The 55,353-nt window shown below is 73.1% G+C and carries 55 protein-coding genes and 1 pseudogene; 28 read left to right on the forward strand and 28 right to left on the reverse strand.

All coding sequences use genetic code 11. The features are described from left to right. Positions 1–123 precede the first annotated feature (123 nt). Together LG395_RS34010 and LG395_RS34015 are read right to left on the reverse strand one after the other, a co-directional pair. A complete protein-coding gene (locus LG395_RS34010; protein ID WP_225812493.1) occupies positions 124–1,620 on the reverse strand; it encodes an FAD-dependent monooxygenase in 1,497 nt (498 codons plus the stop codon). A 180-nt stretch (positions 1,621–1,800) separates the two neighbouring features. Further along, positions 1,801–2,652 (reverse strand): MBL fold metallo-hydrolase, encoded by an 852-nt coding sequence (locus LG395_RS34015; RefSeq protein WP_225812494.1) that lies wholly within the window; start codon positions 2,650–2,652, stop codon positions 1,801–1,803. Between the two features lie 318 nt (positions 2,653–2,970). Between LG395_RS34015 and LG395_RS34020 the strand changes: the two genes are divergently transcribed. After that, positions 2,971–3,426: an ATP-binding protein gene (locus tag LG395_RS34020; RefSeq protein WP_225812495.1), complete on the forward strand. Its 456-nt coding sequence runs from the start codon at positions 2,971–2,973 to the stop codon at positions 3,424–3,426. A gap of 164 nt (positions 3,427–3,590) precedes the next feature. Here LG395_RS34020 and LG395_RS34025 read toward each other — a convergent pair whose 3' ends face one another. The 3 genes from LG395_RS34025 to LG395_RS34035 form a co-directional block, all read right to left on the reverse strand. Further along, positions 3,591–3,902 (reverse strand): putative quinol monooxygenase, encoded by a 312-nt coding sequence (locus tag LG395_RS34025; protein WP_225812496.1) that lies wholly within the window; start codon positions 3,900–3,902, stop codon positions 3,591–3,593. Between the two features lie 230 nt (positions 3,903–4,132). After that, a complete protein-coding gene (locus LG395_RS34030) occupies positions 4,133–5,158 on the reverse strand; it encodes a zinc-binding alcohol dehydrogenase family protein (protein ID WP_225812497.1) in 1,026 nt (341 codons plus the stop codon). Positions 5,159–5,240: 82 nt separating this feature from the next. After that, positions 5,241–6,044 carry a glycine betaine ABC transporter substrate-binding protein gene (locus LG395_RS34035; protein WP_225812498.1) on the reverse strand — a complete coding sequence of 268 codons (804 nt, stop codon included), beginning with the start codon at positions 6,042–6,044 and terminating at the stop codon, positions 5,241–5,243. Positions 6,045–6,217: 173 nt separating this feature from the next. On the opposite strand from LG395_RS34035, the gene LG395_RS34040 reads away from it, so the two are divergent. Together LG395_RS34040 and LG395_RS34045 are read left to right on the forward strand one after the other, a co-directional pair. After that, complete coding sequence (locus LG395_RS34040) at positions 6,218–7,144, forward strand: LysR family transcriptional regulator (RefSeq protein ID WP_225812499.1); 927 nt, start codon at positions 6,218–6,220, stop codon at positions 7,142–7,144. 434 nt (positions 7,145–7,578) lie between these two features. Further along, positions 7,579–8,301, forward strand: a complete 723-nt coding sequence (locus LG395_RS34045) for an SDR family oxidoreductase (protein ID WP_225812500.1) — start codon at positions 7,579–7,581, stop codon at positions 8,299–8,301. Positions 8,302–8,323: 22 nt separating this feature from the next. Here LG395_RS34045 and LG395_RS34050 read toward each other — a convergent pair whose 3' ends face one another. Next, the gene (locus LG395_RS34050) at positions 8,324–11,041 is read right to left on the reverse strand and encodes an ATP-binding protein (RefSeq protein ID WP_225812501.1); all 2,718 of its coding nucleotides are present in this window, start codon (positions 11,039–11,041) and stop codon (positions 8,324–8,326) included. A 224-nt stretch (positions 11,042–11,265) separates the two neighbouring features. On the opposite strand from LG395_RS34050, the gene LG395_RS34055 reads away from it, so the two are divergent. Beyond that, positions 11,266–12,705 carry an aldehyde dehydrogenase gene (locus LG395_RS34055; protein ID WP_225812503.1) on the forward strand — a complete coding sequence of 480 codons (1,440 nt, stop codon included), beginning with the start codon at positions 11,266–11,268 and terminating at the stop codon, positions 12,703–12,705. Between the two features lie 247 nt (positions 12,706–12,952). After that, entirely contained in the window at positions 12,953–13,480 is a 528-nt protein-coding gene (locus tag LG395_RS34060; RefSeq protein ID WP_225812505.1) for a YbhB/YbcL family Raf kinase inhibitor-like protein, read from the forward strand. 243 nt (positions 13,481–13,723) lie between these two features. On the opposite strand, the gene LG395_RS34065 is transcribed toward LG395_RS34060, so the two are convergent. From LG395_RS34065 to LG395_RS34080, 4 genes are all read right to left on the reverse strand, one after another. Further along, positions 13,724–14,995 (reverse strand): MFS transporter, encoded by a 1,272-nt coding sequence (locus LG395_RS34065; protein WP_225812507.1) that lies wholly within the window; start codon positions 14,993–14,995, stop codon positions 13,724–13,726. 67 nt (positions 14,996–15,062) lie between these two features. Beyond that, positions 15,063–15,674: a flavodoxin family protein gene (locus LG395_RS34070; RefSeq protein WP_225812509.1), complete on the reverse strand. Its 612-nt coding sequence runs from the start codon at positions 15,672–15,674 to the stop codon at positions 15,063–15,065. Positions 15,675–15,864: 190 nt separating this feature from the next. After that, positions 15,865–16,734 (reverse strand): aldo/keto reductase, encoded by an 870-nt coding sequence (locus LG395_RS34075; protein ID WP_225812511.1) that lies wholly within the window; start codon positions 16,732–16,734, stop codon positions 15,865–15,867. A 553-nt stretch (positions 16,735–17,287) separates the two neighbouring features. After that, complete coding sequence (locus tag LG395_RS34080; protein WP_225812513.1) at positions 17,288–18,319, reverse strand: zinc-binding alcohol dehydrogenase family protein; 1,032 nt, start codon at positions 18,317–18,319, stop codon at positions 17,288–17,290. Positions 18,320–18,455: 136 nt separating this feature from the next. On the opposite strand from LG395_RS34080, the gene LG395_RS34085 reads away from it, so the two are divergent. Next, positions 18,456–18,812 carry a winged helix-turn-helix transcriptional regulator gene (locus LG395_RS34085; RefSeq protein WP_225812516.1) on the forward strand — a complete coding sequence of 119 codons (357 nt, stop codon included), beginning with the start codon at positions 18,456–18,458 and terminating at the stop codon, positions 18,810–18,812. A gap of 164 nt (positions 18,813–18,976) precedes the next feature. Beyond that, positions 18,977–19,810 (forward strand): alpha/beta fold hydrolase, encoded by an 834-nt coding sequence (locus LG395_RS34090; protein ID WP_225812518.1) that lies wholly within the window; start codon positions 18,977–18,979, stop codon positions 19,808–19,810. Between the two features lie 42 nt (positions 19,811–19,852). Here LG395_RS34090 and LG395_RS34095 read toward each other — a convergent pair whose 3' ends face one another. Both LG395_RS34095 and LG395_RS34100 read right to left on the reverse strand, forming a co-directional pair. Beyond that, positions 19,853–20,221: a nuclear transport factor 2 family protein gene (locus LG395_RS34095; RefSeq protein ID WP_225812520.1), complete on the reverse strand. Its 369-nt coding sequence runs from the start codon at positions 20,219–20,221 to the stop codon at positions 19,853–19,855. 32 nt (positions 20,222–20,253) lie between these two features. Further along, a complete protein-coding gene (locus tag LG395_RS34100) occupies positions 20,254–21,183 on the reverse strand; it encodes an NADP-dependent oxidoreductase (RefSeq protein WP_225812522.1) in 930 nt (309 codons plus the stop codon). Positions 21,184–21,322: 139 nt separating this feature from the next. On the opposite strand from LG395_RS34100, the gene LG395_RS34105 reads away from it, so the two are divergent. Next, positions 21,323–22,360 carry a TIGR03571 family LLM class oxidoreductase gene (locus LG395_RS34105; protein WP_225812524.1) on the forward strand — a complete coding sequence of 346 codons (1,038 nt, stop codon included), beginning with the start codon at positions 21,323–21,325 and terminating at the stop codon, positions 22,358–22,360. A 130-nt stretch (positions 22,361–22,490) separates the two neighbouring features. On the opposite strand, the gene LG395_RS34110 is transcribed toward LG395_RS34105, so the two are convergent. From LG395_RS34110 to LG395_RS34120, 3 genes and pseudogenes are all read right to left on the reverse strand, one after another. Beyond that, complete coding sequence (locus LG395_RS34110; RefSeq protein ID WP_225812527.1) at positions 22,491–22,988, reverse strand: peptidylprolyl isomerase; 498 nt, start codon at positions 22,986–22,988, stop codon at positions 22,491–22,493. Positions 22,989–23,076: 88 nt separating this feature from the next. Continuing rightward, positions 23,077–23,436, reverse strand: a pseudogene (locus LG395_RS34115) (phosphopantetheine-binding protein); the annotation flags it as partial. A gap of 27 nt (positions 23,437–23,463) precedes the next feature. Further along, positions 23,464–24,177: an HAD family hydrolase gene (locus tag LG395_RS34120; RefSeq protein WP_225812529.1), complete on the reverse strand. Its 714-nt coding sequence runs from the start codon at positions 24,175–24,177 to the stop codon at positions 23,464–23,466. Between the two features lie 403 nt (positions 24,178–24,580). Here LG395_RS34120 and LG395_RS34125 point away from each other — a divergent pair, with 403 nt between their 5' ends. From LG395_RS34125 to LG395_RS34170, 9 genes are all read left to right on the forward strand, one after another. Continuing rightward, positions 24,581–25,195, forward strand: coding sequence for a ScbR family autoregulator-binding transcription factor (locus tag LG395_RS34125; protein WP_225812531.1), 615 nt, complete (start codon positions 24,581–24,583; stop codon positions 25,193–25,195). A gap of 185 nt (positions 25,196–25,380) precedes the next feature. Next, entirely contained in the window at positions 25,381–25,986 is a 606-nt protein-coding gene (locus LG395_RS34130) for an ABC transporter ATP-binding protein (RefSeq protein ID WP_225812533.1), read from the forward strand. Then, positions 25,983–26,825 carry an ABC transporter permease gene (locus LG395_RS34135; protein ID WP_225812535.1) on the forward strand — a complete coding sequence of 281 codons (843 nt, stop codon included), beginning with the start codon at positions 25,983–25,985 and terminating at the stop codon, positions 26,823–26,825. Before LG395_RS34130 ends, LG395_RS34135 begins: the two co-directional genes overlap by 4 nt. Before the next feature lie 115 nt (positions 26,826–26,940). Further along, positions 26,941–27,834: a phytoene/squalene synthase family protein gene (locus LG395_RS34140; protein WP_225812537.1), complete on the forward strand. Its 894-nt coding sequence runs from the start codon at positions 26,941–26,943 to the stop codon at positions 27,832–27,834. A gap of 18 nt (positions 27,835–27,852) precedes the next feature. Next, positions 27,853–28,827: a polyprenyl synthetase family protein gene (locus LG395_RS34145; RefSeq protein ID WP_225812539.1), complete on the forward strand. Its 975-nt coding sequence runs from the start codon at positions 27,853–27,855 to the stop codon at positions 28,825–28,827. Between the two features lie 97 nt (positions 28,828–28,924). Next, entirely contained in the window at positions 28,925–29,137 is a 213-nt protein-coding gene (locus LG395_RS34150) for a hypothetical protein (protein WP_225812541.1), read from the forward strand. Between the two features lie 639 nt (positions 29,138–29,776). Beyond that, positions 29,777–30,049 carry a hypothetical protein gene (locus LG395_RS34160; protein WP_225812543.1) on the forward strand — a complete coding sequence of 91 codons (273 nt, stop codon included), beginning with the start codon at positions 29,777–29,779 and terminating at the stop codon, positions 30,047–30,049. Positions 30,050–30,642: 593 nt separating this feature from the next. Beyond that, positions 30,643–33,060 (forward strand): SdrD B-like domain-containing protein, encoded by a 2,418-nt coding sequence (locus tag LG395_RS34165; protein WP_225812545.1) that lies wholly within the window; start codon positions 30,643–30,645, stop codon positions 33,058–33,060. Between the two features lie 215 nt (positions 33,061–33,275). Further along, positions 33,276–33,986 (forward strand): hypothetical protein, encoded by a 711-nt coding sequence (locus LG395_RS34170; RefSeq protein ID WP_225812547.1) that lies wholly within the window; start codon positions 33,276–33,278, stop codon positions 33,984–33,986. 4 nt (positions 33,987–33,990) lie between these two features. On the opposite strand, the gene LG395_RS34175 is transcribed toward LG395_RS34170, so the two are convergent. Further along, complete coding sequence (locus LG395_RS34175) at positions 33,991–35,328, reverse strand: right-handed parallel beta-helix repeat-containing protein (protein WP_225812549.1); 1,338 nt, start codon at positions 35,326–35,328, stop codon at positions 33,991–33,993. A gap of 99 nt (positions 35,329–35,427) precedes the next feature. On the opposite strand from LG395_RS34175, the gene LG395_RS34180 reads away from it, so the two are divergent. Further along, entirely contained in the window at positions 35,428–36,585 is a 1,158-nt protein-coding gene (locus LG395_RS34180; RefSeq protein ID WP_225812550.1) for a Dyp-type peroxidase, read from the forward strand. A gap of 161 nt (positions 36,586–36,746) precedes the next feature. On the opposite strand, the gene LG395_RS34185 is transcribed toward LG395_RS34180, so the two are convergent. The 4 genes from LG395_RS34185 to LG395_RS34200 all read right to left on the reverse strand — a co-directional run bounded on the left by LG395_RS34185 (position 36,747) and on the right by LG395_RS34200 (position 39,522). After that, on the reverse strand, positions 36,747–37,076 hold the full coding sequence (locus LG395_RS34185) for a MazG-like family protein (RefSeq protein WP_225812552.1): 330 nt from the start codon (positions 37,074–37,076) through the stop codon (positions 36,747–36,749). Positions 37,077–37,227: 151 nt separating this feature from the next. Further along, on the reverse strand, positions 37,228–37,935 hold the full coding sequence (locus tag LG395_RS34190; RefSeq protein WP_225812554.1) for a B3/B4 domain-containing protein: 708 nt from the start codon (positions 37,933–37,935) through the stop codon (positions 37,228–37,230). Between the two features lie 71 nt (positions 37,936–38,006). Continuing rightward, the gene (locus tag LG395_RS34195) at positions 38,007–38,654 is read right to left on the reverse strand and encodes an FMN-binding negative transcriptional regulator (RefSeq protein ID WP_225812556.1); all 648 of its coding nucleotides are present in this window, start codon (positions 38,652–38,654) and stop codon (positions 38,007–38,009) included. 31 nt (positions 38,655–38,685) lie between these two features. Beyond that, positions 38,686–39,522 (reverse strand): EamA family transporter, encoded by an 837-nt coding sequence (locus LG395_RS34200; protein ID WP_225812558.1) that lies wholly within the window; start codon positions 39,520–39,522, stop codon positions 38,686–38,688. A gap of 116 nt (positions 39,523–39,638) precedes the next feature. On the opposite strand from LG395_RS34200, the gene LG395_RS34205 reads away from it, so the two are divergent. Further along, positions 39,639–40,223 carry a helix-turn-helix domain-containing protein gene (locus tag LG395_RS34205; protein WP_225812560.1) on the forward strand — a complete coding sequence of 195 codons (585 nt, stop codon included), beginning with the start codon at positions 39,639–39,641 and terminating at the stop codon, positions 40,221–40,223. Between the two features lie 195 nt (positions 40,224–40,418). Here LG395_RS34205 and LG395_RS34210 read toward each other — a convergent pair whose 3' ends face one another. Genes LG395_RS34210 through LG395_RS34225 form a run of 4 tightly spaced genes read right to left on the reverse strand, consistent with a single transcriptional unit; the run spans position 40,419 to position 42,721 of the window. Next, a complete protein-coding gene (locus LG395_RS34210) occupies positions 40,419–40,691 on the reverse strand; it encodes a hypothetical protein (protein ID WP_225812562.1) in 273 nt (90 codons plus the stop codon). A 19-nt stretch (positions 40,692–40,710) separates the two neighbouring features. Further along, positions 40,711–41,160, reverse strand: coding sequence for a hypothetical protein (locus LG395_RS34215; protein WP_225812564.1), 450 nt, complete (start codon positions 41,158–41,160; stop codon positions 40,711–40,713). Next, a complete protein-coding gene (locus LG395_RS34220) occupies positions 41,157–42,170 on the reverse strand; it encodes a metallophosphoesterase family protein (protein ID WP_225812566.1) in 1,014 nt (337 codons plus the stop codon). The genes LG395_RS34215 and LG395_RS34220 overlap by 4 nt, the downstream gene beginning before the upstream one ends. After that, positions 42,167–42,721 (reverse strand): cupredoxin domain-containing protein, encoded by a 555-nt coding sequence (locus tag LG395_RS34225; protein ID WP_225812568.1) that lies wholly within the window; start codon positions 42,719–42,721, stop codon positions 42,167–42,169. The genes LG395_RS34220 and LG395_RS34225 overlap by 4 nt, the downstream gene beginning before the upstream one ends. A gap of 596 nt (positions 42,722–43,317) precedes the next feature. On the opposite strand from LG395_RS34225, the gene LG395_RS34230 reads away from it, so the two are divergent. The 6 genes from LG395_RS34230 to tatC all read left to right on the forward strand — a co-directional run bounded on the left by LG395_RS34230 (position 43,318) and on the right by tatC (position 47,377). Then, positions 43,318–43,917 (forward strand): sigma-70 family RNA polymerase sigma factor, encoded by a 600-nt coding sequence (locus LG395_RS34230; RefSeq protein ID WP_225812570.1) that lies wholly within the window; start codon positions 43,318–43,320, stop codon positions 43,915–43,917. Between the two features lie 25 nt (positions 43,918–43,942). Continuing rightward, positions 43,943–44,740, forward strand: coding sequence for an anti-sigma factor family protein (locus LG395_RS41320; protein WP_308071476.1), 798 nt, complete (start codon positions 43,943–43,945; stop codon positions 44,738–44,740). Positions 44,741–45,165: 425 nt separating this feature from the next. Continuing rightward, a complete protein-coding gene (locus LG395_RS34245; RefSeq protein WP_225812572.1) occupies positions 45,166–45,696 on the forward strand; it encodes an ATP-binding protein in 531 nt (176 codons plus the stop codon). A 2-nt stretch (positions 45,697–45,698) separates the two neighbouring features. Beyond that, entirely contained in the window at positions 45,699–46,115 is a 417-nt protein-coding gene (locus LG395_RS34250; RefSeq protein WP_225812574.1) for a hypothetical protein, read from the forward strand. A gap of 242 nt (positions 46,116–46,357) precedes the next feature. Further along, entirely contained in the window at positions 46,358–46,552 is a 195-nt protein-coding gene (gene tatA / locus LG395_RS34255; protein ID WP_225812576.1) for a Sec-independent protein translocase subunit TatA, read from the forward strand. A 9-nt stretch (positions 46,553–46,561) separates the two neighbouring features. Then, on the forward strand, positions 46,562–47,377 hold the full coding sequence (gene tatC / locus LG395_RS34260; RefSeq protein WP_225812578.1) for a twin-arginine translocase subunit TatC: 816 nt from the start codon (positions 46,562–46,564) through the stop codon (positions 47,375–47,377). A 196-nt stretch (positions 47,378–47,573) separates the two neighbouring features. On the opposite strand, the gene LG395_RS34265 is transcribed toward tatC, so the two are convergent. The 4 genes from LG395_RS34265 to LG395_RS34280 all read right to left on the reverse strand — a co-directional run bounded on the left by LG395_RS34265 (position 47,574) and on the right by LG395_RS34280 (position 52,012). Further along, complete coding sequence (locus LG395_RS34265; protein ID WP_225812580.1) at positions 47,574–48,398, reverse strand: DUF1684 domain-containing protein; 825 nt, start codon at positions 48,396–48,398, stop codon at positions 47,574–47,576. A gap of 95 nt (positions 48,399–48,493) precedes the next feature. Next, on the reverse strand, positions 48,494–49,417 hold the full coding sequence (locus LG395_RS34270; RefSeq protein ID WP_225812582.1) for an LLM class F420-dependent oxidoreductase: 924 nt from the start codon (positions 49,415–49,417) through the stop codon (positions 48,494–48,496). 91 nt (positions 49,418–49,508) lie between these two features. Then, positions 49,509–50,909 carry an NtaA/DmoA family FMN-dependent monooxygenase gene (locus tag LG395_RS34275; RefSeq protein ID WP_225812584.1) on the reverse strand — a complete coding sequence of 467 codons (1,401 nt, stop codon included), beginning with the start codon at positions 50,907–50,909 and terminating at the stop codon, positions 49,509–49,511. Further along, positions 50,906–52,012 (reverse strand): LLM class flavin-dependent oxidoreductase, encoded by a 1,107-nt coding sequence (locus LG395_RS34280; protein ID WP_225812586.1) that lies wholly within the window; start codon positions 52,010–52,012, stop codon positions 50,906–50,908. The genes LG395_RS34275 and LG395_RS34280 overlap by 4 nt, the downstream gene beginning before the upstream one ends. A 710-nt stretch (positions 52,013–52,722) precedes the next feature. On the opposite strand from LG395_RS34280, the gene LG395_RS34285 reads away from it, so the two are divergent. From LG395_RS34285 to LG395_RS34295, 3 genes are all read left to right on the forward strand, one after another. Next, positions 52,723–53,943 (forward strand): acyl-CoA dehydrogenase family protein, encoded by a 1,221-nt coding sequence (locus tag LG395_RS34285; RefSeq protein WP_225812588.1) that lies wholly within the window; start codon positions 52,723–52,725, stop codon positions 53,941–53,943. A 47-nt stretch (positions 53,944–53,990) separates the two neighbouring features. Then, positions 53,991–54,449 carry an RrF2 family transcriptional regulator gene (locus LG395_RS34290; RefSeq protein ID WP_225812590.1) on the forward strand — a complete coding sequence of 153 codons (459 nt, stop codon included), beginning with the start codon at positions 53,991–53,993 and terminating at the stop codon, positions 54,447–54,449. A gap of 332 nt (positions 54,450–54,781) precedes the next feature. Further along, on the forward strand, positions 54,782–55,342 hold the full coding sequence (locus tag LG395_RS34295; protein ID WP_225812592.1) for a nitroreductase family protein: 561 nt from the start codon (positions 54,782–54,784) through the stop codon (positions 55,340–55,342). Positions 55,343–55,353 lie beyond the last annotated feature (11 nt).

A 55,353-nucleotide genomic window follows, 5' to 3' on the forward strand; every position in this document is an offset into this window, starting at 1 on the left:
ACCACCCCCTGATGCATTCCCGGCCCTCACCGGCTCCCGCGGGCCCCGATCGCCGCCCGCTCACGCGCCGCCCGCACCGCCGCCGACAGGCCTCCGGCGCCGGGCGGCGGCGGGCGAGGGCGCTCAGAACCGCGCGGGCAGGGCGTCCAGGGCCTTGGCCGTCTCACCGGCGAAGTCGGCGGTGGCGGGGGGCCGTTCGGTCGCCCACCACACGTGCCCGTCGGGCCGCAGCAGTGCCGCGGTCACGCCGGCCCAGTGGTCCCCGCCGGTGGTGGACAGCCGGCTGCGGTGCACCGTGACGCCGGCCGTCGCCGCCCGCTCGGCCACCTCGCCGGGGACCGGGGCGTCACCCATGGTCAGCAGCACCGGACGGCCGTCGTGCAGCAGTGCAAGGACGCCCAGGCCCTCGGGGTCGTAGGCCCGCACGCCGGTGAGGGGGTGGGCGTCCGCGTCGGCCGGCGGGTAGGCCGTGTCGAGTCCCGACAGCTTGCCGGCCAGCATCCTGGAGAAGTGCGGATCGCCGGCGATCGCGTCGCTCAGCAGGGACCGCAGCGCGGTGACGTCCGGGGTGAGACCCGTGATCAGCGCGCTCTGCGCCAGCGTGTGCTCCGCCAGCTCCTCGCCCACGGCGTGCCGTTCCGAGTGGTAGGTGCCGAGCAACTCCGAGCCGGCCCTGCCCTGTGCGACGGCGGCCAGTTTCCAGCCGAGGTTCATGGCGTCCTGGAGCCCGACGTTGAGACCGACCCCGCCCGCGGGGAAGTGGCTGTGCGCGGCGTCCCCGGCCAGCAGCACCCGGCCGGCGCGGTAGGACGCGGCCAGGCGCGTGGCGTTGCCGAACCGGGTCAGCCAGGACGGGTCGCGCATGCCGAAGTCGGTGCCGGCGATGCGCCGTGCGGCGTCCCGGAGTTCGTCCAGCGTGAGCGGATCGCGGCGCTGGTTGAGCGGGTCGTACCCGGTGACGCGGTACCTGCCGTCGGGCAGCGGCACCACCAGGAGGCGGCCGGCCTCGTTCAGCGCCTGGAACCCGGCCGGCGGCGGACTGTCCAGCACGACCTCGCCGAGGTACGCGTACGCGGAGGTCTCCGTCCCGGGGAAGTCGACGCCCGCCTGCCGGCGCACGGTGCTGCGGGTGCCGTCGGCGCCGACGACGTACTCGGCGACGACCTCGTAGGTGCCGGCGGGGCCCCGGACCTGGAGGGTGACGGCCGTGTCGTCCTGGGTCAGGGAGACCACCTCGTGACCCCGCCGGACCTCCGCGCCCGTCTCCACCGCGTACCGCTCCAGCAGTTCCTCGGTGGCCGACTGCGGGAAGGCCAGCATGAAGGGGAAGGGTGTGGGCAGCGCCCGGAAGTCCAGACGGTTCTCCAGCATGCCGAAGTGCCAGTTCGGCATGGGCCGGCCGCCGGCCAGGAACGCCTCGTGACGCCCGCGCATGGCCAGCACCTCGATCGTGCGGGGGTGCACACCCAGGGCCCTGGAATGCGGGCTGCGCTGCCCCGCCCGCTCCAGCACGAGGGGCCGTACGCCCGCGAGGGCCAGCTCGTGAGCGGTCCACAGGCCGACGGGGCCGCCGCCGACGACGACCACCTGGTGACGCGCGGGCTCCCTGTCTTCGGACATGCCGTCTCAGCTCCTGACGAGTCGATGCGCCGTCGGGGTCTTAGTGACCAGACGGTCATTAAGGAGCGTACGACGTGGGCGCGCTAATGGCCAGTTGGTCATTACGGGCGTCCGCACACTCCGCGTGAGGGGGACGCCCGCGACCTCAGGGCGTGGTGCGCCAGGAGCGGTTCCGTGGGCTCACTCGGTCCAGCGCCCCACCGCGGTCAGCCACACGATGGCCGGGTTCAGCCAGGCCGGGAACCTGTGGGTCATCTCCTCGAAGTACTCGGTCCGGCCGGTGGCACCGGCGAAGACCTCCGCGGCCGCGCGCAGGTAGTCGCGGGTTTCCTCGATGACGGACGCCGGGTCGTCGCGCTCGGGATTCTTGTGCCCGGCCACGACGGTGGCCGGGTTGAGGGCGGCCACGGCGTCGATCGCGCCGAGCCAGCTGTCGATGCCGTCCGCACCGGCCTCGGAGAGGTACTGGTGCACCTGGTTGTAGACGACGTCGCCACCGACGACCAGGTCCAGGGACGGCACGTGCAGGAATGTCGTGTGATCGGTGTCGGTGTGCCCGGCGGCATGCGGCACGAGCGGCTGCCCGTCCACCTCGAGGCCGCCTTCCGGGACGGCCTCGGCGATGACCGGGGTGTCGCCGATCAGGCCGGGGAACGCCGCTCCCCAGAACGGGTTCGGCCGGCCGCCGGGGGTGGTGCGCTCCATCTCCGCGACCGTCTCGGCCGTGGCCCACACCTTCAGGTCCGGGAACCGCTCGCGCACGGGCGCCGTCGCGTACCAGTGGTCGCCGTGCGCGTGCGTGACGTAGACGCCGGTGATCGTACGCCCGAAGCCGGCGGCCCAGTCGGCGACGGCGAGCCCCTGCTCCGTGGTCAGTCCCGGGTCGACCAGCACGGCCTCGCGGGGGCCGTAGACGAGAGTCGTGGTCAGCGGGGACCACAGCAGCGGGCCACCGTCCGGCCGGGGCGGCAGGGCGCCCGGCGCCAGCGGCTGCATCGGACTGACGTGTACGGCATGGGCCAAGGACGTCATCGTGGTTCCTCTCATATGTGTCACGGGGGAGGGGAACGGGTCCTACCGCGTTCCCCTCCGTGCAGGTCGGGGAACGGGCGCTACCGCGTTTCCCTCCGTGCGGGTCGTCCACGACCCGCCGCCGCTCATCCTGCTGCCGCCGGGTGTGCGCGCGGCCGCCCAGGAAGAGGAACGAGCCGTTGGGGCAGCCCTTCTGCCTCAACACACGCGTCCGTCACGCCCGTCGGCCGACTCATCCGTCCGATCAGTTAGTTGGAATATCAAACTTGATGGATCCGTTGGCCTGACCAGCGACTCAGGGGTGGGAGGACACCGATCGTGAACACAACACTCAGTCCTGACCGGGAAGGCGTGCCGGTGGAGGTGCGGTCCCCGGCGGGCGCCTGCCGGGTGATCAGCCTCGCCGGGTCCGGCCGGGCGGAGCAGCGGGCCCGGGAAGCGGTGCGGAACACCTGCGCGGAGTCGCTCGGGGCGAGGCTGCCGGACGCGCTCCTCGTCGTCACCGAGCTGGTGGCGAACGCGGTCTCCCACACGGCCGGTGTCCGGGGCCTGCTGCTCCAGCACGACCGGAACACCATGTCGCTGACGGTCTTCGACCGGGGCGGGACGGCGGACTGGCCGCGTGCGACGCAGGCGGACCCCCTGGCCGAGTCCGGCCGGGGCCTGCACCTCGTCACCGCCCTCGCCGACTCCTGGCACGCCCGGCCGACACTCGAGGGCAAGGCGGTCACCGCCGTCTTCCGCACCGGCAGCACGGAGCCGGAGTCGCACTGACCGCCGGCCCCGCACGGCGGCGGCCCGACACCTCGGGTCAGCGGGTGCGGAGCGGTTCCGTCGCCGGCAGTTGACTGACTCGTCCGCGACGCCCCCGTGGCCGGTGCGGTCGCGCGGTCCGGGCGGCGCCGCTCACGGCGCCGCCACCGGACCGGACGTACCGGCTACACCGCCAGTTCGGTCAGCCGCTCGATCTGGATGCCGCCCACCGTCAGCGTCTCCGCGAGCTCCGCGAACCGCCGCAGGTGGTCGCTGGCCGCGTGGGCGCGCAGGTGCTCCTCGCTCTGCCACACCTCGTGCATCACCAGCAGTCCGGGGTCGTCCAGGCCCTGGTGCGGCACGTAGGTGAGGCACCCGTCCTCCTGCCGGGTGGCGGCCACCAGGGCGGGCAGAGCGTCCCGCAGTTCCTGCTCCTTGCCGGGACGAGCCTGCATGCGCGCGACGAGGACGACGGGGGCGGTCTCGGGGTGGGTCATGGGATTCTCCGTAAGTCGTCGGGTGGCCCTGGAGGGGCCGGAGGGGCGGCCGCGGACGCCCGCATGGGCCGCCGCACGGCCGGCCGCGGTCGGGAACAACTGTCGTCACCGTGGACCGGCCGGGCCGGTGTTCGCCGTGGCCGCTGCCCGTTGACGCACGTCATCGGCGCCCGCGGGCAGTGTCGCGGCTCCCGCGCGGCGGGCGGCCGGTGGCGGGTGCGGGAGGCGGCTCAGAAGCCGGTGAGGGTGATCTTGCCGATGGCGGTGCCGGACTCCATGACGCGGTGCGCCTCGCGGAGGTTCGCCGCGTCGATCCTGCCGAGGTCCTTCACGGCGGTGGTGGTGAGGACGCCCGCGTCCACCAGGCGGGCGATCTGGGTCAGGATGTGCCGCTGCCGGTCCATGTCGGGGGTCCGGAACAGGGAGCGGGTGAACATGAACTCCCAGTGGTAGGAGATGCTCTTGGCCTTCAGCACTCCGATGGGCAGGGAGTCGAAGTCGTCGATGGCGACGATCCTGCCGAAGGGCCGCAGCGCCTCGGCGTAGGCGCCGAGGTTGCCGTCGGTGTGGGCGGTGCTGAACACGTGTGTCAGGCCGTCCGGGGCCACCCTGGCGATCTGGGGGACGAGGGGCTCGCGGTGGTCGACGACGTGCCGCACACCCATGCGGGTGGCGAACTCGACGGTCTCCGGCCGGGAGGCGGTGCCGATGACGGTCAGGCTGGTCAGGGCGCGGGCCAGCTGGGCCGTGATGGAACCGACGCCCCCGGCCGCGGCGGTGATCAGCAGGGCGCCGTCCTGGTTCAGTCCGCCGTTCTCCAGGCCGAGGTGCTCGAAGAGGCCCTCCCAGGCGGTCAGCGAGGTCAGCGGCAGCGCCGCGGCTTGCGTGAACGACAACGTGGCGGGCTTGAGGGCCACGATGCGCTCGTCGACCGTGTGGTACTCGGCGTTCGCGCCGGCCCGGTCCAGGGCGCCCGCGTAGTACACCTCGTCGCCCGCCTTGAACGCCTCGACCTTCTCGCCGACCGCGACGACCGTGCCCGCGGCGTCCCAGCCGAGCACCTTGATCTCGCCGCCCGGGTCGTTGCTCTGCCGGATCTTGTAGTCGACGGGGTTGACCGCGACGGCCTCGACCTTCACCAGCAGGTCGTGCGGGCCGGGCTCGGGGACGGGCAGTTCCACGTCGACCAGGCTCTGCGGGTCGCCGACGGGGAGGCTCTTGCGGTAACCGACGGCCCGCATGGTGGTCTTGTTCATGAGTAGATCTTCGCTTTCCGAGTGCTGCTCGAAGGGTGAGGTGGTCGTGTCCGGGCGCGCCGCCGCGTCCACGCGGGGCGGGTCACGGTGTCAGGGCGTGGCCGTGGTCCGCGAGGTAGCGGTCGGCGGCCCGCAACGGGGTGAGGCCGTCCACGTTGATCAGGGCGTCGATCTCCTCGACACCGTCATTGCCCAGGTGCAGGCTGTCCAGCCGGGCGACCGCGCCGGGGTGCAGGTGGTCCAGCGCGCCGAGCCGGATGACCGCACTGGCGTCGTCCACGGTGCCCAGCAGGCCCTTGGGCTCCCGAAGGGGACGCAGGCCGTGGAGGCGGTTGAGGTACTGCGGGCGCCACAGCGGGACGACGAACCACTCCCGTGCGGCGACACCGCGCTCCACCCGGGAGAGGAAGCCGGACTCGGTGCCGGGAGTGAAGGAGTAGCCGAGCCCGGCCAGACCGTACTCGTCCACCATCCGGGCGGAGAAGCGGCTGATGCCCGCGCCCGGGTTGATGCCGTCGATGGTCTTCGTCATCCGCCCGGCCACCTCCGGCCGCGTCAGGTCGGCGACCTCCCGCACCGCGTCCTCGGGCACGTAGGGCGGCACCGCCCACACGCAGTAGGGCCGGTAGTGCGGCGTCAGCACGCGGACCCGGTCGCGGTAGCGGGAGAGGTACGTGTCGTGGCTGGAGGGCAGCCACGCGGAGACCAGGACGTCGACACCGCCCTCCTCCTGGAGCCGGAACAACTGCTCGTGCGGTGCCTCCACGCTGTTCACCCGGTGTCCGTGGGCCTCCAGGACGCGGCGCGTGACCGCGGCGGCGGCACGGTGGAACGACAGGGCGATGTTGCCCACGGTGATGGTCGGCTCCGAGCGGGAGGGTGACATGATGACTCCTTGGACATGTGCGCCTGAGCTGCGGAAACTCCGCCATGTATGACCGGGTGCGCGGAGTCCTCCGACCCCTTGGGACCGGCCGGTCCCCGGTACCCGCTCATCGTGCTCCCGCATCCGCCCATAAGTCTAAGAACTCGACCGCATTCTTTCTATAAGCTGAGCGCATGCCAACGTTGCGACAGCTGGAGTACCTGGTGGCCATCGTGGACGAGGGATCGTTCACCCGCGCCGCCGAAAGCCTCAACGTCACCCAGCCCGGGCTCTCCCACCAGTTCCAGGCACTGGAACGGGAGGTCGGAGGGCCGCTGCTGGAGCGGCTGCCGCGCGGCGTGCGGCTCACCCCGGCCGGCCGGTCGATGCTGCCCCACGCCCGGGCCGCGCTGGCCGAGGCGGGCCGCGCCACCGTCTCCGCCCGCCGCGCCGCCGGCGTCTCCACCGGTGAACTGCACCTGGCCACGCTCTACTCGGTCAGCGCGGGCGTGCTGCCCACGGTCCTGGGGCTGTGGCGCCGCGAACATCCCGGTGTGCGCATCCGGTTGTTCGAACACCGCCGCGGCGACGAGATGGCGCAGGCCATGACCGCGGGCCAGGCCGACGTCGCCGTGGGACCGCTGCCGGAGGGCTGGGAGGGCACCGCCCGGCACATCGGCACCGAGGAGTTCCTGGTCGTCACCCGCTCCGACGACCCGGTGGCGCTCTCCGACCGCGCGCCGGACGTCCGGCTGGCCGACCTCGCCGAGCGGGAATGGGTGCACTTCACCCCCGACAGCGGCCTGTCCGACATCCTCGAACGGGCATGCGACGCCGCCGGTTTCCGGCCCCGGGTCGCGGTGCGCACCGAACAGGCCGCGTCGGCCATCGGGTACGCGGCGGCCGGGCTCGGGCCCACACTCGTGCCCGCCAACACCATCCCGCCGCACTTCGCCGGCGCGTTCCTGCGCCCCGACCCGCCCCTGCGCCGGCAACTGACCGGTTACACCCGCACCAGCCCGGACCCGGTGACCTCGTCCTTCCTGGAGACCCTCGGGGAACACGCGCCGCTGATGCCCGCGCACGTCGCCAGGCGCCTGCGCAAGGGCGGAAGCCGGTAGCGCGGTCCGACGCAGGTGGTCGCCCCGCTGTCCGCCGGCCGGAACTGACGGGCCGTCAGGCGCTGCGGACCGGGTTCGTGTGTTCGGTCGGATCCGCCCCGGGCGCAGGCTGACGGCCCCGCCCGGATTTCCGGCCGTACTCGACCAGCGGGCGCATCTGCCATGCCTCGGAGTCGTCCGCCCGCCGCCCGCCGCCCGCCGCCCGCCGCCCGCCGCCCGCCGCCCGCGCCGGCGCCTGCACCAGTGCCTGCGCCCGCGTCTGCGCCTGCTCAAGGGGCGAAGCCGGTAGCGCGGACCGCGCGGAAGCGCGAGCTTCATAAGTGCAGCTTATGGAGAGCGACGAAAACAGTCATTGGCCTCATCCGCCTCAGCGGGAGAAGAGTGACGCCGTGCCCCATCGGCCGCGCCACGGCGCTTCACCCAAGGAGATTCGCGTGACCACGCAGGAACGTACCGGACAGCGCATCGTCGTCATCGGAGCCGGCTCCGCCATCGGACGGCACCTCGCCCGCACGGCCTCGGCCGCGGGCGCCGAACTGGTCCTCGCCGGACCGGACCTCGGCAAGCTGAAGGACACGGGCGGTGAACTGACCGGCCCCTGGCGCACCGTGGAGTTCGACATCACCGACGACGGGGCCGCCGCGCGGCTGGCGGACCAGGTCGGCCCCTTCGACCACCTGGTGTCGACGGCGGCGGTGCCCGCCAACGGGCCGCTCGCCGAACTCGACCCGGCCGACGTCCGGCGGGCCTTCGCAGCGAAGGTGACCGGTCCGCTGTTCATCGCCAAGCACCTGGCAGGCCAGGCGCGCGAGGGCGGTTCCCTCACCTTCTTCTCCGGGGTGGCCGCCTGGCGCCCGGCCCCCGAGCGCACCGTCATGGCGACCACCAACGGCGCCCTGGCCTTCCTCGTCCAGGCCCTGGCCGTCGAGATCGCCCCGCTGCGCGTGAACGCCGTGTCCCCCGGCATCGTCGACAGCGGTGCCTGGGACAGGCTCGGCGACGCCAAGCCCGGATTCCTCCGGCAGATCGCCGACAACAACCCCGCACGGCGCGTCGGAACCGCGGACGACGTCGTCAAGGCGGTGCTCTTCGCCATGGATAATCCGTACGTCACCGGAACGGTGCTGCACGTCGACGGCGGCGCACGCCTGGCCTAGGGTCTTTCCGGACGACGCGGCGTCAGGCGGGGGTGTCCGCGAGGGCGGCGGCGAGCTGCGTCCGCCGGTTGATCTGCAGCTTCGCGTAGACCTTGTACAGGTGTGCCCCCACGGTGCGGTGGGAGAGGTACAGCTGGTCGGCGATCTGCCGGTTCGTGTACCCCTGGGCGGCCAGCCGGGCGACGTGCAGTTCCTGCGCGGTCAGCACGGCCTCGGCGTCGAAGGCCTGGCGCGGCTGCGCCGTCTGCACGGTGCTGCCGGCGGCGCCCAGCTCCCGTGCCGTTCGTTCCTCGAGCGGTGCCGCGTGGTGGGACCCGAAGACGGGCAGCGCCGCGGAGAGCTGGCTGCGCGCCTCCACGATGCGGCGTTCCCGGCGCAGCCACTCGCCGAAGAACAACCGGGTCTTGGCCAGGTCGAGGAACGCGGTGGTCCCCTCACCGTGTCGTATCGCCCGCTCGAAGTGGACGCGGGGATCGCCGCCCCGCGGCAGGAGCGCCCGCGACCGTTCGACGAGCATCGCGAGGTGGCCGCAGTCGCCGGACGCGAGGGCGGCCGTGGCCATGTCGAGCCAGCTCTCCACCACGTCCGGCCGGCCGGCACGCAGGGCCGCGTCGGCGAGGTCGCCGCCCGCCCAGACGCCGATGGGCGGGTGCTCGAGGCTCGCCAGCAGGTGGACGACCGCCTCCTCGGCGCGGCCCTCGTTCGCCGCCACCTGGGCGGACGCCCAGGACGCCACGGCCGCCACCCTGGGGACCGGGGTGGGCCCGGACAGTTCGGTGCAGGTGCTCAGGGCGGCGGCCGCGAGCTCGTGTTCACCGCGCCACGCGCGTGCGCGTGCGATGTTCGCGGCGGACAGTGCCCCGACCACCGGCAGATCGAGGTCGTGGCTGAGGCGCAGCGCGAGTTCCGCGTCGGTCAGGCCGGCGGCGATCGCGTTGGCGGTCACGCGGACGGTGCCGCGTCCGGAGAGGGCCACCGCGACGTCACCGGCCCGCGCCGACTGGTGGAACATGTCGATCCCCGCGCCCCAGACCCGGTCGGCGACGGCGAGGTCATGGGTGTCCTCGGCGGCGAACGCCAGGCAGTTCAGCAGTGTCGCGTAGCCCTCGCGGGCCTCCCGCTGCATGAACGACAGTGCCTTCTCCACGGAGCCGATCCGGTCCGCCGGGCTGATCAGGGCCAAGCCGATGTCCCGGAGCACCTGCTGAGGCTCGGTGGCGGCGTCGGCCCGGCGCAGTTCGTCCGCGACGGCTGCCGCGAGGTCGGCGGAGGTGTCCTGGCGCAGGTAGCCGCGCACCGCGGCCCAGGTGAGGACCTCGATCCGGTCGGCGGGATCGCCGAGTCTCCGCGACAGCGCGACGAGTTCGTCGCCGCCGCGGCCGAGGAGTGCGGAGCTGCTGCCGGCGAGCATCCATTCGGTACGGGCCAACTGCACCGTCGACGCCTCGTCGGCGACGATCGGCCGTGCCTCGGTGAGCAGGGCCACGGCGTCGGCCGTCGCGCCTGCCTGCCGTGCCGTTTCCGCGGCCATCACCGTGCGCCGCGCCCGGTCGGCCGCGACCGGGGTGAGCGCTGCCGCGCGCCGCCAGGCCGTGGCGGCCTCGGTCCGCGCACCTCGTCGGGCGGCCGTCACGGCGAGTGCCTCGAGTTCGGCGGCGACGTCCTCGTCCCAGCCGGCGACGGCCGCGGCCCGGTGCTGGACGGCCCGTGCGGGCTCGACGACGACCGCCGCGAGTTCGGTGTGCACGCGCGACCGCGCGCCGAAGTCGGCGTTGTCGTACACGGCCGAACCCACCAACGGGTGACGGAACTTGTACGTGCCGGCGGTGAGCGTGATCAGCCCGAACCTCTCGGCCGGCGCGAAGTCGCCTTGGTCCAGGCCCAGGTTGCGGGCCGCCGCGAGCACTTCGTAGCTGCTCGAGTCCTCCGCCGCGGCGGCGACGAGAAGGGCGTGCCGCGTCGCCGGCGGCAACAGGGCGACCTCGGCCAGGAAGGAGTCCTCCAGACGCCTGCCCATCGGTACACGGCCCCCCTCGGCGGAAGGCGGCCCTTCGGCCCAGGAGGGGTTGGCCGACCATTCGGTCAGGGCGAGCGGGTTGCCCAGGGCGCGCTCGACCAGACGGCGCCGTTGCGGCAGCGTCAGTTCCGGCGCGTGCAGGGCGACCAGCTCCAGCGCGTCCTCCTGCCCGAGCGGCGCCAGCGGCACGTGATGCCTGAAGTGCGACTTGCGGTCGGGGTAGACGCGATCGGTCCGGCTCGTGGCCAGGAGCAGCGCCGGCATGACGCTCATGCGGGCCGCGAGGAAGGTGACGATGTCGGCCGTCGACCGGTCGAGCCAGTGCAGGTCCTCGACCAGCACCACGAGGGGACCCCGGGCCGCGGCCTCCTCCAGCAGTCCGAAGGCGGCGAGCCCGGTGATGAAACGGTCGGCCGGCTCCCCCTCGGCGCCGAACGCGACCTTGAGGGCCGTGTTCTGGCGCGGCGGGAGGGCGTCGATGCGGTCGAGCAGGGGCAGCAGCAGTTCGTGCAGGCCCTCGAACCCGGCCGCGCCGGCGCCACGGATGCCGTGGCAGGAGAGAACCGTGAAGCCCGACGAGGCCGCGGCTTCGACGACCGCGGACGCGAATCTGCTCTTGCCGATCCCCGCTTCCCCGTGCACGAGGACCGAGGCCCCGTCGCCCTGGCGAGCCGCCTCGACCAGGGCGGTCAGCTGTCCGAACTCCGGTTCTCGCCCTATCACACAGCCACCCGTACCGATGTGTCGCGACATGCGCTACTGCAAGTCGATCAACCGTACTATACGGCTTTTTTCGGCCATGGCGACATGTACACGCTCGGATAAGGCCGATCAACCGCGGGAATCAAAGTTAACAAAACACTGTTCTCTTGACTAGGAGAACGGCGTTCTTTTAACGTGGCGGCCTCTCCCGCCTCCCGGCGCCACCCCCGCGACAAGGAATCGCAGTGATCACTTACGACAGGCTGTACATCGGCGGACGCTGGACCGAGCCCGCCAAGAAGGACCTTCTGGAGGTCCGTTCCCCGCACGACCGGTCCCTGGTCGGGCTGGCCGCCGAGGCCACCGAGCCCGATGTGGACCTCGCCGTCGACGCCGCCCGCAAGGCCTTCGACGAAGGTCCCTGGCCACGCCTGACCCCGGCCGAACGCCAGGACGTCATCGCCCGCTTCAACGACCTCTACGCCAAGCGCACCGAGGAGATCGCGGACCTCACCACCGCGGAGAACGGCAGCGCGCGCTGGTTCACCGGCTGGACCGCCGCCGCGCTGTCCCAGCAGACCGGCGCCTTCCTGCGCGCCGCCGCTGCCCTGCCGTGGGAGGAGGACCTGCCCCGGACCGACGGCACGACGGGCCGCGTCCTGGTGCGCCGCGAACCGGTCGGTGTCGTCGCGGCCGTCATCCCCTGGAACGCCCCGCACCAGTCCGCGCTCGTCAAGATCGTCCCCGCGCTCCTGGCGGGCTGCACCGTCGTGCTCAAGGCATCACCCGAGAACGCCCTCGTCACCCTGCTGCTGGGGGAGATCCTCACCGAGGCCGGTGTGCCGGAGGGCGTGGTCAGCATCCTGCCGGCCGACCGCGCCACCAGCGAGTACCTCATCTCCCACCCCGGCATCGACAAGATCGCGTTCACCGGTTCCACGGGCGCCGGACGTGCCATCGCCGCCATCGCCGGGCGGCAGCTGAAGCGGGTGAGCCTGGAGCTCGGCGGCAAGTCCGCCGCCATCGTGCTGGAGGACGCCGACCTCGACGCCATGACGGAGGGCCTGAAGTTCCTCTCCTTCGCCAACAACGCCGAAGCCTGCGTCGCGCACACGCGGATCCTGGTGCACCGCAGCCGCTACGACGAGGCCGTGGCCAAGCTGAAGGACCTCGTCGAGTCGCTGACCGTCGGCGACCCCTCCGACCCCGCCACCTTCATCGGACCGATGGTCAGGGCGGACCAGCAGGAGCGCGTGCGCGCGTACATCGAGACGGGCATCCGCGAGGGCGCCCGGCTCGTCACCGGCGGCCCGCAGGTCCCGGCCGGCCTGGAGGACGGTTACTACGTCACCCCGACCCTCTTCGCCGACGTCGACAACTCCATGCGCATCGCACAGGAGGAGATCTTCGGCCCGGTGCTCGTGGTCATCCCGTTCGACGACGACGACCACGCGGTCCGCGTCGCCAACGACTCCCCCTACGGCCTCGGCGGCGGCGTGTGGACGGCCGACGAGGACCGGGCCCTGTCGATCGCCCGGCGCGTCCGCACCGGCACCTTCGCCGTCAACGGCGCCCCGTTCTCCTTCGACGCCCCCTTCGGAGGGTTCAAGAGCAGCGGCATCGGCAGGGAGTTCGGCACGGTCGGCCTGACCCAGTACGTCGAGTACAAGACGATCGCGGTCTGATCCCCGCTCCACCGCGACCACCCCCTCCTCCGCGCGAACACCCGCGAAGGGCACACCCGTCACCAATCCGTCCGTGTCAGTCAATCGACGGATTACCGCTGCCGGTCCGCTCACGACGATGTACGTGATCGCGGCAACCGCGATCACGTGTCCGACGACAGTCGGCCGGGCCGGAGCGTGTGCCACCGAGGCACGCGGCGGCACACGCCCACACCGCGGGACACCGCGCACACCGAGAGGGATTCCCATGTCCACTCCCTACGACCTCATCGCGAAGGTTCCTTCCTTCACGCTCACCAGTACCGACTTCACCGACGGCGGGGTGCTCGCGCTGCCACAGGCGAGCGGTGTCTTCGGGGCCGGCGGCACCGACACCTCGCCCCAGCTGAGCTGGTCGGGTTTCCCGGAGGACACCAGGAGTTTCGCCGTCACCGTCTACGACCCCACCGCCCCGACCGGCAGTGGTTTCTGGCACTGGGCCGTCGCCGACATCCCGGCCACGGTCGGCGAGCTGCCCGCCGGAGCCGGTGACGAGTCGGGCGCCGGGCTGCCGGAGAAGGCCTGGCAGCTCGCCAACGACGCCGGCCTGAGGCGGTACGTGGGGGCCGCCCCGCCCGCCGGCAGCGGTGAACACACCTACTACATCGCGGTGCACGCCGTGGACGTGGAGACCCTGGGTCTCGACCACGGCGCTCCGCCGGCGTTCCTCGGCTTCAACCTCTCGGGCCACACGCTGGCCCGGGCGGTCGTCACCGCCCGCTTCTCCGTCGACTGAGGTCCCGTCTCAGGAGGCTGACAGCCCCGTCACCTCACCGGCCGCGACGCTGCCCGCCGCGGCCGGTGGGGCGTTTGGCGTGTGCCGGCCCGCCTGGTCCGTCCCTCGACCGCGAGGGTCGTCGTCGGCGGCCCGGAACGCGGTCGGCCCCGGCCCCGGGGAGGGGGCCGGGGCCGGGGAGGGAGCGGGGCACTTCGGTACGTCCCCGCCCGCACGCGGTTCCGCGTACGCGCCCGCCGTCCTTCAGACCTGCTGGGCGGGCCGCGCGCGGTCCTCGCGGCGCGAGCGCAGGGCCAGCGAGAGGGCCGCGCTCGCGGCGAGAAGGGCCACCACCAGGCCGTAGACGGCGACGGTCGCGGTCAGCGGGACGAAGTCGCTGGCGATGCCCGCGACGAGGACCGGCGCCCCGTACGCCGTGTAGGCGACGAGGTAGACCGCCGCGAAGAGGCCGCCCCGGCTCGCGTTGTCCGCGAGCGGGCCCAGTATGCGCAGGGAGGAGCCGAAGGCCGCGCCCTGCCCGGTGCCGCCCAGCAGTGCGCCGGCGACGACGAGCGGCAGCGTCGCCGTGACGACGCCGACGACCGTGAGGACGGCGCCGGTGAACAGCAGCAGCGCGCCGACGCGGGTCGCCCGCCCGGCGGACAGCCGGCCGAAGGCGATGCCGGCCAGCGCCGCCGCCATCGGCTGGACGGCGACGACCGCGCCGTTCAGCGCCGCGTTGTGGATGCCGAACACCGTGGCGTCGAAGGACGGGGCCAGCCCCAGGAAGAGGCCGGAGAACATCCAGCCCGCGGCGACCAGGGGGGCCAGGGACCAGAACCACCCGCGGGCCGGGCGGACGACGCTCAGCCTCGGGCGCAGCGAGGCCAGCATCCCGGGATGCCGGTCCGCGGTCTCGGGCGCGGCCAGCACCGAGGCGATGCCGTAGACGAGGACCACCGTCAGGCCGAGGAACACGATCGCCGTCGGATGGCCGCTGTACTGGACGGCCAGGCCGGCGAAGAGGGCGCCGAGGGCCAGCCCGCCCACCGGGGCGGCGCTGGTCAGCACCGTCATGACCGGCCGGTGCCGCGCGGCGGCGAGCTCGATGATCGCCGCGGTGAACGTACTGGTGGCCGCTCCCGTGGCCATGCCCTGCACGGCCCGCGCGGCGATGATCCAGCCGATGCCGTCGGCGGCCAGGAACAGCGCGCTGGTGACCAGCAACAGGAGCATGGCGCCGACCAGCACCGGCCGGCGGCCGATGTGGTCCGACACGGAACCCGCCACGAGCAGGGTGGCCAGCAGCGTCACCGCGTACACGGTGAACGCCGTGGTGAGCTGCCAGGCGGGAAAGCCCCACTCGCGCTGGTAGAGCACGAAGAGCGGGCTGCCGGCGCCGGCTCCGAAGGCGACGGCGATCGAGGCGATCACCACGCCGGCGGTGGCCAGCGGCCGGCCACGCCCGGAGGGCGGAGCCGGGTCCGGGGAGGACGCCGGGGGCTGATGTGAGGAAGGGACTGCAGACAGCTTCACGGCGTCTCCTCGGGCCGCTTGTCCAAAAGGGTCGGACGGGGGCCGACCCGCGAGGTCACTCCGGTGCTCAGACCGCGGCGGCGAGGGCCCGGCGTCCGGCGCTGACGAGGGCCGCCTGCCGGGCCACGCGCCCGCCCAGGTGCTCGGCCGTGGCGATGTCCGCGCCGTGGACGGTGTCCGTCCCGCCGTCCATCGGCGTCTGCGCGCCGGCTCCGCCCCAGTAGCCGAGGCGGTTCAGGTCGTGCTCGGAGGCGCTGGCGGAGTTCCAGCCCGGAGCCAGTCCCAGGCTGACCCAGAGCATCCGGTGCTGGGCGGCGAAGGCGGCGAAGAACGCGAGGGTGTTGTTCTTGTCGCCGCTCTTGGAGGCCGAGTTGGTGAAGCCCGCCGCCAGCTTGTCCGCCCACCGCCCCTCGGCCCAGCGCCCGCTGGTCGCTTCGGCGAAGGCGTGGAAGCCGGCCGAGGCGCCGCCCATGTAGGTGGGCGATCCGAAGACGATCGCGTCGGCGTGGTCCAGCCCCTGCCACTGTTCGTCGGTCACGGCGGTGACGTCCACGAAGGTCACGTCGGCGCCGGCCTGCTCGGCTCCGCGGCGGACCGCCTCGGCGAGGACGGCCGTGTGTCCGTAGCCGGAGTGGTAGGCGACGGCGACGGCAGGGCGGACGGGGGACGGTGCGGACATGGGAACTCCTGTGAGCGTGGGTGTTCGGCGTTCGGTGTTCGGGGGAGGGCGTCAGCAGGACGTCTGCCTCCTGAGCCCTGCGAGGGGGCGTCGCGGTCGTGCGACGGCGGCGCAGGCCGGGGGACGCGCCGGTCGGCCGGTCCTCGGGGCGAAGCCGCGCGGGGTCCGGCGTGCTTCGGGGGCCGCGTTCTCAGCCCCGGGAGAACGGGTCGCCCAGGGCCTCGTAGTCGGCCTGCGTCAGCTTCAGTGAGGCGGCCGCCACGTTCTCCTCCAGGTGCTCGACCGACGACGTGCCGGGGATCGGCAGGACGACGGGCGAGCGGTGCAGCAGCCAGGCCAGCGCCACCTGGGAGGGCGAGGCGGCCAGGCGGGCCGCGACGCGGGCGAGCGGGCCGCCCGGCCGGGCCAGCTGACCGGTGGCCAGCGGGAACCACGGCAGGAACGCGATGTCGTTCGCCTCCGCGTACCGCAGGACGTCCTCGGAGTCGCGCTGGGCGATGTTGTACAGGTTCTGCACGGAGGCGACGGGCACGATGCCGCGGGCCCGCTCCAGCTCCTCGACGCCGACCTCGGAGAGCCCGACGTGCGCGACCTTGCCCTCGTCGCGCAGCTCCTTCAGGACACCGATCTGCTCCTCGAAGGGCACCGAGGGGTCGACGCGGTGCAACTGGAAGAGCGGAATGCGCTCCAGGCCCAGTCGGCGCAGGCTGGACTCCGCCTGCCGGCGCAGGTACTCGGGCCGGCCGTCGGGCCGCCACTGCCCGGGGCCGGGACGGGTCAGTCCGGCCTTGGTGGCGATGACCAGGTTCTCCGGGTACGGGTGCAGGGCCTCGCGCAGCAGCTCCTCGGCCGTCTCGGGGCCGTAGGAGTCGGCGGTGTCGAACAGGGTCACGCCCAGTTCCACGGCGCGGCGCAGGACCCGCACGCCCCGGTCCCGGTCGGGGAAGGGACCCCACACCCCGGGACCCGTCAACTGCATGGTGCCGTAGGCGAGTCGGTTGACCACGAACTCTCCGCCGAGGGTGAAGGACCCTGATGACTCCGCTGAGATGGTGCTCATGTCTCGCTGCCTTTCTCGTCCTGGCCGCCCGCGCGTGGTGCGGCCCCGGCACCGGGGAGGTGCCGTGTCGTCTGTGCGTGTGCCGTCACCGCGCCGGCGGTGCGATCCGCGGGGGCGGGGCCTCCCGCCGGCGGTGCGATCGGCGGGGGCCCGTGCACGGCCGGCGTCGCACCGGCGACCGCGACGTCGTGGTCACGCGGGGGCCGCGGCCCGGAGCCGTCCACGCGCGGCGTCCGCTCGACGCCGGGGGGTGGTGACGCCGCCGGGGACACGCCGGCCCCCCGGTGCAGCCCGTCGCCGTCCCGCGCCCCCGTCCCCCTCCGGTGCGTCACTGGGGCCATCACCTCTCCTCGGCGAACCGTGACGGGGGAAGGGGACCAGGGGGCGCAGACGGGGTCACGGGTTCGTCCGAGGCGGTCCGCCGGTCGCGTGGCCGACCCGGTCCTCGGGCCTCTCGCTGCCGGCCCGACCAGCATGTCCGCCGTTTGTGGAACCTTTGTGGGGTCCGCTCCGGAGCACGCCCGGCCGGGCGTGCCCGCCGTGCGGGACCTGCTCAGAAGCCGGTCATCGTGATCTTGCCGATCGCCTTGCCCGACTCCAGGACGCGGTGGGCCTCGCGCAGGTGCTCGGCGTTGATCGTGCCGAGGTCGGTGGTGGCGGTGGTGGTGAGGATGCCCGCGTCGACCAGGCGGGCGATCTGGTCGAGGATGTGCCGCTGCACCGCCTGGTCGGGCGTCTGGTGGAGCGAGCGGGTGAACATGAACTCCCAGTGGAAGGAGATGCTCTTGGACTTGAGCACACCGATCTCGACCGGGCCGAAGTCGTCGATGGCGACGAGCCGTCCGAGCGGCTTGAGCAGGTCCGCGTAGGCGGTCAGGTTCCGGTCCGTGCCGGCGGTGCTGAAGACGAAGTCCACTCCGTCCGGTGCCACCTCGGCCACCTGCGGGGACAGCGGCCTGCGGTGGTCGACGACATGGGACACCCCCATGCGGCGGGCGAACTCGGCGGTCTCCGGGCGCGAGGCGGTGCCGACCACCGTCAGACTGGTCAGCGCGCGCGCCAGCTGGGCCACCATCGCGCCGACACCGCCCGCGGCGGCGGTGACCAGCAGGGTGCCGGTCTTCTCCAGGGCGCCCTCGCGCAGGCCGAGGTGCTCGAACAGGCCCTCCCAGGCCGTGAGCGACGTCAACGGCAGCGCCGCCGCATCGGCGAAGGAGAGGGTGGCGGGCTTGTGGCCGGCGATGCGCTCGTCCACGGTGTGGAAGAGGGCGTTGGCGCCGGGCCGGTCGATGGCTCCGGCGTAGAAGACCTCGTCGCCGACCTCGAACGCCTCCACCTCGTCGCCGACGGCGACGACCGTGCCCGCGGCGTCCCAGCCGAGGACCTTGGGCTCGCCGCCCGGGTCGTTGTTCTGCCGCACCTTGTAGTCCACCGGGTTGACCGCGACGGCCTCGACCCGGACGAGCAGGTCGCGGGGGCCGGGCCGCGGCACCGGCAGCGTGACGTCGACCAGGCTCTCCGCGTCGTCCACGGGAAGGCTCTTGCGGTAGGCGACCGCCGGCATGGTGGTGGGGATCTCACTCATCTCTGGCTCCTGATCGTGCCGTAGGTGCTGACTGCGGCGATAACGTAGCCCGAGGGAGGTAGTAACTTTCAACGGAACCTACTTCCCTTCGGGAAGTAAGCTGGTAGAGGCCGATCCAGGAGCGGAGGACGCGACGTTGACGACGACATGCGCATCCGAACGACACGACCACCACGACGTCTACGCGGCCCAGTGCCCCTGCCGTGAGGTGCTGGACCTGCTGGCCAACAAGTGGTCGGCGCTGGCGATCGGGGCGATGGAGGAGGGACCCCAGCGCTTCGGGGCGCTGCAGCGGCGTCTGGAGGGCGTCAGCCCCAAGGTGCTCACCTCCACGCTCCGCCGCCTGGAGGAGAAGGGGTTCGTGGACCGGACCATCTACCCCGCGGTGCCCCTGCACGTCGAGTACGCGCTCACGGACCTGGGCCGCAGCGTGGCCCGGCCGCTCGCCCAGCTGCGGAACTGGGTGGAGGACCACGTCGACGAGATCGCCTAGGCGCTGTCCGGGGCCCGCTCGCCCGTCGCGTGGCGGCGCGAAAACGGCGTGCCAGCGCCGGTGCCCGGCGGTCTACGGTCAAATGGCCTATGGCCCCGACGGAACGGGGCGGCACACTCGACGACGTCCCTGGTCTTCGCGCACCCCCATGATGAGGAACCGAGATGTACGTCGACGCCCCCAACCAGGTGGTCGATGCCGCCAACGGAGTGCGGTACGCGTACCGCCGCTGTGGCCCCGCCGACTCCCCGCCCCTCGTGCTGCTCCAGCACTTCCGAGGCACGCTGGACAGCTGGGACCCGGCGCTCGTCGACGCCCTGGCCGCCGAACGCGACGTCATCGCCTTCGACAACGCCGGCGTGGGCCTCAGCACCGGTCGGGTGTGCCGCACCGTACGGGACCTGGCGGAGGACACGCTGGCCTTCCTGGAAGCGCTCGGCCTGCGGCAGGCGGACGTGCTGGGCCATTCGCTGGGCGGCTTCACCGCACAGGAGCTGGCTCTGCTCCGTCCCCGCGCGGTCCGCCGCCTGGTGCTCGCCTCCACCGCCCCCCGGGGAGGCCCCGGTATCCACGGTTACCCGGACGACGTACTGGCCCACGTCGGCTTCGAGCGGTTCGGCGTACAGGACTACCTCTACGTCTTCTTCGGCCACACCGGCACCAGCCAGCGCAGCGGCCTGGAGTTCGTCGGCCGCTGGCTGGAACGCGAGCGAGGCCGGGACCTGCCGGTCACCGCGGCGGTCCAGGCGGCACAGTACGAAGCCGTGGCGGAGTGGGGCGTACCCGACCACACGGCCCTCCGGCGGCTCGCGGCCATCGACAACTCGGTGTTCGTGGCCGGCGGCGACAGCGACCTCGTGATGCCCCCGCGGACGTCCCACCTGCTGGCGGGGCTGCTGCCGAACGCGCGCCTGAAGACCTACCCGGACTCGGGCCACGGCTTCCTCTTCCAGCACCACGCGGAGTTCGCGCGGGACGTGCTGGCGTTCCTGCGCTGAGCGGCGCCCCGCCGCGAACGCCGGGCGTGGAGCGCCGGCCGGTCAGTGATCGGTGACGAGCGTGTAGCGGACGGTCTGGGCCTGGATGAGTCCGTCGCGGAAGACGAAGGTGTCGACGCCGTCCTCCACGCGGCGCCCGGCCGGGCTGGCCGCGGACCATTCGAGGAACAGTACGTCGCCGGCGAACTGCGGCCTCAGTTCCCAGTCGGCGTCCGGGAGATCCGCCAGCAGCCTGCCGATCGCCTCTTTGACCCCTTCGCGGCCGTGCAGGGTGCCGGACGGTGTGATGAAGACGGCGTCCTCGGCGTAGTTGGCGGCGACGCGGTCGAGATCCCCCGTGCCCAGGCGCGCACCGTGGTCGGCGAAGACCTCCCGCGGACGACGGTGAACCGATGGGGTGGGTGTTGCCATGACGTGCTCCTTCGCACAGAAGCCGGGGCCGTTCAGCGCCCGGGGACCGACAGGACGAGCTTTCCCCTGGTGTGACCGCCCTGGCTGACGCGCCACGCTTCCGCCGCCTCGGCAAGGGGCAGGACACGGTCGACGTGGACGGTCAGCCGGCCCGCGTCGGCCAGGGCGGCCAGGGCGTCGAGATCGGTCCGGTCCGGCCGCACCCACACGTAGTGCCCGCCCCTGGCGGCGGCTTCCGGATCGACGACGGAGGCCAGCCGGCCGGGGTCCTCCAGCAGGTCGAGCGAGACGTCCACCGCGTCGTGCCCGGCGAAGTCCACAGCGGCGTCCACCCCTTGGGGGGCCTGCTCACGGACACGGTCACGCAGACCGGGCCCGTAGGCGACGGGGACGGCGCCCAGGGAGCGGACGAACTCGTGGTTGCGCTCGCTCGCCGTCGCGATGACCCGTGCCCCGAGGGCGGTCGCGATCTGGACCCCGAACGAGCCGACACCCCCGGCCGCGCCGTGCACGAGCACCGTCTCGTCCGGCTGGAGGCCGACGCGCCGGACGGCCTGGTAGGCGGTGAGCCCCGCGAGGGGTACGCCCGCCGCTTCCTCCCAGGTGAGCGCGGCGGGCTTGGGGGCCAGCAAGCGTACGTGCGCGGAGACCAGCTCGGCATAGGCGCCGAGCTGGGCCCAGTCCTTGCGGATGTAGCCGAAGACCTCGTCGCCGGGGGCGAACTCGGTGACGTCGAAGCCCACGCGCTCCACGACCCCGGCCACGTCCCAGCCGGGAATCAGCGGGAAGCCGGTCTCCATGACGGCGTCGAGCCGGCCTTCGGCCAGCTTCCAGTCGACCGGGTTGACCCCGGCGGCCTTCACGCGGACGAGGACCTCGCCGGGTGCCACTTTCGGGTCCGGCAGCTCCATCCATTCGAGGTCCTCGCTACGGCCGTACCGGCGCAGTGCCATGGCTTTCATGAACGGACGTCTTCCTTTCAGGCGGCGACGGCGATCGAGGCGTCGTACGATACTTGCGTACAACGTATATTGCAATCGCCGGTATGCTGCATTCGACAATAGAAGGCGTATGCAACTGATGCGACTAGGTGCCCATCTGATGTCTCCCACTCCCACCGCACTCGAGCGGCTCGTGAACCCCGCGGGCCTGCCGACCCTGGGCCTCGAGCTCCCCCTCGACAATGACTGGGGCCACTCGCGCCTGCGCGCCGACCGGGCCGCCGGCCGTCCCTTCGGCGTGCCCGACCTGACCCGTCACACCGAACTGGCACGCCTCGCCGACACCTTGGGCTTCGCGGCCCTGTGGGTGCGGGACGTGCCCCTGTACGATCCCGAGCAGTTCGGCGACGCCGGCTCCGTCTTCGAGGCGTTCACCCATCTGGGTAATCTCGCGGCCGTCACCGAGCGGGCCGTGCTCGGCACCGGCGCCATCGTGCTGCCGCTGAGGCAGCCGCTGCTCGTCGCCAAGGCGGCGGCCACCGTGGACGTCCTGTCCGGCGGCCGGTTCGTCCTCGGCCTGGCCAGCGGCGACCGGCCGGTGGAGTACCCCTTGTTCGGCGAGGACTTCGAGACCCGCGGTGCCACGTTCCGCAAGGGCGTGGACATCCTGCGCGAGGCCTGGGCCACCCGTGCGAGCGGGCGGGGCATGAGCCTGCCGGACCTCGGACCCGGCGCCGGACGCCATCTCGAGGTGCTGCCCAAGCCGACGGGCCGCTCCGTTCCGATCGCCATCGCGGGCCATGCGCAGCAGTCCGCGGAATGGATCGCGCGGAACGCCGACGCGTCCCTCAACTACCCCCGCCCCCTGGGAGCCCTGCGGCTGAAGACCCGCGAGTGGCAGCAGCTCACCGCCGGGGCCCCCAAGCCGTACCTGACCCCCATGCAACTGGACCTCACCGAGGACCCGGCGGCCGCCGCGACGGCGATCCGGCTCGGCCTGCGCACCGGGCGCGAGGCCCTGATCGAGCACCTGCGGGAGATGGGCGCCCTCGGGGTCGGCCACGTCTCCTTCAACCTGCGCCCCGGCGACCGTCCCGTCGAGGAGGTCCTCGGGGAACTGGCCGAAACGGTGCTCCCGCACTTCCCGGCCCCCGGCCTGGCGCCCGCGGCGGAGGCGGACCCCGTCACCGCGCTCTGACGTCGGTCGCGCTTCCCCCGGGGCACGCCGACCCCCGCCCGGCACCCGTCACGGGCGCATACGGGCCCGCCGGGGCCGCCGAGGACGTGTCGCGTGCGCGACACCCTCGGCAGCCCCGGCGGCGGACGGGTCAGAGCTGGCCGGACTCCGCGATGGTGATCTTCGCGGAGGTACGGCCGCTGGAGGAGCCGAGGGACTCGATCCTCTTGACGAGCTCCATGCTCTGGGTGTCGGCCACCTCGCCGAACACGACGTGCTTGCCGTCGAGCCAGTCGGTCACGATGGTCGTGATGAAGAACTGCGAGCCGTTGGTGTTCGGGCCCGCGTTGGCCATGGACAGCAGGCCCGGCCGGTCGTGCTTGAGGGTGAAGTTCTCGTCGGCGAACTTCTCGCCGTAGATGCTCTTGCCGCCGGTGCCGTCGCCCCGGGTGAAGTCACCGCCCTGGAGCATGAAGGCGGGGATGACACGGTGGAACGAGGAGCCCGCGTAACCGAAGCCCTTCTCGCCGGTCGCCAGGGCGCGGAAGTTCTCCGCCGTCTTGGGAACCACGTCGTCGAACAGGTTGAAGACGATCCGCCCGGCGGGCTCGTCGTTGATGGTGATATCGAAGTAGACCTTGGTCGTCATGCCCCTATCCTGACATTCCACCGGGCACCGCTCTCACATGCGGGTCCACCTCCGGCCGTCGCGCCGAGGGGAGACGGCGTGGCCCGGATCAGCCGGACCCCTCCCCGGCGGCCAGTTCCGTGAGCAACGCCCGGACGGTCGGCCGGCGGTACAGGTCCCTCAGCCGTACGGCGGGCAGCCCCTCGGCGCGCATCGCCGTGCCGATGCGGATGGCGAACAGCGAGTTGCCGCCGAGTTCGAAGAAGTCGTCGTCGGGACCGACGGGCACGCCCAGCACCCTGCTCCACACCGCGCTCAGCCGGTCGGCGAGGCCCTCGTCGGCCGGGGCCGGGGCGTCCGGCCGGACGGCCCGCGTCAGGACGGGCTCCGGCAGGCGGGACGCGTCGAGCTTGCCGTTCGCGGTCAGCGGCAGCGCGGGCAGCGCCGTCACCGTCGACGGCACCATGTACGCGCCCACCGCCGCCGGTCGCCCTCCCTAGGGTTCCGGCGCCGCCCCCGGGGTGCCGGGGGAGTGGGCCCAGGACAGCAGTTCGGGGGTGTCCAGCGACGGTAACCACAGGTCGGGCCGGATGGCGGCACCGTCGTCCGGTGGCCGGGGGCCGACGCCCAGGACCCGCAGCCCGGCGCGGCGGGCCGCCTCCACACCGGTCAGGGAGTCCTCGACGGCCAGCGCCCGGTGCGGGCGGACACCACAGAGCCGGGCCGCCTCGGCGTACAGGTCCGGGTGCGGCTTGGGACGCAGGCGGTCCCCGGTGTCGGGGGCGACGATGTGCCGGAAGTGCGTGCGCAGCCCGGCCCGTTCCAGGCTTCCTTCCACCACCACTCTCGGGCAGTTGCTGGCCACCGCCAGCGGCAGCCGGGCGGAGAGCAGCCGGACGAGCCGGACCGCCCCGGGCATCGTCACCGGGTCGTCGGTGACGAGCTCCAGGAAGTGGTCGAGAAGCGCGGCCGTCAGCCCTTCCGCCAGCTCGGGCTTGTGCACCGACCGCGCCATCAGCCGGCCGCAGTCCTCGTAGTGCAGGCCAGTGGCCTGCTCCGCGAACCCAGGCGGTGGCTGGAGCCCGTACTCCCGGAAGGCGCGGTTGCGGGCCTCCCGCCAGTGTCGTTCGCTGTCCATCAGGGTGCCGTCGCAGTCGAAGACGACGGCTTCGGGCGACCATTCGAGAAGATCGTGGGCCGTGGGGTTCACGAGGGCCTCCTACGCGTCCGTACGCATGGCATACGACATTCACGGCCATCCGCAGGAAACGGGAAAGATAGTGACGGCTACGTTATTTCCGTCAGGTCGCGTCGGGCAATGACACTATTCAGTGACTCGACGGCGCCGGAATCCCGGCGTATGGCCGCGTGGCGGCGACAGTGGGCGGCCGGCGCCCGGGGAACGTCAACACTGGTTACCGCGCGCACCAGTTGGCACACGGGCGCGACCGTGCCGCACCCGGCGCGAACCGGTGCCCTTTACCACCCGACCGCATTCCCTATCGAAAGAAATACGCAATTTACCGCACGCGTGTGACCTGTTTTGCGCCAGGCGTACGCTGGCGCACTAAATTCATGGCCGGCGGAAAAACCGAGCGAGGGCGGACGATACGTTGCAGGAACGGGCGAAGGCAACCCGTAGATCACTGCTGGAGGCGGCTGCCGCGCTCTTCGCCGAACAGGGGTACGCGGCCACCAGCGTCAACGACATGAGCGCCAGGTCGGGCCGCACCAGCGGCGCCGTCTACTTCCACTACGCCGGCAAGGAGGGCATCGCCGTCGCCGTCGTCCAGGACCGGTTCGCCACGTGGTCACAGCTCTCCGCGCGCTACGCGGACGAGGCGGTCCCCCCGGTCGAGCGGCTCGTCGCCCTCAGCTACGACATCGCCCGTGCCCTCGCCGAGGACCCGGTGACGCGGGCCGGCGCCCGCCTGTGGGCCGAGCGCGCCACCATCAACGCCCCCCTCCCCGACCCCTTCGCGCTGTGGACCGCCGCCGCCACGCGACTGCTCGCGCAGGCCCGGCTCGCCGGCCATCTGCACGCGCACATCCGCCCCGCCCGCACGGCCCGGACCCTGGTGCGCGCCTTCTTCGGCCTCTGCGCCCTCACCGAGGCGCTGGAAGGCACGGCCGTCCTCACCGACCGCCTGACGGACTGGTGGCAGCTCACGCTCCCCTCCCTCCGCCCGCCCCCGGCACCCGGCGAGGACCCGCCGACGGCGCGGTGACGCCCGGCGCTCGCCATCCGGACCTCCTCGCGCCGCCCGGCGCCGCGTTTACGACGCCGCCTTCACCCGTGCGAGGTAACCGGCCGTCCAGGCCGTGCTGTTGACCATATGGGATGCCTAACCTGGCCGTGACAGCGAGTGGCCGGCAGCGAGTGCGGCGCACGGACTGCGGGCCTGGGGGTGCGGTGGAGGTCAGGGGAGTGCGTCACGCGTACGGTCGTCGTGAGGTCCTGCGAGGCGTGGACCTCCTGCTGCGGCCCGGGGTGCTGGCCGGGATCGTGGGGGAGAACGGCGCGGGCAAGTCGACACTGTTGAAGATCCTGTCCGGCGAACTGCGCCCGCAGCGCGGCACGCTCCGTCATGCGGGCCGCTTCGGCTACTGCCCGCAGGACGTGGTGATCAACGATGCGCTCACCGTGCGCCAGCACCTGGAGTTCTTCCGTGTCGCGCGGGGGCTGCCGGACCTGCGGCACGCTGGGGACGTCATGGACGCGCTGCGGCTGACGGAGTACGCCGACGAGCGTGCCGGCCTGCTCAGCGGCGGCACCCGGCAGAAGCTGAACCTGACCCTGGCACTGATGCACGACCCGCAGGTGCTGCTGCTCGACGAGCCCTACCAGGGTTTCGACTGGGACACCTACCAGCGCTTCTGGGACCTCGCGGCACGCCTGCGCGACGCGGGCCGCTCCGTCCTGGTCGTCTCGCACCTGGCCTACGACGCCGATCGCCTGGACGAGTCCTGGCGGCTCCAGGACGGCGTCCTGCACCCCGGGACGGCGGTGCCCGCGTGAGGCGACACCTGCGTCTGTTCCTCACGGCAGCCCGCTTCGACCTGATCGAGCACGCCCGCAACAGGCTCGCCACGGTCCTGGTCGCCCTGTTCATCCCCTCCTGGATCAGCCTGGCCCACGCCGTCATCCCCAGCAGGACCGTCACCTTCAGGCTGCGCGCGACCGGCCGGCTCCTGGAACCCGCGGGCAACCAGATCACGCAGATCACCGGCGCCATCAACGCCGTCACCCTGATCACCGGCTTCATGATGTTCGCCGTCACGTTCAACGGCGGGCGCTTCGACCGCCGCCTGGCCATGGCCGGCTACCCCCGGGTCCACCTCGTCCTCGCCAAGACCACCTCGCTCACCCTGGCCTCCGCCACCATCGCGGCCTACGCCACCGCGGTGATCCACATCGCCTGGAGCCCGCGCCAGCCCGTGGCACTCGCCGCGGCCCTGTTCTGCGGAGCCATGACCTACGGGGCCCTCGGCGTCGTCTTCGGCTCCCTGCTGCGCCGAGAGGTGGAGGGCATGTTCGCCCTGGTCATGACCAGCCTCGTCGACGTCGGCCTGCAAAGCCCCCTGGCGAGCGGCGGCACCGGAAGCGCGGCCGTGCGGCTCCTGCCCACCTACGGGACCATGCAGGCCGCCACCGCAGCGGGCTTCACGCGCACACTCCCGCCCGGCGAGCTGGCCGTCCAGATCCTGTGGTTCGCCGGCGCCGCCCTCCTGGGCCTGCTCGCCTTCCACCGCCGCACCAGGGACGCCCTGACCGCGAGACCAGCCGTCCGGCTGCCGTGGCCGCCCGGACGCCGGCAGCCGGTGCGCCCCGCCCGGGCCACGTCGGCGCCCCGCTGAACGACCGTCCCGGCGCGACAGCTCACAAGTGCCCTGCGGGGACGCCCCGCGCCCTCGTCGCCGAGCGAAGTCCCGGCCCCCGCACGGGATCCGGTCGAGTGGAAAGAGTTCACAGATGCTGGTAGAGCGATGGCTGGACGCGGCGGGTGTCACCGATCCCGTCCTGCGGCACTGCTACACGGTGTGCGTGCGGGAGCTGGCCGGCGCGGACGGAGGGACCGCCCGCTGGCACGGCCTGCGCAGCGCTCCGGCGGCCGCCCGGCCGTACGTGGCGGCACTGCTGGCGCACGGCCACCGTGCCGACCTGTGCGTGGACAGCGGCCCGGTCGCGGACCGCCGGCGCCGCTTCACCGACTTCGCGGACGCCACCTGGGCGGCCTTCGCCGCCGGCGGCTCCCCCGACCCCGTCCTGCACGCCACGGTCCACACCTACCGGGCCTTCGGTCTGCCGCTGTCGGTGGTCGAGGACATGTTCGACGCGATGCGGCGGGACCTCGACTTCCGTGACTTCGCCACGTTCGAGGAGCTGCGCCGGTGGTGCGTGCGGATGACCGGTGGCTCGGTGGCCATGGTCTACCGGGTGACCGGTGCCGTGACCGGACCGGAGGACGAGCCGCGGGTACGCGAGTTGTCCGTGTGCGCACAGCTGACGGACGCGTTGCGGGACCTGTCGGAAGACCTCGACGACGGGCGCCTCTACCTGCCGCTGGAGGACCTCGACCGGTTCGGCGTGCGCGCCGAGGACCTCAAGGCCAAACGCTGGACACCGGCCATGGCCGACCTCATCGCCTTCGAGGCCGCACGGGTCACCGAGCGGCTGGACACGGCCGCTGAAGCGGACCACGGCCCGGTCAGCGCCCTCCGGCACGCCCACCACGAGCACATGGCGCTGGTCGTCGCGGCGGTGCTGGCCGCGGGCCGGGACGTCCTCACCCGGCCGGTGGAGCCGCCCCTGGGCACGCTGCTCAACGTGTGGCGCCCCGTCATGCGCGCCGTGATCCCCTGCTGACCTGTGAAAGGACGCGCCATGTCCCTTGCCGTGACTGCCACCGGCGACACGTACATCCCGCTCCTGGAGGCCGAACTGCTGCGCTGGGTGGGCAGCGGCGACAGCATGCTGGAGCTGGCCTGCCTGGACGCGCTGTTCCCCACGGGCAAGCTCCTGCGCCCCGTCCTGTGCGTGGAGTCGGCCAAAGCCGTCGGCGGCACCGCCGACCAGGTGCTGGCCTTCGCGGCCGGCATCGAGTGCCTGCACGTCGCCAGCCTCGTCCACGACGACATCGTCGACCAGGATCCGGTACGTCGCGGGAGGGCCTCCACCGCCGAGCAGTACGGCCTCGCCGAGGCCCTCGTGGCAGGCGACGGACTGTCGATGGCGGGAATCGCGGCCCTGCTCGGCTCCGGCCCCGCCGACCGCGTACTGCACGCGGCACGGGTCACCGTCCAGGCCCTGCGGCGGATGTGCCAGGGCATCATGCGCGAGACCGAGATCCGCGGCGACCTGACCTGCAGAGTGCCGACCGCCCTGAACGTCATGGAGGCGAAGACCGCCGCGCTGACCGGTGCCGCGTGCCAGGCCGGGGCGATCCTGGCCGGCGCCACCGCCCCGCGGCACCAGGCCCTGCGCCGGTACGGGGAACAGCTCGGCATGGCCTTCCAGATCCGTGACGACTTGCTCCCGTACACCGCCGAGGACCAGGTCACCGGCAAGACGGCCACCAGCGACGTCGCCAACCTCCAGCCCACCCTGCCCGTCCTGCTCGCCTACGAAGCCGCCGACGAGGCCGACCGGAACCGCCTGACCACCGTGTTCCGCGGCGGCACCGACCCCGTCACCGCCCACCGGGACATCCTCGCCGTGCTGACGCGCACCGGTGCTCTCACCGAGGCGGCCCGGATGGCATCCTCCCGCGCCGAACGGGCACGCGCCGAACTCGCCGGTCTGCCGGCCGCCGGTCGGCTGGCCGAACTGGCCACCTCGGCGGCCGACCGCCGGCGCTGACACCGGACCGGCCGCCGGGAGACGGGAACGGCGCCTCACCGGGTACGTCAAGGGACTCGGTCTCATCGGCCGGCCGATCGGGGGCAGACGCGTACCCATGGACACCGCCAAGCTCGAACTCGCCGCTCAGCGCTACCGAGAAGCCGAAGCCGCCCTCGACGCGGCGCGCGCCGACCTCCAGGCCGAAGCCGTCGCCTGCCTGCGCACGACCGACGAACGCGACGCGCAGGACACCGTCGTCCGCATCACCGGCTGGACCCCCGGGTATCTGCGCGAACTGGTCACGAGCGGCGACGAGACCACCGCGTGAGCGCGCGCCCGGCCTCTTGCCCCTGACCCGAGGGTCAAGGCTCAGCGTCCGGGCATGAACGCGACCCATCGTCTCGTACGTCTGGCCCGCCGCCCCGCCGCCCCGCCGCCCCGCCGGCCCCGGGCGACTTCACCCTGGCCAAGGCGCCCCTCCCTCGGGCCGGGGCCGGCCAGGTGCTCGTCCGGAACACCCATTTCCTCGTCTTCCCGGGCCTGCGCACCCTCATCGGAGGCGAGACCCGCGATGTGCCGCTGCCGCCGCTGCACCCCGGCGACACCCTGCTCGGCCCCGCGACCTGCTGGCCATGGGCCTCACCCTCGACGACCTCCGCCGCCGCGTCCACCGCCTGGACCTCCTCGTCCAGGACCCACCCACATCCGGTGGCTGCGGCTCCGGGGGGCCCAGCGACGTCGTGGCCGATCGCCTCGCCGCCCTGGACGCGGAGATCGCCCGTCTCACCCGCCTACGGCAGAGCCTCGCGGCGGCTGCGGGCGGCCCACGGGACGCCCCGGCCCCGCCGGCCGTCCCCCGCGACGGCACCGGCCCCCCGAGCCCGAGTGCTGAACCGCGACCGACCGGGCCCGGCACCGGAGCCGTACCCGGCCGGGCGCTGTCAGTGGCGGATGCGAGGCTGAACGGATGGACCGTTACGAGGAGCAGCTGCTACGCCGCCGGGTCTACGGCGCCGACCCCGACCAGCCGGGCCCGCGGCCGGACCGGCGCTACGCCGAACTGGTCGGTGGACCGCTGGACGGCCTCCTGCTCGACATCACCGGCTGGACACACGGCGAAGTCGGCGCCGGCGTCGCGCTGGCCACCGAGCTGGGGCGGTTCGGCACCGGTGGCCGGGCGATGTACGACCCGCGCCCCGGTGACCCGGCCCGCTTCGACTGGGCCGGCGACACTCCATGACCCGGTCCGTCGCACAGGTGGCCGAGTGCGGACGCCCGTGGAAAAGCGAATTCTCCGCAATCACCGGGCGCGGGGATCGCGCCATCCGGCCTGTTTCGGCCGTCAAGTCGGTTGTCGCACCTTCTTCCGGTCGCCATTCTCCGAGCGCCCGGAAAATATGGCGTATCCCAAGGGATGCGCGGGGTTCGGGAGTTCTGCTGGTAGCGCCGGGACTCCGGGGATAGGATATCGCGCGACGCACGGAAGGGCGGTCGGTCAGGCCGGGGGTGGGGGGCGAAGACGCCGTGATCGAGCTGGATGAGCACGCAACTCAGGCCGGTCCGGCGCGAGTTCGCGAACGTGCGTTCGCGTTCTCCGGCTCGCGACGCTTACAACTCGCCCACAATCCCCCCGCATGATCACCGCAAAGCGGTCCACGCGACAGCAGTGGGCCCTTTTTTCTTCCGTGCCGTCTCCTTCGTTTTTCCGACGACAGAAATGTGGAGTGTGATGCCGTGAACCGACTCGGCAGAGATACGCGCCGGTTACCCCGGAGGCTCGCGGAGCCGCCGGCGCGCATCGCGTTATCCGTTCTCTTGCTGGCAGGCGGCGCCGTGGGAGCGACGGCGGGACCGGCCGCCGCCTCGAGTGCCGACGGCACGCTCACCGTCGAGGTGCTGCGCGACTTCTTCGGCACCGGCGTGGTCAACACGACGATGGACGTGCCGCAGCGGGGCATGAAGGTGGAGGTCTCCGACCCCGCGGGACACGTCGTCACCGGCGTCACGGACGCCACCGGGAAGGTCGTGGTGCCGCCGTCGAACGTGCTGGGCGGCGGCCGGTACCGCGTCGACGTCGGCATCCCGGCGCCGTACGACGGCCATCTGCGGGCGGCGCCCGCGTCGACGGCGGACAACCACTTCGACAGCTTCACGTCGTTCGTGGACGTCTCGGACGGCAAGAACGCCTCGGTGGTGACAGGGGTGTGGGACCCGGCCGACTACGCGCTCCCCGACACGCGGTACTTCGTGCCGGTCCACAGCGGCCCCAACAGCACGGACACCCGGGCACTGGTGGCGTTCGGGACGAAGGTCCGGGGCACGTGTCCCACCGATGTGGCGTGCCCGGCCACGCTGGCCACGCAGGACCAGGTGGGCACGACGTTCGGGCTGGCGTACGACACGCAGCGGACCCGGCTGTTCCAGAGCGCGTTCGCCCGCCGGTACGCCCCGTACGGACCGCAGGGCGGGGGCGCGATCTACACGGTGCCGCTCGACGGCGAGGGTGCGCCGAAGCTGTTCGCGCGGGTGCCCGGCGCCACGGTGACGCGGCACGACACCGCCAACATGGTCAAGGACGCCGGGTTCACCGACGCCCCGGGCAAGGAGAGCATCGGTGGCCTGGCCCTGTCGGAGGACGGCTCCACGCTGTACGCGGTGAACCTGAAGACCCGCAGCCTGGTGAGCTTCGACGCGACAGGGGCCACCGCCGCCGCGCCCGAGTCGACGGTCCCGATCCCGGACCCGGGATGCGCGAGCCCCGGCGACTGGCGGCCGTTCGGTCTCCAGGCGCACGACAACACGCTGTACGTCGGCGGCGTGTGCAGCGCGGAGAGCACGCAGCAGCGTGCGGACCTGAAGGTCTTCGTCTCCACCTACGACGGCGAGCGGTTCACCACGGTGCTGAGCCACCCGCTCACGGACCGACGCGGCACCGTCTTCGGCGCCGGCGACAAGGCCACCCACTGGAACCCGTGGAACACCAGCCTGGACACCTGGGACGACCGGAAGGCGGGCAACGTCTTCATCGATCCGCAGCCGGAGCTGTCCTCCCTCGCCTTCGGCCGCGACGGCTCGATGATCCTGGGTTTCCGCGACCGGTTCATGGACGTGCTCAGCTGGGGCGGTCTGGACCCGCGCCCGGGCAACGACACGGCGGAGAACGGCATGTCCGGTGGTGACATCACCATGGTGTGCGCCACTCCCACCGGTGAATACCAGTGGGAAGGCACCGGGAACTGCCCCAACCACGCCACCCCCGCCAACAACGGCGGTCAGCCCGCCGATGTCGTCGAGTACTTCCCGGGCGACTTCTACGCGGGCGCGCACCAGGAGACCGCGCTGGGATCGGTGGCCTACATCCCGCAGCAGCAATGGGTCGTCAGCACGGAGTTCGACCCGGTCGTCAACGTCGCGACCTCGGGGACCGGGTACCACGACATCACGACCGGTCAGGGCCCGGGCAACGACCCGAACGCCAACGGGTTCCAGTTCGTCAGCCGGGAACAGGGCGGGTTCGGCAAGGCCGGCGGGCTCGGTGACATCGCGTACGCGGCGGCGAACGCGCCGATCCAGATCGGCAACGTCGTGTGGTTCGACGGCGATCACAACGGGATCCAGGACCCGGGACACGTGCTGCTGCCGGGGGCGACGGTCGACCTCCTGGACGCGGACGGCGAACAGGTCGCCACGACCAGGACCGACGCCGCCGGCGAGTACTACTTCGGTGGTGTCGGCGCCGCGTACGAGCTCACGCCGGGCGCGAAGTACACGGTGCGGTTCGACGTGTGCACCGCGGACACGAGCAAGGTGCCCGAGCAGCCCCCGGCGAGCGAACTGAGGTTCACGCTCCCGCGGGCCGGTGCCGACCGGGCGCACGACTCCAACGTGACCCCGCCGACCACCGGACCGTTGTGCAACGGCTACGCGCCCGTCACGGCGCCGGACAGGCCGGGCGGCGTCGATCACACGATCGACGCCGGGGTGTACATCCCGAAGGAGACACCGACGCCGACCCCCACACCGACGCCGACCCCCACCCCGGCGCCGACTCACACACCGACAGCGCCCCCGACGCCGCCGGCGTCCGGGCCTCCCGCCGACCACCCGGCCCCGGCCGGTGGCGGCGGAGGCTCGATGGCGGACACCGGTACGTCGGGGCTGATGGAGATGATCGGCATGGTGGGTCTGTTGGTGGGTGCGGGCCTGGTCATCGCGTTCGTGACGCGGAACCGGCGCGCCCGGCAGCACTGAACGAACCCCACGACGGTGGTCCGCCCGTCCGCGATCCGGACGGGCGGATCACCGAGTGCCCTGCCGAGCCCGTGACGGCCCGACGGCCGGTGATCGGAAGGATGAATCGGAGAGTGTCAGCGAACCGCGTGCGGAGCATCAGGGCCCGGCCGGCTCCACCGGGTCGTCCGGCGGGCCGGCGCCGATGGCCTCGGTCACGCCGGGCGGCGGTCGTCATGGGCGTCGTGGCCGTCGCCGCGGCCGCCGTGGTCGCGTTCCTGGTCGCCGACGGCGGCTCCGGCAACGGCGGTCCGCGCTCGCTGACGACGGAGGAGGCGAGCCGGCTCGCGATCACGCGCTTCCGCAACTACCAGGCGCGGGGCCGCGCCGTGACGATCACCGTGCCGGGTACGGCCGGCGGGCTGACCGTCACCGGATCCGTAGACTACCGGCGCAAGGTGGGCTACGGCGTGGTGCACGGCACCGGGCGCGACAGGTCCGGCGACGGGCTGATCCAGTGGACGCCCACCTCCGTGCACGTCCGCCCGATGCCGCACGCCCCCGCGCACGCACCCTCCTCGCCGCCCCGTTCGGGCTGGTACGACCGCCCGCTGCTGTCGTCCGGCAGCGCGCTGGACACCTCCCTGTCCATCACGCTCGGTCTCGGCGGCGACCGGCCGGACAACGCCCAACTGCTGCCGCAGAACGGCGCCGCCTGGTGGGGGCGGGAACAGGTGGACGGGCGCCGGGTGGACGTGATGACCGGGCCGTCCGCGCCCGGCCGTTCGGGTACGACGGGCAACGTGCGCTACTGGATCGGCTCCGACGGCACCATGTACCGGGTCCGCGTCAGGGTGGGTTCGCAACCGGAGCCGGTAGTCATCGATTTCGGCACCCACACGTACGTTCCGGTCGAGCCGGTACCCGGTGTCTCCCCGGCCCGGTGACAGTTCAGGACGTCCGCACCCGCGCGTTCGCGGCCAGCAGGGACGCCGGCGGCACCCGGATGTCCTCCGTCTTCGGCAGTTCCGGGACGGGCGGGACGACGGTGGCTCCCGCGGTGGCGGCGTCGGGGAACTGCGGCTGCGGAGCAGGCGCCGCGACCTCGGTGAAGGGGATGCCGCCGGGTGCCGTCGGCGCCGCCCACGTGCCGCCCGGCGAGGACGACCCGGCCGGGGCCGGGCAGGCCGCGGCCGTCGCGAGCCGGGCGGGCACGGTGCTGCGCAGACGGTTGCCCCGCAGGCAGTTGCCCCGTCCCCGCGTGGCGGTGGGGAACGTCCAGCCGACGTCGACGCCGTTGCCGGTGAACGTGTTGTCCACGATCTGGTTGCCGACCGGAGGTATGTCGGCGGTCGCGGTGATCACCAGCCCGGCGGCGCTGTTGCCGGCGATGCGGTTGCGGACGAACCGGTTGCCGCTGCCGCCGTCGATGCCGGCGCCGGTGCCCCATCCGCCGTCCGCCTGCTCCGGCGTGGCCGTCTGCTGGTTGGCGGCGATCAGATTGCCCGCGATGACGGAGCCCTGCTGCGGGAGCAGTTTCTCCTGGTGGTCGGAGTCGGTGGTGAGTCCGACCCGGTTGCCGGCCAGGCGGTTGCCGACGACGTACATGTCCCCGCTGGCGTTGGTGCCTTCGTAACCGACCGCGTTGAGTTCGGCGACGTTGTCCCTCACCACGATGGCGCAGGGCTTGCACTGGCCGACGTAGATCCCCGAGTCGGCGCCTCCCGAGGCGTACGAGTGCTCGATGACACCGTTCTGGGCGGAGAACGCGTAGATGCCGTACAAGCCGTTGCGGGTGGCGGTCACGTGGGAGACCAGGAACGACTTCAGGAAGGTGACGGGCTCGTCCCCGGTGTCGTAACCGCCGCTTCCCCCCGGCAGGCCGGCGGCCGCCTTCGCCGAACCGGTGACCAGGACCCCGTTCTGCGTGTTGTTCCTCACGGTCAGGTTCTCCACGGCCACCCCGGGCGCCGACACGACCACGCCGTTCGGCTGCCGCAACCGCCCGTCGATGACGACCTTGTCCCGGGACAGTCCGCGAAGGGTGATGCGCTCCGTGCCGATCCTCACCGACTCGTGGTACACGCCCGGCGCGACCAGCACCAGGTCGCCGGGCCGGGCCACGGACACCGCATCCGAGATCGTCGGGGCGTCGGCGGGTACCCGGATCGTCACACGCGCACCGGCCGGACGCCGGCCCTTGCCCGATCCGCCATCGCCGCCGCAGCCTGCCACCAGGGTCAGCGTGCCCACTACCGCAGCCAGCACGCGAAGAGCTAATCGAGGCATGATCCCAGTCTGGCACGATGCCCGATCCGACGCCCAATCCCACTCCGGAATCACGAGGTTGACCCACACGTACGAAGCGGATGTGGCACTCTGCACCCCATGCGCCGAGCCGACCCCCACCCGTCACGCCGCATGTTCCTCGACGCCACCGGCGCGATGATGGCCGCCGGGCTGACCGCCGGGTGCACACCGGACTCCGCCCGGCCAGGCCGGCCCGGCCCTGCCGCGCAGGCCACGCCGGAGCCGGTTCCGGCGACGGGCCGCCATCAGGCCGGCATCACGCTTCCCCAGCCGGCCCAGCCCCACCTGCTCGCCGTGGTGGCCGACCTCGACGCCACCGCCGCTCCCGGCCCGTTGCTGGCCGAACTGGGGCAGGCCATCGGCGCACTCACCTCGGGAACCGACACGCGGCTGCTGGGCCTGCCGCCGGGTGACCTGACCGTGACCGTCGGGGTGGGCCCCCGGCTGGTGCGCGCGGCCGGTGCCTCGCTGCCCGGCGCGGCCGACCTCCCGCGGTTCGCCCGCGAGCGGATCGCCCCGCGCGCACGCGGCGGTGACCTGCTCCTGCAGATCTGCGCCAGCGACGCGCTGCTCCTACCGGTCGTCGCCGCCGCGCTCCTGGACCACGCCGGTGACCGCGTCCGCGAACGCTGGCGTCAGTCCGGACGCCGCGGGACGAACGTGTCCGTCGGCAACGGCCTGACCGCGTCCCGCAATCCGCTCGGTTTCATCGACGGCATCGTGGGTCCCCACACGACCGCCGAACGAGAACGCGACCTGTGGCTGTCCGGGCCCCCCGCGGTCGCCGGCGGCACCCTGGCCGTGCTGCGGCACATGGAACTCGACCTGCCGCGGTTCGCCGCCCTGTCCGTAGCCGAACAGGAAGCGGTCCTCGGGCGGCGCCGGGCCAGCGGCGTGCCCCTCTCCGGAGGCACCGCCGCCTCGGGCCCGGAACTCGGAGCCAAGACACCGGACGGGCGCTACCTCGTCCCCGCGGACGCCCACGTGCGCCGAGCACACGCCAACGTGGTCGGGGTCGGGCTCATGCTCCGCCGCTCCTACAGTACCGACCAGCCGGCCCCCGGCCTGCTGTTCATCAGCTTCCAGAACGACCTGCGGACCTTCACCGCCACCCTCACCCACATGGAGACCTCCGACGCGCTGCTGCCCTTCACCACCACAACCGCCGGCGGGACATTCCTGATCCTTCCCGGCTTCGACCGGCAACGCCCGCTCGGCTCCCGGCTGTTCGGCTGACCGGGCAGCCGACGCCGGCCGCGCGGCCGACCCCGCCCCGCAAGGACCGCGAGACCCCGCCCGAACCGCCCGACGTCCTCCACGCGGCCGCCCGCCCCTGAAGGGCACGAGCGGTCGCGGCACGGTCGGCGGAACGGCCGGGCCGGGGCCTCGCCGGAGGGTCACTGCGTGGCGGACGGGGGGCCGAAGGTGCGGACGGCGATCGCGTCCAGCTTCGCTGCCAACGTGGCGGCCGGATCGGGGCTGAAGCCGTGCAGTGCCACGGCGGCGGTGACGATCACGTCGCACAGCTCGTCGGCGACGTCGGCCGACGTGTGGGTGACGCCCTTGCGGGGGTTCTGCCCGGTCAGACCGACGTACGCCTGCCCGACCTCGCCGACCTCCTCGGTGAGCTTGATCAGGCGCATCGCCCGCTCGTGCTCGTCACGGCCGTTCGCCCTGTCGAGCCAGTCGACCAGACGGCCGATGGTCTCCCACTGCTCCGGGGTCATGTACGGGTTTCCTCTCGTGTCATGGATCAACCGTTCGACGACGCCGGCATCCAGCCGCCGCCGACCGACGCGACGGCCGACTCCTTCGGCCCGGGCCGAGGCCATGGCCGGGATCCTCAGGGAACATTCCATCGGCCGGCTGGGGAGGGCTTCAGACCGTGACCCGGGGCTGTTCGCGGGACAGGTGGTGCACCCGGGTGCGGTCGGTGTGCGGGGCCAGCAGGTCCCGCAGTTCAGCCGCGGCGGCCTTGAGGAGGTGTCCGTCGCGGGTCGCCTGGAGCGTTTCGAGGACGAAGGCGACGCGGATGGAGTCCTCGGTGACGCGGGTGCGGTGGGCGTCGCGGTGGTTCCAGTGGCGGGTCAGTACGTCGGTGGCGTCGGTGTAGACGATCTCGCCGGGCCCCGGGTGCTCGGTGGTGCCGGGTTCGCCGAGCGGGGTGAAGGTCTCGCTGCCGTCCGCGTGGCGGATGTCGACGTCGCCGGTGACGTGGTCGAGGTCGAAGGCGCCGGCGGGCAGTCCGTGGCGGACGGAGACGGCGTTGTAGGAGTCGACGGCCGGGTTGATCCGGGGCAGCGTGCCCTTCTTGGCGAACCGGCGTCCGAGGGCGTCGACGCTCGGCCGGATGCGGCGGGGGTTGGTGCCGAAGGAGCGGTAGGCGGTGTGCCACGCCTCGATGCGCGGGTCGTTCTCGTCGGCGGGCTGCCAGACGCCGTCGGCGAGCTGCCGCTCCAGGTCCTCGAGGGCGGCGGTGGTCGCGGGCCAGGGTTCGTGGCCGCGCAGCCCGGTGGCGGTGACGACGGCGACGAGGGTGTCGGGGAAGGCGTCGGCGACGGCGGGGCCGAGGCGGAAGGTGGTCATCGTGCGGGGTCCGTTCCAATGGGGAGGAGCCGAGAGGGCCGAAGGGGCGGGGTGCCGGGCCGGGGCCGGGGTCAGGCTTTCCAGGTGCCGATGCGGTCCAGGCGGCGGATCTGCTGGGCCGCGGTGGGCGCGTCCAGACCGGTGCCGCGCTCGGTGAGCCGGCGGGCGGTGTCGGTGCGCTGCTCGACGGGCTTGTGGTCGTCGTACTTGAACTTCGCGCGGACCTCGGTGACCTCCAGGCGCAGGCCGCGGATGCCGGGCAGCATCCGCCCGTACGGTGGCCGGCCGGGGTCGATCGGGGCGTGGTCCCCGTCGGGCTGGAAGTGGGCCATCTGCCGGCGCAGCAACTCGGCCTTGGCCTCGGGGTCGTCGACGACCGTGGCCCGGCAGGTGAACTGGACGGCCGCGTAGTAGCTGGTCGGAACGCCGTCGGTGGGCGGGACACCGGGCCGGGCGCGCCAGGTGCCGGGGACGAAGGCGTAGTCGCCGGTGACGGTGAAGGTGACGTCCGGGCCGGACTCGATCGCCTTCCAGACCGGGTTGGGCCGGGCCAGGTGGACCAGCAGGGCGTTGCCGTCGACGGCGAAGTGGGTGGGTACGACGACGGGAGCCTGGCCGGGCGGGCCGTTGACGCTGAGGACGCCGAAGTCGTGGCCGTCGGCGATCCAGGTCTGCCACTCGGCGTCGTTCAGGGCGGCGTCCCAGGGCTGGATGAACATGCGCGGTCCTTCCGGGGCTCGGTGCGGGAGGTCAGGTGAGGGCGAGGAGGCCGACGGCGACGGCGGCGGTGCCCAGGCCGATCAGCTGGCCGCGGTGGATCCGCTCGGCGAGGACGCCGCGGGCGAGCAGGACGGTACCGGCCGGGTACAGGGCGGTGATCACGGCGACGACGGCGAGGTCACCGCTGCGGGCGGCGAGCAGGAACAGCAGGTTGGCGACCGAGTCGAGCACGCCGGCCGCCGCTGACATGGCGTACGCCGGCTTCTGCGGCCCGAGCCGCCGGAACGTCAGCCCGACCGCGGCCAGGGTGACGGCCGAGGACACGGCGCGGCCGGTGATCAGCGGGCCGACGCCGCTGTCGGAGGGGGCCTGGTGCAGGAAGACCAGTTGCAGGGCGATGGCGGCCCCGGCGCCGAAGGCCAGCAGCAGCGCGGTGCGCGAGGGGCGGGTGCCGCCGGCACCGTGTCCGGCGCTGACCAGCACCACGGCCGCCAGCGCCAGCGGCAGGCCGATCAGCCCGGCCGGCCCCAGGTGCTCGCCCTGCAGCAGCCCGACGCCGACCGGCAGCATCGCCGAGACCAGCGCGGTGACCGGGGACAGGACGTTCATCGGGCCGATCGCCAGCGTGCGGTAGAGCAGGGCGAACGCGGCCGCCGAAGCGACGCCGGACGCCGCGCCCCAGGCGAGGGTGGCGGAGGAGAAGGAGGCGCCGAGGAAGGGCCACAGCAGGAGCTCCACGGTGAGTGAGGCCGGGGCGGCGACCATCACGGTGCGCAGCACGTGGGCCTTGCGTGCGCCGAGCCCGCCGAGGAAGTCGGCGCATCCGTAGGCGAGGGAGCTGCCCAGGGCCAGCAGCAGAGCGGTCACGGTACATCCCTTACTATCAATGGAACGACTACACCGTACAGTGCACCGACCGAGAGTCGTCAACCGAACGACCGCGCGGTGCAGTGCACTGATCCACTGGCTGAAGGGTGATGGTGATGGCCGAGACTGAGGCGGCGTTGCGGACGCTCGCGCACAACGTCCGTGCGGCCCGTACCCGCGCCGGGCTGTCCCTGGACGAACTCGGCCGGCGCGCAAAGATCAGCAAGGGTGCCCTGGTCGCCCTGGAGAAGGCCCAGGGCAATCCGAACTTCGCGACCCTGGTCCGCCTCGCCGACACCCTCGGCATCTCGGTGTCCGCGCTGATGGAAGGCCCTGCCGAAGGCCGCGTCCGGGTGGTGTCCGCCGATGCCGTCACGCCCCTGTGGAGCGGGGCGAAGGGCGGCGAGGCGCGCCTCATGCTCACCACCTCGGGACCGGCCCCCGTCGAGGTCTGGCGCTGGAGACTGGAACCGGGGGAGGAGTACCCCAGCCATCCGCACCAGGCCGGCGTCGTGGAGACGGTCAGCGTCACCGCGGGCGAGATGGTGCTCGTCGTCGACGGCACGGAGCATGTCGTCGAGGCCGGGCAGACGGCGACCTTCGACGGCGACGCCCCCCACACCTACCGCGGCGCGGGCACCGGCACCTGTCACCTGATCATGACCGTGCACATCCCGCCGGGCCCCGGCCCGGCGAGCTGACGCCTGCCGGGGCGCCACGGTGGCCGCGCCCGGCAGGCTCCGGCGGCCGGCGGCTTGGGAGGTCCGAGGCGTCCCGGGCACCGCTGCCCGGCTCCGCGCCCGGCGGTCATGCCTTCACGCCGGCGCACAGGGGTGCACCGGCGTGAAGGCGAAACCGCGCGGTCGCTCGCGTTCTCCGCGGCAGCCGGGTGCCGGTCAGCGCGGCGCGTGGCCGAGCAGGATGGCCCGCAGTTCCTGGTCGGTGATCTGCTCGGCGGGGCGGTGGAGCACCCAGCGGTGGGGTTCGCCGTCCATGGGCAGCACCGCGACGACGGTCTCCAGCCGGTGGTGGCCGGCCGTGCCACGGCTGAGCTGACGGATGACGACGGCCGTGTCGTCGTCCAGGTCGAGCAGGGCGCGTACGGCGTCGCCGAGTTCCCGCAGGCGCGGGCTCGGCCAGGCGATCCCTGGGCGTGGTTGCAGGTACATGGGATGTCCCTCGGGTGGTTCAGCCGGGTGGTGTGCGGGTGGTGGCCCAGGCGGCCGTCCCGACGGGCGGCCGGGCAGCGCGGGGACGTTCGGCCAGGGTCGCCTGCCAGGCGGCGAGGAGCAGCAGCGTGCCGGTCTCGGCGAGGAGGCTGAGGACGGCTTGCGGCGCGGGTCGCAGACCGTGCTCGGTGAACCCGAACACCCCGACGGTGCGCGAAGCGGCGAAGCCCGCCAGGGCGCCGAGCGCGACGCCCGCCGCGGCGATCCTCAGCAGCAGGGGCGGTGTTCCGATCAGCAGCAGGACGGCGAGGGCCAGGGAGGCGCCGGCCTGGAGCAGGAACAGGGGGCCGATGACGGGGACGGAGCGGTAGCCGTCGAGGTAGAGCCAGGCGTGGAGGTATCCGCCGGCGGCGAGGCTCGCGGCGGTCGCCGTCCGCAGGGCGGGGGCGAGGAGCCGTCGGGCGGTCATGCGAGCCTCTGGTCCGTGATGGCCAGTTCGCGCTCGCCCCGGCGGTAGCCGACGGTGCGGATGCCGAGTGCCTCCTTGAGCTGCCGGGCCGGGACGACCTGCGGGGTGGGGGCGGGAGCACGGCCCGGGTGGGGCAGGGGGTAGGCGGTGGTGGTGGCGGAGTGGAAGGTGATGTTGCCCTCCGTCTTGGTGAAGAGCTGGTGGACGTGCCCGTTGAGGCAGGTGACGGAGGAGAAGCGGCGCAGGAGGGCGATGACCTTCAGGGCGTCGTCCGTGCTCCAGCCCCACCGCGGGTACATGGCGAACAGCGGGATGTGGCTGAAGACCACGATGGGGGTGTCCGACGGCACTCCGGCGAGGTCCCTGCGGACGAAGTCGATCTGGGCGTTGCCGAGGTGGCCCAGCTTCTCCAGGCTCAGGGTGTTCACCAGGGCGATGAAGTGCACGCCGTGGGTGTCGAAGCTGTACCAGCCGTCGCCGAGCGTGCCCGCGCCGAAGGTCCGCCGGTAGGCGCGGCCCGCGTCGCCGATGGAGTCGTGCTCGCCCGGCACGGTGAAGACGCGGTCCGTCCGCATCCCGCTCATCATCTGCTTGACCTGGTCGAACTGCCCGGCCGTGGACAGGTGGGTCAGGTCACCGCTGTGCATCACGAAGTCGGGCCGGAAGCCGAGCGTGTTGACCTGGTGGATCGCCTCGGAGAACGAGCCGGCCACATCCATGTTGGCCGGGCCCTGGAACCCGATGTGGCTGTCGGAGACCTGCACGAACCGCAGCGCCCCGCTCTTTGCGGCGGCGGCCCCGGCGCTGCCCCCGGCGGTGCCCCCGGAGGTGCCTTCGCGGGCGTCGGCGATCTGGCTGATCACCTGCCCGCCGGCTACGGTCAGCACCACGGCGCCGCCGAACCAGGCCGTGTGCCGCATGAGTTGACGCCGGGTCATACCGTGCTCGCCGTCGGGCCGGCCGGTGTCGTCGGCCGGTGCCGCGTCGTGGGCGTTCCAGTGATCGGTCATCGGGTCACCTCCACGGTGGCGGTCATGAACGGATGGATGGTGCAGAGGTAGGCGTAGGTGCCGGGCTTGGTGAACGTGTGCCGGTAGGTGGCGTGGGTGGCCAGGGCGGCCGAACGCAGCGGGCCGCCCGAACCGGTGCTGGTGACGGTGTGGGCGTCGGTGTCCTGGTTGGTCCACGTCACCGTCGTGCCCACCTTGATCTTCAGCTTGGCCGGGGCGAACGCGAAGTTCCTGATCGCCACCGCGTCACCGGTGACCGGCGCGCTCCGCGCGGCCTTGGCCGAGGGGCTCATGGGCATGCTCATGCTCGGCATCGGTGAGGCGCCGGGAGCGGAGCCCGTCGCGCCGTCCGGCCCCGTGGCGCCGGACATCCCCGGCATCCGGTGCCGGCCCGGGCCGGGTGTGAGGGCGCCGGCTCCGGTTGCCGGGGAATGCGACGACTGGCCGCACGCGCTGAGGAGCCCCAGGGCGCCGCCGGTGGCGACGATGACGACGGCCATCCCGGCCGCAGCGCGTGACCGGCGGCCCGGCGCGCGAGATTTCTGGTACATGGTGTGCGTTCCTCGTTGATCAGGCGGGGAGGTGGACCGCGCCGGCTCGGCGCGCGACCCCGCGTGCAGGTGTGGTGGATGCCGTGTTCGCGGGCGCGTGGCCCGCACCGGCCGGCGGACGGGCGGGGGTGCGGGCCCGTGCGGGCCGCTCGCCCCGACGTGTCCCGCGCCGCACCTGTGCCCCTGCGCACCGCGACAGTGCGGGCGGGGCAGGGCGGACGGCGCCGGGAGCGCTTCCGTCGAGTGGCGTCTTCCGGCGGCCTCTGGCCCCTCCTTCGCGGTTCGGGGAACCGGTGAGGAATCGCGCCGGGGTCGGCTCTTGTCGGGCTTCACGGACGGCGGGGGCCGCACGGTTCGACGGATGCGCGTCTTTCCGGGACGAAATGTTTGCTTTTCCGGGCCCGATCGGTATCGGTGCAGGCCGGCCGCGGTGCCGGACGTCACGCAGGCCGGGTGCCGGCGGCGCCGCACGGCCCGGCGGGCACGCCTCGCCCACGAGGTACGCCTCGCCCACGAGGCACGCTGAGCGCCACCCGGTCCTCCTGGCATTCCGGGCATTACAGGACAAAGTTGTACATGTGCGCGACGATCGATTCATGCCCTGGAACCAAAAACGTGGCCCGCGGACCCGTCCGGATCGCTCCGCAGACCGTGTCTCTGGTGAAGGGACCCTTTCGACCGCGGACGAGGAACTGCTGCGCACTCTCTACGCCGAGCACGCGGGACCTCTGTTCCACTACGTACTGCGGCTGACCTCGGGAGACCGGCAATGGGCGGAGGACGTGGTGCAGGAGACACTGCTCCGGGCATGGCAGCACCCCGCCGCGTTCGACCCGGAACGCGGCCCGGCCCGGGCGTGGCTGTGCACGGTCGCCCGGCACCTGGTCATCGACGCCCACCGGGCCCGGCAGGCGAGGCCGGCCGAGACCGGGGGCGAGGCGCTGGAGCGGGCCGCCGAGCAGAATCCGGGCGAGGACGAGATCGATCAGGCACTGCAGAGCTGGGCGGTCGCCGACGCCGTCCGGTCGCTGTCCCCGGACCACCGCGCCGTCCTGCTGGAGACCTACTACCAGGGCCGGACCATGGCGGAGGCGGCACGCGTGCTGGGCATCCCGCTCGGCACGGTGAAGTCGCGGACGTACTACGCCCTGCACGCCCTGCGGCTGGCGTTGCAGGAACGCGGGATCGAGCCGTGACAGAGGGGTGCGGGAGGTGGCGACCGTGAGTGCGGAGCACGACGATCTCCGGCTGGCGCTCGGAGCCTACGTCCTGGGCACCCTGCCTCCGGAGGAAGCGGAACTGGTGAGTGCCCACCTCGCGCACTGCGCGGAGTGCCGGGCGGAACACGCCCGGCTGGCGGGACTGCCCGCGCTGCTGGCGACGGTGACCCTGGCGGAGGCTTCGGGGCGTGCGGCGCCGGCGGCCGACGGGGAGTTGGCCGACCGGCTGGTTGCACGGGCCGGCGAAACCGTGCGCGGTCCCTCACCCGAAGGGCCCGCGACGCCCGCCGAGCCCGTCACACCGCGGACCCCGGAGAGGGGTGTGCTGGAGAGGCTGCTCCAGCAGGCCGCGGCCCGGCGCCGCAGAACCCGGCGCCTGCAACTGGCCGGCGCGGCCGCCTCGGCGGTGCTCGTCGCGGCAGCGGCCGGCGGCACGTGGCTGGCCGCCGTCGGCACCGTGGGCAGCGTGGCGTCACCGCCCGGGCCGAGCGCGCCCACGTACACACGCACCTTCTCCGGAAGCGATCCCGCCACCGGCGTCTCCGCCTCCGTCAAGGTCTCGCCCTCCGTCTGGGGCAGTGTCCTACAGGTCTCCGCCAGGGGGGCGCCCGCCGGGACCACCTGCCGGCTGCAGGCGGTCGGGCCCGGCGGAGTCAGGGCGGACGGCGCCACCTGGTGGGCCGGCAAGTACCCGTCCGGCACCACGATCCCCGGAACGGTCGCCATGGCACCCGAGGCCATCCAGCACTTCGAGATCATCGCGGACAACGGCCAGAAACTGGTCACGATCCGGGCCTGACCCGGCGACGGCCGCCGGATGTGTTCGCGCGGCGTGTCGAGGGGTTGGGAGGGGGCTGGGCGGCTGGCGTGGGGTGAGCCGCCCGCGAGGGTAGGGAGCGGCCCGACGGCGGTCGTCGGGCCGAGCGCACGGCGGGACCAGGAGCCGGGAGCGGTCCGGGCGGCCGGTGTGTGCGGGGAGCCGCGCGTGACCCGCTGAGCAGCCCCGGTGAGCGCGTACGGGACCTCCGGTGTGCGGCTTCGAGGGGGCCGGTGCTCACGGCACCGGCCCCCTCGGCACGTGTCGGGCCACCGTCGCCGGCCGGTTCCGCCACGCGGTACGGCTGCGGTGATGGTGGGGGCCGTCAGCCGCAAGAAGTCGGGCAAAAAGGGCCAATCGCCCGAACCGTTCGGCATGCGCCACCCGTGGAACCACATGAGCGCGCCATGCAGGACCAGCCCGCCGGCAACCCGAAAGGTTGCTGCTGGTGGTCCACCCTCCCGGTCTCCGCACACTCACAGAAGAGCCAGAAGACCATGTTCCTCACCGACTCCCCCCGCACCGGTCCACAGCCCGGCCGGCCCTGCCACCACGAGGCGCTGCTCACCCTGCCCGCGCAGGAGGCGCACGTCGGCGCCGTCCGCCACTTCACGGCGGACATGCTGGAAGCCTGGCAGGTACCCGCGAGCGAGCGGGACTCCGCCGTCCTCATCGTCGACGAACTCGCCGCCAACGCCGCCCAGTACGGCCGCGAGCGCATGACCGTGCGGCTCAACCTCGACGACGGGACGCTGCACATCGTGGTCACCGACTCCGGCAGGACGGTGGAGCGCCACCGCCCCGACATCGCCCCCGACGAACACGGCCGCGGCACCGGCATCGTCCAGTACCTCGCCCAGTCGACCGAGGCCCACCAGACGGGCACCGGCCGCGAGGTCCGCGCCTGCCTGAGCGCCCGTCACGACCGGAAGGAGTGACCATGGACACCACTCCGGACACCGGCGAGGGCATCGACGTCCCTCCTGTGCACGAGGCGTACGCCAACGCGCCGGACCTGCGCCGCGAGATGCACCAGGTGCTCGCGCTCGAGGCCGAACGCGACGGCCGCCGGGCCGGGCCCGGTACCGGCTTCCCGGCCGACGCGACGGCCGCCGAACGCGCCCGACTGCTGCGCCGGGCCGCCCTCATGGACCGGCTGGCCACTGCCGCTCCCGGCCCCGGCCCGGTCGCGGCCGCCGCGGAAACCGCCGAACAACTCGTCCGGCACGACCGCCGTCACCCCGGTCTCGTGGCCGGTCCGTACCGTCCCGACGCGATCACGCACGCCCGCGGCGCCCGCCTCTACGTCCGCCAGGAGTACGCCGCCTGGACGGCTGCCGGGCGCCCCGGGACCTGAACCGACCCCGAGCCTCCCCCACCCGGCCAGGGGCCCGCCCCGACCCGGCCAGGGGCCCCGAGTCGACCGGAAGAAGGAAACATGACCAGCGACGACAGCGACACCCGGCACGCCTCCACGCCGTCCGGCCTGCCCCACCCACCTCGCCCACTCCGCCCGACAGCCGTGCGGGAACACGCCGGCCGGCAGCGGGACCGGTCACGCGGTACGGGCGCCGACGCCTTCGAAAGGGCGGTGTGACGATGTTCCGCAACGCACTGGAGCCCTGGCACCTGCTGGTCCTGGTCGCGGTGGTGATCATGATCTTCGGCTCGAAGAGACTGCCCGACACCGCCCGCGCGCTGGGCAGGTCCCTGCGGATCCTCAAGAGCGAGACCGAGGCGCTGCGGGACGACGACGCCCCGGACGGGGAACGCCCCGAGCACCACACGAGATGAGGACATGGCATGTCCCAGCCGGTCCGCACCAGGAAGCAGGACCCCGGGGGGCGGATGCCGCTCGGGGAGCACGTTCGCGAACTCCGCAACCGGCTCGCGAAGGCCGTCCTCGCCGTCCTGGTCGTCACGGTCGCCGCCGCCTTCTCGTACAAGAGAATCATCAACATCGTCACCAGGCCGGTACTGGCATCGGTCGGCTGCCCGACCTCCTTCGCCGATCTGGCGAGGCAGCCCGCGCACACCACCTGCGCGCACATCACGATCAACGGTCTGCTCGCGCCCTTCACCCTGGCGCTGAAGGTCTCGCTCGTGGCCGGCGTCGTGCTGGCCTCTCCCGTGTGGCTGTACCAACTGTGGGCGTTCGTCGCCCCCGGCCTGCACGAACGCGAGCGGAGGTACGCCTACGCGTTCGTCGGCACGGGCGTCCCGCTGTTCCTCGCGGGCGCCTTCTTCGCCTACGAGGTGCTGCCCAGGACCGCGAGGGTGCTGATCGGCCTCACACCGCACGGGGTGAACAACCTGCTGCCGCTGGACGACCTCCTCGACCTCGTCACCCGCATGGTGGTCGTCTTCGGTCTCGCCTTCGAGATGCCGCTGCTGCTGGTGATGCTGAACCTCACCGGAGTGCTGTCCGGCCGGCGGATGCTCGGCCGGTGGCGCGCCGTGGTCGTCGGTATCACGGTCTTCTCCGCTGTGGCGACGCCGAGCACGGACCCGCTGACCATGCTGGCGCTGGCCGCGCCGATCTGGGCGCTCTACTTCGCGGCCGTTGCCTTCTCACTCGCCGGTGACCGGCGCAAGGCGCTGAGAGAGCGTCCGGCCTAGGGGCTCATAGGGCTTACACGGCTCACACACGGCTCACACACGGCTCACACACGGCTCACAGTGCTCACACGGCTCATAGGCTCATGCGGCGACCGGCCTTGACCCGTACCGGGCCTCGACCCGTACCGAGCTTCACCCGCACCGGGCCCCACCCGTACCGGGCCCCACCCGCACCGGCCCCCCCGGCCGCTCCGGTTCAGGAGCCGCCGCGCTCGCGGGGGATCTTGTGACCGGCCTCGATCGCCACCGGCAGCCGGTTCTCGGCCGGGGGCAGCGGGCAGGTGGCCAGGTCCGTGTAGGCGCACGGCAGGTTCGCGGCACGGTTGAAGTCCAGGACGACCGTGCCGTCGGCGGCGGGCGCCTCCAGGGCCAGGGACCGGTTGGCGGCGTAGGTGGTGACCCCGGAGGTCGCGTCGGTGAACAGCACCATCAGGCGGCCCGCGCCATGGCCGGGGAACGCGGTCAGCGACAGCGGGCGCCCGTCCAGCTCGAACTCGATCCTGCCCGGGGCGTCGTACACGTGCTCAAGACCCTCGACCGCGGCGCCCACGGTGGTCGGCCGCGGCGTGTCGAAGGGGACGTAGCGGCCCTGCACCGCCCAGCGCGGGTCGGGGGAGTAGGCGGGCGTGCCCGTGAAGGCGGTGCGCAGCGGGGCGTCCGGGTGGCGGGGGCGCACGATGTCGTGACCGCCGCGCCTGGCGACCTCGATGACGGCGTCCCCCCAGACGGCGTCGACGCCGCCGCGCTCGGGAAGCACGCCGAAGTGGTGTTCACCGCGCACCGGCGTCCCGTCGACGACCAGCTCCTCGCCGTCGTCCAGGTCCACGACGACGCCCTCGGGGCCGGTGCGCCAGGCACCGGGCGCGTCGGGGAAGCGCTGCGGCCGGTCGTCGAGCCAGTGCAGGCCGGTGATCGCCAGGAATCCGTGCGGGGCGGCGAGCCGGGCCTCCTGGGCGCGGTGCCAGTCCAGCCAGTTCTCGGTGAAGGCATCGCGGTCCGTCGTGGCGGCCTCGGTGGTCATGGGTTCTCCTTCGTGACGGGGGTCGGGGGACCGGTCGGGCGGCCGGCGCGGTCCGGCGTGCTCGGTACGGGGAGGCGTCAGCGCGACCGGCGTGCTCAGCGGGCCAGTGCGCCCAGGAGCCGCCAGGTGCGCCGGCGGGCGGCCTCGCCGGCGATCTCGGTGGCCGAGAACACGACCTCGGTGGCGCCGGCGTCGCGGTAACGGCGCACCTCGGCCTCGACGGTCCTCTCGTCGCCGATCACGGCCAGGTCGGCGGCGCGCCGTCCGCCGGAGAGTCCGATGACCCGGGCGTAGGACGGGATCCGTTCGTAGAACGCGAGGGCCTCGGTGGCCCTGGCCCGCACCGCGTCGACGTCGTCGGTGACCACGCCGGGCACGAGGGCCACGATCCGGGGCGAGGGGCGGCCGGCGGCCTCGGCGGCGGCGGTCACGGCGGGGACGATGTGGTCGGCGAGGGCGCGCGGCCCCGCCAGGTAGGGCAGGATCCCGTCCGCCAGCTCACCGCTGACCTTCAGCGCCTGCGGCCCCATCGCGGCGACCAGCAGGGGGACGCCGTTCTCGGCGCCCGGCACCCGCGCCGGGACCGGGGTGGCCGCGGTGAGCAGCTCACCGTGGAAGTCGGCCGTGCCGGTCTCGGTCAACTGGCGCAGTGCGGTGAGGAACTCACGCAGCCGCGCGACGGGACGTTCGAAGGGCAGGCCGAAGCCGGCCTCCGTCAGGAGCTTCGTGCCCAGGGCCAGACCGAGGTGGTAGCGGCCGTGCGTGGCGGCCTGCGCGGTCTGGGCCTGGCTGGACACCAGCAGGGGGTGGCGGCCGAAGACGGGGATCGCGGAGGTGCCCACCTGCAGTCCGGGCACCTCGCGCCCGACGATCGCCGCGAGCTGGGGCGAGTCCGCGCCGAAGGTCTGGCCGAACCAGGCCGACGTGAGCCCCGACCGCGCTGCCTCCCGGGCCAGCTGGACGGTCGCGTCGATCTGGTTCGGCACGTCGGACGCGTCGAGCGCTACTCCCACGGTCATGTCAGTCCAGAACGGGCGCCGGCCGGAACCGCATTCCGGTCCGGGTGTGACAGCTTCTTGTCAGTCATGTGTACGGGATGCCCTCCGTGGCTCAGCTCGCCAGCCGTCGGTCCGGCGCGGAGCGGTGGGTGAGTGGCGCGCGCAGACCGAGGTGCTCGCGGAGCGTGGTGCCGGTGTACTCGGTGCGGTAGACCCCGCGTTCCTGCAGTTCCGGCACGAGCAGGTCGACGATGTCGTCGAGGCCGTCGGGGATCAGGTAGGGCGTGACGTTGAAGCCGTCGACCGCGCCGTGCCGCACGAAGTGGGCGAACTTGTCGGCCAGGCCGGACGGAGTGCCCACGTGCCCGCGCTGCGGGCCGAGCGCGATGACGGTCTCCCGCAGCGACCAGCCGTTCGCCTCCGCCCGCGCGCGCCACTCGGCCACCACCGCGCGCGGGTCGGCGACGCGCCGGGCGCCGAAGGAGCCGTCGTTCTCGCCGACGACCGGATCCTCCTCGGGCAGTGGCCCGTCGGCGTCGCGGTCGGACAGGTCGATGCCCCACAGCAGCCCGGCGATCCCCAAAGCCGTCGCGGGGGTGACCTGCTGGAGCCGGACCCAGCGCTTCTTCTCCTGCGCCTCCTCCTCGGTGGCGCCGATGATGATCTCGGTGCCGGGCAGGATCCGCAGGTCGTCCTCGGGACGCCCGCCCGCTCGCAGCCGGCGCCGGATGTCGTCGGCGAAGGCCAGCGCGTCGTCGAAGTCGGTGCCGTGCGCGGAGAAGATGACGTCGGCGTTGCGGGCGGCGAAGTCGCGTCCCTCGCCGGAGTCGCCGGCCTGGAAGATCACGGGGTGGCCCTGCGCGCTGCGCGGCAAGGTCGGAACGAGGTCGACGTCGAACTGCGGCCCCTGGTGGCGCACTCGGTGCACGGCGCCGGGCGCCGACCAGGCGGGTGCGCCCGCGGAGCCGGCGACGGCGCCGTCCTCCCAGCCGTCCCACAGGGCACGGGCCACGGTGAGGAACTCCTCGGCGCGCCGGTAGCGGTCGGCGTGGTCGAGGTAGCCGCCGCGGCGGAAGTTGGCACCCGTCCAGGCGTTGTCCGTGGTCACCACGTTCCATCCGGCCCGGCCTTCGGAGAGGAGGTCGAGGCCGGACAGGCGGCGGGCGAGGTCGGCCGGCTCGTTGAAGGTGGAGTTGGAGGTCGAGACCAGGCCGATGCGGCGGGTGACGGCGGCCAGTGCGGAGAGCTGGGTGATGGCGTCCGGCCGCCCGGCCACGTCCAGGTCGTGGATCCTGCCGTCGACCTCGCGCAGCCGGAGTCCCTCGCCGAGGAAGAACGCGTCGAACAGGCCGCGTTCGGCGGTCTGGGCGACGCGGCGGAAGGAGGCGGGATCGATCTGCGAGCCGCTGTCGGGGGCGGACCAGACGGTCCAGTGGTTGACGCCCTGGAAGAACACACCGAAGTGCAGCCGGGCGTGCGGCCGGGGGACGTCGAAGGGGTCGGTGCGGGTCATCGGGCGGCCTCCTGGGCGGCCGGGGCCGCGGCGGCGAAGCGATTGGCGGGGCGCTCCAGACCCAGGGTCGAGCGCAGGGACGTACCGGGCAGCGGACGGGCGACGAGCCGCCGTCCGGACAGGGCGGGCAGGACGAGGCGGGAGAGGACGGGCAGGTCCTCGTCCAGCACCAGCGGATGCAGCCGTACGCCGTCGACGTGACGGCTCAGCTCGGCCAGGAGGCCGACCAGCCGCTCCGCGGAACCGATGTGCCGCAGCCGCCCCCGGTCGCTCCACGCGGCGTGCCGTTCCAGGTCGGCGACCCGCTCGTCGGCCGTGGCCTCCGGCGTGTCCAGCGCCACCTCGACCTCGGCGAAGACGCGGGGCGTACCGGCGGCAGCGGCGGCCGTGGCGGCCGACGCGACGTCGCGGCCCGCGACGAGGGCGACGTCGAGCCGTGCGCCGGGAACCCGGTCCGGACGGCCCAGGACGACGAGCTGCCCCTGGGGCGGGCGCGGGACGATCGCCGGGCCCTTGACGGTGTACGTCTCACCGGTGAAGTCGACGTAGTGGAGGCGTTCGCGGTCCAGGTAGCGGCTGGTGGCCACCGACCGGATGACCGCGTCGTCCTCCCAGGAGTCCCACAGGGCGCGGGCCACCTCGACCCCGTCACCGGACTCCCGGGCCCGTGCGTCGGCGTCGGCGACCGGCGGGCGCCCCCAGGCACGAGCCGCCTCGGGGCGCTCCTCCTCCGTCACCACCCATCCGGCGCGGCCGGCGGAGATGTGGTCCAGGGACGCCAACTGGCTGGAGACGTGGAAGGGTTCGGCGTACGTGAGCGGGACGGCGGGCGCGATCCCGATGGTGCTCGTGGACGCCGCGACGAACGCCGCGCGCTCCACCGCGCCGATGCGGCCCACCGGATCAGGCGAGGTGCCGGGCGGCAGCACACCGTCGTCCAGCGTGATCAGGGTGAACCCGGCGTTCTCGGCGACGGCGGCGACCCGGGCCACGCGGCGCGGGGTCAGCAGCTGGTCGGGGGAGTGGGCGGCGCGGCGCCAGGCCGCGGGGTGGGCGCCGTCGCCGTCGAGCTCGACGGCGAGGTGCAGGGCAGGGCCGGACAATGGGGTTCCTTCCGGGGAACACGATGACTCGCGGCACAGGGCCGCGACGAGGCGGCCGGCGGGACGGCCGGCAGGGGTCAGCTGTGTACGGAAGGACAGACGGCGGAAGAGGTACGGCAGTAGTCGACATGCCGCCGGGTGATGAGCCGCGCACCGGTGCACGCACCGCGCGGTGCCGCGCCCCGTACGCGCATCAGAGCCTCCACCCGTCAGGAACTTTCCCGTGCAACGTACGTCGACGGCCCCGGTGGGTGTCAAGGCCGGCCCTGGCGGGCGGGCGTCACGGAAGGCGGCCGGGAGGAGGCCGGGCACACGGGCTGCGTCCGCGCGGGCCTGCCGCGTCCTGGGGTCCGCTGTGTCCGCGCGGGCCTGCCGCGCCCGCGGGGGTCTGCTCGGTGCGGCCCGGCTGCCCTCCGTGCGGCGGGACGCCGCCCACCTGGCGGTCCCGCACCTCGCGAACGCGCCACCTGGCAGCGCGAATCGGCCGGAGCCAGCCGGTTTCCCTAGTTTCCCTATCGAATTACTAGGGAAATGTTGACGATGGTCGAAGAGGAGAGTGAGGATGACGAAGCCGACGCGTCACCGCGCACCGCTGCACTCCCACGCCGCCTCGCCGGGCACCGCGTCGTCCCCGGTCCCCTGGAGGAAGGCGCCATGACCACAGCACTGAGCTGTAGTGACAGCCGCAGTCGCGTGAAGCGGGCGCGGACATGACCGTGACGGCGGACGAGGTGACCGACACGGGAGCCGGGCGGGTCGACTGGCTGCACATAGCCCGTGAGATGGCGGACGACCTGGCCACGGACGCGGTCGAGCGCGAACAGGCGGGCAAGGCACCGCTCGACGAGGTCGCGCGGTTGCGCGAGTCGGGACTGCTCGCGCTGCTGGCGCCGGTCGCCTGCGGCGGAGGCGGCGCCGACTGGCGCACCGCCTGCACGGCGGTCCGGACCGTCGCCGCGGCCGACGGGGCCATCGGTCACCTGCTCGGCAGCCACTACTTCCTCTCCTCCAGCGCCCGGTTCTTCGCCGGTCCCGCCCGTGCCGCCCGCATCGAACGGGAGTCGACGGCGGGGCAGTGGTGCTGGGGCGGAGGCATCGGCTCGCACGAACCACCCCTCGTCCTGGCCCCCGCGTCGGACGGGTACCTGCTGAGCGGCTACCAGAGGTACGCCACCGGTGTCGGCGTCGCCGACCGGCTGGTGGTGCGAGCCGCCGAGTACGGCACCGGCGAGCCGGTGGCCGTCCTGGTCGACCCCGCCCGCCCGGGCGTCGTGAGCGGCGGCGGGGACACCTTCGGCCAGCGGCTGGCGGCCGGCGGCGGCGTCGAGTTCGACTCCGTACCGGTCACGGCCGACGACGTGCTCGGCTCGCTCTCGCCGGACGAGGACGTCCTGTCGCCCTTCACCTCGCTGGCCGCGCCGACCTCGCGTCTGGTCTCCGTCCACTTCCTGCTCGGCGTGGCGGAGGGACTGCTGGCCGAGATCCGCGAGTCCGGAAGGGGCATGCGGTCCACCTGGCAGCCGCTCTCGCCCCACCCCTGGCCGGACGGCCCGGCGCAGGATCCGTACGCCCTCACCGTGTACGGCGAGCTCACCGTCGTCGCGCGGGCCGCGTCCGCCCTCGCCGACCAGGCGGTGGACGCCCTGACGCACGGCCTCGCGCGGGGCGAGGACCTCGACGACGAGGAGGGCGCGGAGATCGCCGTCCTCGCGAGCGTGGCCGAGACCGCCGCCGCCCGGGCCGCGCAGGAGGTCACCACACGTGCCCTGGACGTCATCGGCGCCGGCGCCGCCTCCTCCCGCCACGGCTTCGACCGCTTCTGGCGCAACGCCCGGACGCACACCCTGCGCGAGCCCGCCGCCCACCGGCTGCGCGAGGTCGGTGACTACTTCCTGAACGGAGCGCACCCGCCCTTCACCCTGCCCGCCTGACGGCGCAGCGGTGACGGGCGGACACGGCGGTGATGGATAATCGGGGCATGCGGATCTCGGCGCGGGCGGACTATGCGGTGCGGGCGGCACTGGAGCTGGCCGCGGCAGGGGACGAGGCCTCGCTCAAGGCCGAGGCGATCGCCGCGGCACAGGGCATCCCGCACAAGTTCCTGGAGGGCATCCTGGGGGACCTGCGCCGGGGCGGGCTGGTGATCAGCCAGCGGGGCGGCAAGGGCGGCTACCGCCTCGCCCGTCCGGCGGACTCGATCGCCATCGCGGACGTCATCCGCGTGGCGGACGGCCCCCTGGTGTCGGTGCGGGGCGTGCGCCCACCCGAACTCGCCTACTGCGGCCCGGCGGAGACGCTGCTGCCGCTCTGGATCGCCGTGCGCGCCAACGTCCGCAAGATCCTCGACGAGGTCACCCTGGCCCATGTGGCCGCGGCCGAACTGCCCGACGAGGTCCTGAGCCTCGCCGAAGACCCCAAGGCCTGGACGAATCCCTGACCCGCGTCCGGTGAGCCCTGCGGTCCGCGTCGGCGAACGAAGGTCAGCGGCTGCGCCGGACCCCCTTGTTGCCTGCGCCGGACCTCCCGGTCGACGCGGCCCGACTCGTCCCGGACGCGCACGGGGAGACCGGTGTGCCAAAGGTACGTACCACCCACCGGTTCCCGTCGGCCGAACACGCCCGCGCGCCCCGGACCCCACCCCGCACCCCCGTCAGAGGGTCCCCCGGCCTCCCGCACTCGGCGAACGAACCTCACGCCGGTTCGGTCGGGCGCACGATCCACCTCCACCGGCCGGAATAGGCGCCCGGTGCCCGCCGGTTGGAGCTGAGCATGCGTCATCCTCAGGAGCCGGCCCACGGCCTGCACCCGCTGCTCGCCGAACGGTTCAGCCCCTACGGGTTCGATCCGTCGGGGACCGTCGACGACCACGCCCTCGGACTGCTGCTGGAGGCCGCGCGGTGGGCGCCGTCGGCGGGCAACTCCCAGCCGTGGGGCTTCTTCACCGGCAGGCCGGGTGAGCCGGAGCACGACAGGGTGCTGCCCCACCTCGCGCCCAGCTCGGCCCGCTGGGCGACGGACGCGGGCCTGCTCGTCGTCACGCTGACGCGCCGGCACGTCGATGACTCGCCGCTGCTGTACTCCGAGTTCGCGGACTACGACCTCGGCCAGGCCGTGGCCCACATGACCGTTCAGGCACAGGCGATGGGGCTGGCGGCGCACCAGTTCCGGGCCTTCGACATCGACGGGCTCACCAAGGAGCTGGACCCGAACCCGGGTTGGGCGATCGTCTCCATGGTCGCGGTGGGCAAGGCGGCCGGCGGCCCCCCGAAGGGCCGTGACCGGCGCAGCGTCGCGGACCTGCGCTCCGCTCCCTGGTCACCGGAGCAGTGACCGCCGAGAGG

Source organism: Streptomyces spinosus, assembly GCF_020400655.1.
Lineage (GTDB): Bacteria > Actinomycetota > Actinomycetes > Streptomycetales > Streptomycetaceae > Streptomyces > Streptomyces argyrophylli.

Bases quoted from the DNA above. Each gene is read 5' to 3' on its own strand.
- LG395_RS34010 (WP_225812493.1), bottom strand. From the start codon at position 1,620: ATGTCCGAAGACAGGGAGCCCGCGCGTCACCAGGTGGTCGTCGTCGGC.
- LG395_RS34015 (WP_225812494.1), bottom strand. From the start codon at position 2,652: ATGACGTCCTTGGCCCATGCCGTACACGTCAGTCCGATGCAGCCGCTG.
- LG395_RS34025 (WP_225812496.1), bottom strand. From the start codon at position 3,902: ATGACCCACCCCGAGACCGCCCCCGTCGTCCTCGTCGCGCGCATGCAG.
- LG395_RS34030 (WP_225812497.1), bottom strand. From the start codon at position 5,158: ATGAACAAGACCACCATGCGGGCCGTCGGTTACCGCAAGAGCCTCCCC.
- LG395_RS34035 (WP_225812498.1), bottom strand. From the start codon at position 6,044: ATGTCACCCTCCCGCTCGGAGCCGACCATCACCGTGGGCAACATCGCC.
- LG395_RS34040 (WP_225812499.1), top strand. From the start codon at position 6,218: ATGCCAACGTTGCGACAGCTGGAGTACCTGGTGGCCATCGTGGACGAG.
- LG395_RS34060 (WP_225812505.1), top strand. From the start codon at position 12,953: ATGTCCACTCCCTACGACCTCATCGCGAAGGTTCCTTCCTTCACGCTC.
- LG395_RS34070 (WP_225812509.1), bottom strand. From the start codon at position 15,674: ATGTCCGCACCGTCCCCCGTCCGCCCTGCCGTCGCCGTCGCCTACCAC.
- LG395_RS34075 (WP_225812511.1), bottom strand. From the start codon at position 16,734: ATGAGCACCATCTCAGCGGAGTCATCAGGGTCCTTCACCCTCGGCGGA.
- LG395_RS34080 (WP_225812513.1), bottom strand. From the start codon at position 18,319: ATGAGTGAGATCCCCACCACCATGCCGGCGGTCGCCTACCGCAAGAGC.
- LG395_RS34090 (WP_225812518.1), top strand. From the start codon at position 18,977: ATGTACGTCGACGCCCCCAACCAGGTGGTCGATGCCGCCAACGGAGTG.
- LG395_RS34095 (WP_225812520.1), bottom strand. From the start codon at position 20,221: ATGGCAACACCCACCCCATCGGTTCACCGTCGTCCGCGGGAGGTCTTC.
- LG395_RS34100 (WP_225812522.1), bottom strand. From the start codon at position 21,183: ATGAAAGCCATGGCACTGCGCCGGTACGGCCGTAGCGAGGACCTCGAA.
- LG395_RS34105 (WP_225812524.1), top strand. From the start codon at position 21,323: ATGTCTCCCACTCCCACCGCACTCGAGCGGCTCGTGAACCCCGCGGGC.
- LG395_RS34110 (WP_225812527.1), bottom strand. From the start codon at position 22,988: ATGACGACCAAGGTCTACTTCGATATCACCATCAACGACGAGCCCGCC.
- LG395_RS34140 (WP_225812537.1), top strand. From the start codon at position 26,941: ATGCTGGTAGAGCGATGGCTGGACGCGGCGGGTGTCACCGATCCCGTC.
- LG395_RS34145 (WP_225812539.1), top strand. From the start codon at position 27,853: ATGTCCCTTGCCGTGACTGCCACCGGCGACACGTACATCCCGCTCCTG.
- LG395_RS34150 (WP_225812541.1), top strand. From the start codon at position 28,925: ATGGACACCGCCAAGCTCGAACTCGCCGCTCAGCGCTACCGAGAAGCC.
- LG395_RS34160 (WP_225812543.1), top strand. From the start codon at position 29,777: ATGGACCGTTACGAGGAGCAGCTGCTACGCCGCCGGGTCTACGGCGCC.
- LG395_RS34170 (WP_225812547.1), top strand. From the start codon at position 33,276: ATGGGCGTCGTGGCCGTCGCCGCGGCCGCCGTGGTCGCGTTCCTGGTC.
- LG395_RS34175 (WP_225812549.1), bottom strand. From the start codon at position 35,328: ATGCCTCGATTAGCTCTTCGCGTGCTGGCTGCGGTAGTGGGCACGCTG.
- LG395_RS34180 (WP_225812550.1), top strand. From the start codon at position 35,428: ATGCGCCGAGCCGACCCCCACCCGTCACGCCGCATGTTCCTCGACGCC.
- LG395_RS34185 (WP_225812552.1), bottom strand. From the start codon at position 37,076: ATGACCCCGGAGCAGTGGGAGACCATCGGCCGTCTGGTCGACTGGCTC.
- LG395_RS34190 (WP_225812554.1), bottom strand. From the start codon at position 37,935: ATGACCACCTTCCGCCTCGGCCCCGCCGTCGCCGACGCCTTCCCCGAC.
- LG395_RS34195 (WP_225812556.1), bottom strand. From the start codon at position 38,654: ATGTTCATCCAGCCCTGGGACGCCGCCCTGAACGACGCCGAGTGGCAG.
- LG395_RS34205 (WP_225812560.1), top strand. From the start codon at position 39,639: ATGGCCGAGACTGAGGCGGCGTTGCGGACGCTCGCGCACAACGTCCGT.
- LG395_RS34210 (WP_225812562.1), bottom strand. From the start codon at position 40,691: ATGTACCTGCAACCACGCCCAGGGATCGCCTGGCCGAGCCCGCGCCTG.
- LG395_RS34215 (WP_225812564.1), bottom strand. From the start codon at position 41,160: ATGACCGCCCGACGGCTCCTCGCCCCCGCCCTGCGGACGGCGACCGCC.
- LG395_RS34220 (WP_225812566.1), bottom strand. From the start codon at position 42,170: ATGACCGATCACTGGAACGCCCACGACGCGGCACCGGCCGACGACACC.
- LG395_RS34225 (WP_225812568.1), bottom strand. From the start codon at position 42,721: ATGTACCAGAAATCTCGCGCGCCGGGCCGCCGGTCACGCGCTGCGGCC.
- LG395_RS34230 (WP_225812570.1), top strand. From the start codon at position 43,318: ATGCCCTGGAACCAAAAACGTGGCCCGCGGACCCGTCCGGATCGCTCC.
- LG395_RS34245 (WP_225812572.1), top strand. From the start codon at position 45,166: ATGCAGGACCAGCCCGCCGGCAACCCGAAAGGTTGCTGCTGGTGGTCC.
- LG395_RS34250 (WP_225812574.1), top strand. From the start codon at position 45,699: ATGGACACCACTCCGGACACCGGCGAGGGCATCGACGTCCCTCCTGTG.
- tatA (WP_225812576.1), top strand. From the start codon at position 46,358: ATGTTCCGCAACGCACTGGAGCCCTGGCACCTGCTGGTCCTGGTCGCG.
- tatC (WP_225812578.1), top strand. From the start codon at position 46,562: ATGTCCCAGCCGGTCCGCACCAGGAAGCAGGACCCCGGGGGGCGGATG.
- LG395_RS34265 (WP_225812580.1), bottom strand. From the start codon at position 48,398: ATGACCACCGAGGCCGCCACGACGGACCGCGATGCCTTCACCGAGAAC.
- LG395_RS34270 (WP_225812582.1), bottom strand. From the start codon at position 49,417: ATGACCGTGGGAGTAGCGCTCGACGCGTCCGACGTGCCGAACCAGATC.
- LG395_RS34275 (WP_225812584.1), bottom strand. From the start codon at position 50,909: ATGACCCGCACCGACCCCTTCGACGTCCCCCGGCCGCACGCCCGGCTG.
- LG395_RS34285 (WP_225812588.1), top strand. From the start codon at position 52,723: ATGACCGTGACGGCGGACGAGGTGACCGACACGGGAGCCGGGCGGGTC.
- LG395_RS34290 (WP_225812590.1), top strand. From the start codon at position 53,991: ATGCGGATCTCGGCGCGGGCGGACTATGCGGTGCGGGCGGCACTGGAG.
- LG395_RS34295 (WP_225812592.1), top strand. From the start codon at position 54,782: ATGCGTCATCCTCAGGAGCCGGCCCACGGCCTGCACCCGCTGCTCGCC.